Below are 52,968 nucleotides of genomic sequence, written 5' to 3'. Positions count from 1 at the left end.
TGTTGTCGTCTGCTGCGGCCTGGAGGGTGGTGGCGGTGCGGAGGGCGGCGAGGCGGACCTCTGCGAGGATGTTGGTCCAGGCGCCTGCGGTGCGGGCGATCACGGCGACGGCGACGGGCGCGGTGGCGGGAGCCGCCTGGGCGGCGGCCAGGACGGGTGCCAGGGCCGCGCGCAGCTGGTCGGCGGCGACAACGGCCCGATCCAGGACCCGGGCGTAGCCCTCCAGGGCCCGGGCGCCCGCCTCGAGGCGCTCGGCACCGTCATCCAGATCACCGGTCAGGGCGGTGGCGGCGGCGGTGAAGGCCCGGGCGGCGGCCCCCTGCCAGGAGGCGGTCGCCGCCCGGGCGCCGGCCGCCAGGTCGGCGCCCTCGACCAGGGCGCGCCCCGTCAGTCTCCAGGAGTCGGCCAGGGCCCGCACCCCGCCCGGGCAGCCGGGCACCGCGCCGACCACCACACCCGCCAGAGCGTCCCCGCCCGTCACCGCAGACCGCCCCCAAGGCCCCGCGGCCCGGCCCCGGCGCTCAGGGCGGCCAGGGCGCGGGCGCCGTCGGCGGCCCGCTGGTCGGCCTCGGCCAGCAGGGCCCCCGCCCGCCGCACGCCGTCGGCCAGGCCCCGCGCCCCGGCCGCGGCCCGCCGGGCCGCGCCGGTGCGCACCGAGGCGAACGAGGCCGCGGCGCCGACCAGGGCCGCCTCACCCAGGGCGCCGCCGTCGCCGGCCTCCACAACCACCCCGGCGACCTCCTGCCCGCACCCATCGGCCAGGCGCGCGGCACGAGCCAGCTCATCGAAGACCACATCCAGATCCACAGGCACACACCCCCGCACCCAGTCGGCCGCACCCAGTCGGCCACGGGGCCTATCGCAGAGACAACAGAAAGAACACAATGTAGCCCAGCCCACACCGCCCCGAAACACCACAGAACCGAACACACCCACCCGCCAGACCCCACCCCACCCACAACGAACCGGCACGAACATGACGGCCGGTAGCCCGTGAGCCGGTGGGACGGGCCGCCCCGCGGGGCGCAGCCCTCCGGTGGCATGACCCCCCACCCGCCCCGCGCGGCACCCGGGCCACGGTCTCCTGGCCCGCGCCGACCATGGCGCGCCTGATCTCGCCGCCATCTGACGCGCGCGTCTGCGAGTGCGTCCAAGGCGCCGTCGAGGTGGTCGATGCCCGGGTCGTGGATGAGCATCTCGGGGAAGTCCTCAAGAGTGGGACGCAGCCCGGGGCCGCCGACGGGGAAGTGGATGTCGGGGGGCCGGCGTTTTCTCAGCTGCACCCCGACGGCTGACGGCGCGTCGTCTGCTCCCCTCCCCGTGCCGGCACATGAGGAAGGTCCAGGCATCGCGATGGGCGTGGATCTGAAGGTGGGGGCACGGGATGCTGGACCTGGGACGCTGATGCGGTGCGTACCGCCTGCTGGGCGGGGCTCCGGCGCCTGAACCGCCGCATCGCCCGGGCGGTCCGGAACGCCCCGCACTCGGGCTGCTGCCCGCGGCGGTCGGCGGGGTTGTCACTCCTGTCCACGGCGGACGGCCTCCAGCATGAGGGTGGCGACGTCGGCCACCCGCACGTCCGCGCCCTCGCTGGCGACGCCGTCGGAGAGCATGGTGGTGCAGAACGGGCAGGCGGTGGCGATCACCTGTGCGCCCGTGCCAATGGCCTCCCGGGAGCGCTCGACCGCGATACGCGTGCCGATCGACTCCTCCATGAACGCCTTCGCCCCGCCGCCGCCGCAGCAGAAGGAGGTCTCGCGGCTGCGCGGCATCTCCACCGTGGTCGCCCCGGTCGCCTCCAGCAGCTCGCGCGGCGGGGAGTAGACCCGGTTGTGGCGGCCCAGGTAGCAGGCGTCGTGGTAGGTGACGGTCGGGGCGGCCTGCTGCCCGGCCTGCTCATCGGGCTCGACGACGTCGGCCGCCCCGGCGGGCTCGGCCGCCTTGGCCGGCTTCTCCGTACTCTTCGACGACGCCGGTGCCGCGCTCCCCGGGGCGGCGTCCACTGGGGTGGCGGCGCTGCCGGCCTCCGCCGTCGGCGCCGCGCCGGCCCCTGCACCCGCCGTCGCCGGCCCGACAGCACTCCCCGGCCCGGCCACGACCCCCGCCGCCGTCGACCCCTCCTGCAGCCCCGGCCCCGCACCGCCCTGCGGCGCCACCGGCCTCAGCCGCCCCTCGCGCACGAGGCGGCTCAGCAGCTGGGTGTAGTGCAGCACCTCGAAGCGCCCGCCGACCTGCGGGTACTCCCGCGAGATCATGTTGAAGCAGTGGGCGCAGGTCACCACAATGCGCTGGGCCTTGGCCTCGGTGAGGGTCTCGACGTTCTGGGAGGCGAGCATCTGGTAGAGGATCTCGTTGCCGGCCCGCCGCGCCGGGTCGCCCGTGCAGGACTCGGCGTCGCCCAGCACCGCGAAGCTCACCCCGGCGACGTGCAGAAGCTCGGCCACCGCCCGTGTCGTCCGCTTGGCCCGGTCCTCGAAGGCGCCCGCGCACCCCACCCAGAACAGGTAGTCGACCTCGGAGGCGTCCTCGACGTCGGCCCCCACCACCGGCACCTCGAAGTCCAGCCCCTTGGCCCAGTCCATCCGCTTGCGCGGCGCCAGCCCCCACGGGTTCCCCCTGGACTCCAGCTTGCGGAACATCTGCCCCAGCTCCTTGGGGAAGGCCGACTCCATGAGGACCTGCTGGCGGCGCACGTCGATGACATGGTCGAGGTGCTCGATATCGACCGGGCACTGGTCCACGCACGCCCCGCAGGTGGTGCACGACCACAGCACGTCGGCCGGGATGACCTCCCCGGCCAGCGGCGCCGGGCGCGCGGCCACGCCCGACTCGGAGGGGGCGGCCCTGGCGGCCAGCAGCGCGCCCAGCACGTCGCCGGTGTGGGCGCTGCCCGGCGCCAGGCCCAACCGGTCGCTGCGCTCCAGGCCGTCGGTCATGCCGATCAGGCGGCCCGCGAGCCCCCCGCCGGCGCGCCGCTCGGCCAGCACCTCCTCGGTGACCTCCTCCGGGGCGACGCCGAGCGCGCCAGCAGCCCGCAGGTAGGGGGCGACGGCGGCGTGGTGGTCGCGCAGCGCCAGCACGAAGAGCTTGGGGGACAGGGGCTTGCCCGTGTTCCACGCCGGGCACAGGTCCTGGCAGCGGCCGCACTCGGTGCAGGTGGAGAAGTCCAGCAGGCCCTTCCAGGTGAAGTCCTGGATCCTCCCCACGCCCAGGGTCACCTCGCCGCCCGACTCCTCGGCGGCCTCCATGGCGGCGTCCAGGTCGTCCATGGTTCCAGCGGTCAGCGGCACGCCGTCGGGCAGGAGCAGCGGCTGGGCCGGGCCGAGCGCCTTGGTGCCGTCGGTGTTGCGGCGCGCGTAGAGGTTGACGAAGGCCAGGAAACGGTGCCAGGCCACGCCCATGGACGGCTGCAGTCCGACGACGACGAACCAGCTCATGGAGATGACGACCTTGATGGTGGCCACCACGGTGATGGCGATGGCCAGGCCGGTGGCGCCCAGCGGCTCCAGCAGCGGGCCGCTCCAGGCGGTCAGCGGGAAGTGGGTCCAGCCCGCCAGCGCGCGCTCGGCACCGTCGTCGGAGACCGCCAGGCGCGCGTGCTCCAGCATGCGCAGCACCAGGACGCAGGCGACGACGCCGGCCACCACGGCCTCCACGAAGTGCGCCTGGGCGGCCGAGGAGCCGGCGAAGCGGGAGGTGCGGGGGCGCCCTGCGCCCTCCTCGGCGTCGGGGAAGGGCGGGGCGGTGGCGCGGCGGGTCTTCCGCCGTCGGACCACGATGAGGTGGAGGATGCCGGCGGTGCTCAGCCAGGCGGTGACCTCCACGACCCAGGCCCACCAGGCCTGGTGGCCGAGCCACGGCAGCCCCCAGGTCGGGCGCGCCAGCACCTGCCCGTAGCCGGTCACCAGGGTCAGGAAGAGCAGCGGGAAGCTCACCATGACCAGCCAGTGGGCGGCGCGGATCCAGGGGCGGCCCCTGAAGGCGGTGTGCCCGACGACCTCGGCGAGCATGCGCACCAGGCGGCGGCCGACCGGGTGCAGGCGCTCGCGCGCCACGGGCCGGCCCACGCGCATGCGGGCCACGATCGTGCAACAGGCGCGCGCGAAGACGGCCACGCCCACCACGGTGGTGAGGGCGACCACGACGGCGCAGATGAGGTGCACGATCGCAAGGGGGGTCATGCCGTCAGCCTAGTTGTCTGCGCCGGCGGGGCCCGCGAGGCGGCTCACGGGGCGGCCCGCGGGGTCGCCGGCGGCTCCGCGCCTCCGCTCATTCGCGCGTCTTCCCGCCTGAACCGCTCCGGCGCCCCGTCCGCCGTCGCCTGTTACCCCTCCGCCGCCCCCTTGCCGAGATCGGTCAATATCCGCACCGAGATCGGTCGTATTCCGCACCGAGATCGGTTCGGGGCGGAGCTCGACCGATCTCGGCGACGGAGGCGCGCCTGGGCGCCCGAGCGCCCGGGTGCCCAGGTGACCGCGTGGAGCGGGCGGGAACAGGCGGGGACGTGAACGTACCTCCGTTGAGGTCGGGGCCCGCCGCCCGCCCAGCCCGCCCCGCGCCCTGCCTCAGGCCCGCCGGTGCGCGCCGGCCTCCCGTGCGCCGGCCCCCCGCGCACCCACCGACGCCACGAGGTCGTCCGCCCACTCGGCCGCCAGGCGGCGAACCCCCGCCCGTGTCAGGGCGCGGCACGAGAGCTCTGCGGGCGCGTTCAGGGACACGACGGCGCCGATCTCGGCCTGCGCGAGCTCCAGCACCCGCGCCCGCTCGCCCTCCGGGTCGGCCGCGCAGCCGACGGCGCTGAAGGCCTCGATGACCTGGTTCTTGACCCGGCCGAGCTGGGAGAGGAAGGACTCGCCGACGTCCTCGTACCCGGCCCCGTCCACCGGAAGGTGATCGCCGCCCTGGCCCGACGCGGCCGACAGCTCGCCGCCCAGGACGTCGCCGACAGTCCTCGGGCTGTCCGCCTTGACGTCGTAGGGCGCCTGGAGGGACGCGGGGCCAGCGGCGTTGCGCTCAAGGGGGTCGGCCACCCTCCTGGTCCACCAGTCGGTGCCGCCGGTGGGCACCGTGCTCAGCTCGGCCTGCGCCTCCGCCAGGATCCGCCTGACCCGGGCGCCCGCCGTCCGGGAGTCGCACGCGTGCCGCATGGCGTAGTGGTCGGCGAGGGCGTCGAGGGGGATGGTGGTGCACCGGCGGTCCGTGAGCTTGTTGACCAGCAGCGCAACCACCTCCTTGGCGTCCGCGGGCAGGCCGCCGGGAACCCGCTTGGCGTCCATCCGGGTGGGGTCTCCGGCCTTGCCCGCCAGGTGGCGGTACATGGAGGTCGTCTCCCTCTCGACGGTCCTGCGGTAGTACCCGGCGAGGTTGGTCACCAGCGGCAGCGGCGCCCGGCCGCGCCTGTTGAGCTTGGCGATGACCCCCGGCGTCGTGACGACGGCGCCGGTGTCCTCGTTGCGCGACACCAGGCCGAATACCACGTTCCAGGCGAAGTCGGCGCAGGCCGGGCACTCTGTGGAGATCCCGGTCCCGAGGGCCTCGGCGCCCCCCGGACCCGACGACGGGCGGGAGAAGGGGCTCACCCCGCAGCTCCCGCCGTGGCGCCGGAAGCTGTGGAGCTGGCGCGTGATCTTGCTGCGGTAGGCGAAGTCGAGGAGAGTGCGGACCCGGTCGTAGAACTCGTCCTCGTTGACGTACTCGACCCGCTCGAAGGAGGAGGCGACCCGCGCCTCCCGCCCCGACCAGACCATGCCCGCGGCGCCCTGGGCGCTCCGCGCGGCGATGTACACGGTCTGGGGCGCGGCAGTCGGTCCGAGACCCGCGCCCCGCGCGCGCCCGGCGCCCTCCAGGTGCGGCGGGACCGTCAGCATGTACTGGGATGCGAGAATCTCGGCCTCGGTGTAGAGGCTGCGCTTGCCCATGGTGACTCCTTCGGCGGCGGCCCGGGCCGGGTGCTCGGACCTGTCGAGGGACAAGCGCGGTGTTTATTCGTCAGCCGGCCCGGGGGTCCGTCAGCAGTCGGTGCAGCACCCCTCGCACGCCACGACGGCGATTCCCCCGGCGCCCGCATCCGCCCGGTACGTCCCGGCGGGCCGGCCGAGCAGGGGCGCGGCCAGGGCCTGCTCGACGATCCGCTGCAGCCGGCGGGCGCCGTCGGGCCTGCTGACGGCCTCGTCGAGCAGCAGCTCGCGCGCCCGGGCCCCGATCTCCAGCTCGTAGCCGGCCGCCGTCGCGACCCGGGACAGGTCCGCCAGGACGGCGTCGAGCACCCCGGCCATGCGGGGGCGGGTGAGGTTGTTCATGAGGACGACGGCGTCGAGGCGGTTGAAGACCTCGGGCGGCAGTAGGCGCCGGATCTCGGTCTCGGCGGCGCGGCGGCGGTCCTCGTCGTCGCCGAAGCCGGTGGCCGAGCGGGTCAGGGCGCGGGCCCCGGTGTTGGCGGTCAGGACGATGTGGAGCCCGGAGGCGTCCACGGTCCGCCCCGAGTAGTCAGTCAGCGTGCCGTTGCCGAGGATCTCGAGCAGGAGCGCGTCGCGCAGGACGGGCGCGGCCTTGTCCACCTCGTCGAGCAGGAGGACGGCGCGCGGGCTGCGGCGGATCCGGGTGGTCAGCCAGTCGTCGCGGTTCTCCGAACCGACGTAGCCGGGCGGCGAGCCGAGCAGCGCGGCCCCGAGGTGGTCGGAGGTCAGGGACCCCATGTCCACCCGGATGAGCGGCTCGGCGCCCTCGCCGACCTGCTCGGCCAGGGTGCGCGCCAGCAGCGTCTTGCCGGTCCCGGTGCCCCCCGCCAGCAGCAGAGCGCAGCGGGGGCGGTCGGCGACCAGGCGCAGCCCGGAGGCCCCCAGGGCGACTTGGGTGGCGGCCGTGCGGCACGCCTCCTCCTGACCCAGCACCCTGGAGGACAGCGACTCGAAGAGGGCCTCGACGTCCAGCCCGACGGCGGCGCCCCGCCCGGCGGCTCCGCGCCCGAAGTTTTCGGCCGCCTCCTCGGCCTCGGGGGGAAGGATGGGCGAGCGCCCCAGCAGCGCCCCCTGGCACGCCCACAGGTCCAGCAGGCTCTCCCCGAAGGCCGGCTGGGACGGGTCCCCCTTGCCCGGGACGGCCGCGGCGGCGGTGCCAATGGTCGGTTCGGGGATGGAGACCCTGTGGTACTTCTCCAGGCGCTCGGCCGCTGCGCGCAGGTAGTCCACTATCTCCTTCGACCCGGGCGCGGGGCGGGCGTCCACAATGGCCGTCCCCGGGAGCAGGGCGCTGCACGAGCCCAGGTCGTCGAGTTCGTCCCAGCCCTCGCTGGTGACCACGATGAGCGCTGGGACGCCGAGTTCGCGGGCCGCCGCCCGGGCCGCGTGAGGGATGCCCGACTCGATGGGGTCGGGTCCGTCATCCATCGCCACGAGGATGTGGCGCTGGTCGGCGGGCGAGAGGGGGGTGCTGTGGGCGCACTGCCGCAGGTCGGACAGGTCGTGGCAGCGGTGCAGGACGCACGGCCGCGCGGTGCGCGGCGCGACCTCCGCCAGGCCGGCCTCCAGGCGGTCGACGAGGTCGTCGGGCGTCAGGTGCTCGGGGGCGATGAGCAGGATGTCCTGCGGGTTGCGGGCGATGAGGCGGGTGAGCGCGTCGAGCAGCCATCCGCTCAGAGGACGTTGGTCGGCCGCCGGCGGTGCGGGCGGGGTGCGGTCCTGAGCGAGGACGAGCGGTTGTGTTTTCACACCGCGTATGACGGACACGGGTGCGCATCGATCCGCAGCTCGCAGCAATCAACACGATGTGGCGTGGATCTCCCTGATGCATCTAGGCCGCCGGACGTCCCGCCCGCCGAGATCGGTCCGGCTCCGCACCGAGATCGGTTCAAAACGTCCGGTGGGTGGTGGGGCGGTTGTGGGGTGTGGGAGCTGTGCCGGGGTGGGGGCGGTCCTCTCCGGTGTTGCACATGGGAGGGCGGGGCCTTCGCGGGGCGAGGGTGGGATTTTGGCGGGATCATGCGTTTTCCCGTCGATTGACGTGCTCGGTTGCCGGGCTCCCATGTGCGTTGAGGGGGGACTGCGCACATGGGAGCCGGGTCCTGGCTGCCGCTGAAACCGCTTTTCCGCATGATTCCTGGGTTTTCGCTAACACGAACCGTGCGCGAATGTGCAACATCCATCGTCCCGGCACTCACGGGGCCCGGCAGAGCCGCTCTGCGGCGGTGCGCCACGGCTCGCGCGTCCATCTTGGCGGCAGAGAGCGTCCCCTGACGTCGTTGGGCCGGAACCGAACCGATCTCGGCGCGGAACTCGACCGATCTCGGCGAAGGGGGGTGCGGGACCGCGCGGGCGCCCGGGCAGCGTGTCCGGGGCGCCCGGGCAGCGTGTCCGTCAACAGGTTCATCGGGACTCGTCGTAAGGAGACGTGAGGAGGAGGAATGCGCCACGCCAGCTGCTCCGGCGGCTCGAAGAAGGGGGCGGAACGCGTCCGACCGGCACCGACGGCGAGCAGGGGCAGGGCCCTGAAGGTCGTGGCGACCTCGTCGGCCGGTCTGTTCATCCCCTTCGTCCTCGGGGTGCTGCTGACCGTCGACCACGCCGCGTCCGCCCGCACGTGCGTCGCCAGCCGGCGGTACTCGACCTTCATGTCCCAGTTCTCCCCGGGCGGTGGACGGGGAGCGCTGTGGGCGATTATGCGCGTCGGCGCGTCGGTTCTTCAGGCGGCCGCCCCGCTGGTCATCGCGCTTGTCGTCTTCGTCGCCCTCTGCTGGGTGCTCCAGCTGCCCGTGCTGAGCTATATCGGGTTCGCAAAGGGTCCTCTGAATCTCGGTAGCGCGGTGGGTCTCCACACCCTCATTGTGCTCGTGACGCCGGTGGCCCTCGTCCTGATCCTTCAGCACGCCGGCATTATTCTCGCGTTCCAGGGGTGCGAGCTCCCCGCCCTGAAGACGTCGTGGATCCCCTGGGCCCCGGCCGGGTGGTTCCGCACCGGCATGTCGTGGATTCTCTTCGCCGTCTCCACCTTCCTCCTGACGTTCATTGCGAGCGTGCTTCCGGGCAGGGGTCCGCTGCTGTTGAAGGACAGGGACTTCGAGTGACCTCCGTCGGCCAGGATCTGAGCGGGAGGCCCGGGGCCTCGGGGCGCTTGCGGGGGAGTCCCGGAGCCCGCGGCCCGCGCCGGGCGGTGCTCGCGGAGCGGGCGGGCCGCCGGGCAACAGGGCGCCCGCGCCCCCGGGCAACAGGGCGCCCGCGCCCCCGGGCAACAGGGCGCCCGGGCACCTGGACGACGGCTCGCTCGGGCCGCCCACAACCGGGGCGGACGGGCCGCGGCGCGGGCTGTGTCCCGATGCGATGCCATACCATGTCACTCAGTTTGTCGGAGTGCCCGGAGGTAGGTGTGGTCAGCGCGGAGAGGCCCCTCAGGAGCGGCTGGGAGCGGGTGCGCGCGCATGATCCCGAGCTCGTCGACAGGTGGACGCAGCGGCCGGGCCGCAGCGGCCGCCCGGCGAGAGGCGAGGGCGTGCCGGTCGCGGTGCTCCGCAAGCAGCTGCTTCCGCTGCTCCTCGCAGGGGAGTTCCCGGATCCCTCCGCGCTGCTCAACAAGTCCGGCTACCGCAGCCTCAACCATGACGAGGCCAGAAGGCTGGAGGAGGGGATCGCCGTCGGCGCGCCCAGGATCGTCGCCGCGCTGCGCCTGGTCGAGGCTCTGGACGAGGCCGCCGGCAGGAGCTGGCTGTGGAGGGAGTGCTTCTCGGACCGGTCCAGGCAGTGGCGGAACCGGAAGTTCGTCGCAAGGGCGAGAAAGGGACTCGCCGCCGGGCAGTCCCTTCCCTCGACCCGCGAGGAGGCCGACACCCTCCTGGAGGAGATCCTGGAACGGGAGAGCGTGCGGCCCACCCTCGACATGGCCCGCCGTCTGCTCGATGAGCCGGAGATCGCCGCAGATCTCGCCGACCGTCTGCGCCGGTCCTGGCGGCCCGCCTGCGACGGCGTCGTCGGGCCCCGAGCGGGTGCCGCCCGTGCGCTGGGCCGTCAGCTGCGCGAGCTCGTGGGCCTCCCCTTCCAGGCTATGGACGCGGCCGGCCGGGAGACGGATCTGCCCGAGATGACCGAGCGGTGGCGGGCCATGCGGGCGAGCGCCGGCGGAGCGGACGAGCCGGCGGACAGGCTCCTGCGGGACCGGACCGGCGCGCTCGGGCTCACGCGGGACGCGGAGGCCTCGTCGATGAGTGCACCGGTGCGCCTGCGCGGGAAGAGCGAGAGCCGCGCGCCCCTGGACTGGAGCTTCGAGGAGCGGGTCGCCTCCGCCCTGAGGCGGCTTCCCGAGGACTACCGCACTACCGGCCTGCCCGACGACCTGCGCGGCGAGGCCGCCAGGTGCGCCCACTGGATGGGCCTGGGGCGCCCCGATGACCGGCTGGTTCTGCTCCTGGCGGCCGTCGTCGTCGAGGAGGCGCAGCGGCTGGGCTGGCGGCGACGCGGGGCGATCGGCCGGCCGGAGCGGCGCACCCTCGTCGACTGGCTGATCGCCGCCCACGGCCGGGTCGAGCGGATGGTCGCGACGGCGTCGTCGGAGTCCGTGCTCTACGACGCCCGGTGGAGGGGCCGGGCGGTGGGTGTGGACAGCCTGGTCGACCTGCGCGGGCAGCCGGACGCCGGCCACCGGGTGGAGACGCGGCTCCTGGGCGAGATCGGCCGCACCGCCTGGCGGAGGCTGCACCGGCGCGAGTACGTCGGCGACCCGGGCGGGCAGGACCTGACGAGCTTCTCCCGCGACCTCGCCCGCTGGATGCGCGACGCCGCCCGCTTCCTCGTGGAGCGCCAGAGGCGGGACGGCGAGCGGGTCGGCGGGCCCGCCGTGGCCGGCGACGCCGCGAACGCGCTCATGCGGGGCCTGTACTCGCCCGCCGAGCAGCACAGCGGCCTGGGAAGGCGGGCCCTCGGCGCCTACCTGGTGGCGCTGCGGCGCTGCCGCGACGTCGATGAGCCGGCGGAGGAGGACCGCGGGGCGCTGGCCGCCGCGCGCAGGGGGATCGGGGAGATGCTTCGGCGCTGGCGGCGCGAGGGCGTGATGAGGGCGGCCGGTGCGGAGCTGACGGTGAGCGCTGTCGTCGCCGTGCTTGAGAGAGCCGACGGCGCGGATGGTGCCGACGGCGCCGGGGATGCCGGCGGCGCGGGGGAAGGAGCCGAACAATGAGCCCCGAGTCGGAACGCCGCGGGCCCGGGACCCCCTCCGGGCTGGACGTCGTCCGCCTCCGCCTGGCCGACGACGGCCTGGTCATCGCCCCCGGCGGGCGCGGGCCCGATGAGGGCGGTGCGGGCAGCGGGGGCGGCGGGGACCTGGTGCGGCCCGCCCTGCCCGTGGACGGCGGCGAGCTCGTCTGCGACCCGGGGATCGCGGACCCGGCCGCGGCGGGCTGCATGAGCGCCCGCGTCCTGGCCGCGGAGGTTCCCCAGTGGGTCGGCCTGGTCTACGGGCCCGACGTCGCCCGCGCCGCCCGCGAGCTGCTGGCCGGGTCGGCCGGGGACGCCGACGGCCCGGCGCGCACCGTGCGCACCACCTGGTTCACCCGCCCGTCCCCGGCCGCCTGGACCCTCCTGCGCATCGCCCAGGGGCTGTGGATGCGCCGCTACTGGCCGACCCCCGCCGCCCGGCCCGTGCCCGCGCCCGACCCCTTCCTCCTTGACCTGGAGCTGGGCGCCCTCATGCAGGCCGAGCCGGTGCCCGCCTGCTTCGGTACCGACGTCATGGAGCTGCTGGTCTACGGCCCCCACCGGGACCGGATCCGCGGGGCCGCCGAGCAGCTGCGCGACCACGGCGCGCCGGACGTCCTGGCGCGCAGGCTGCATATTCTGCTGCGGCGCGCGCTGGCCTGGCTCATTGCGCGGATCGAGGACGACGACGGCGAGGGTGTCGGGGCCGGGGCCGATAGCGGGGCCGGGGCCGACGACGTCGGGGCGCTGTGGGCCCTGTACGACGACCTCGGCGGGCTGCCCCGGCCCGTGAGCGAGTCCTACTACGCCTCGACGGCGCGCGGTCCCGCTCGGGATGGGGGCGCGCCGCGCGCTGTTGCCGGGCCCGAGGGCGAGTGGGGCGGCGGCGCGCCCGTGCGCCACGGCGTCGACACCCTGGACTGGTCGCAGAACCTGCACGGGCTCCTCGACACCGGGGACGGCGCCGTGCGGTGGTTCGTCGCTCCCGCCGACGACGGCCGGCTCAGGCTCGAGGTCTCCGCGCCCCTGGCCGAGCGGCTCGTGCGCGACGCCGAGGGGGTCAGGGCTCTGGCCCGCGTCCCGATCCCGGCTGGGCTGCCCGTGCTGGTCGAGCTCGCGCCCGATGAGACCGGGACGCGTCTGACGGGGTGGGCCGCCGTGTCGGCCGACGAGGCGCGGGGCGTGGACACCGTTGACGTGGTGAGCGCGCCGGGCGGGCGCGGGCCGCTGCGGGGGGCGGCGCGCGAGCGGATGCGGGCGGCTCAGCGCGAGGCGGCGGCGTGGGCGCGCCGTCGGGCGGGGGCGGTGCGGCGGCAGGGGGGTGCGGACCCCGAGGGGTCGCCGTGGGATCGTCCGGTCCCCAGGCGGATCCCGTCGGGCCTGGACCTGAGCATGCCCTGGGCGGCCGAGGTCGCGGCCGTCGTCGGCACGCCCCTGCGGTCGTAGGCGCCCGTGCCCGTCAGTCGGGGTGGCGGCCGGGACGGGCTCCGGGGCTGCGGGCGGGCCCGCCGCCCTGGTGACCGCGTGGAGCGGGCGGGAACAGACCGGAACGTGAACGTACCTTTGCGACGTGAACGTGCCTTTCTCCCGTCCTTCTGGTAGTAGACCGTAGTAGACCTCAGAGGGGTGGGAGAAAGGCACGTTCACGTGACGAACCTCCGTTGGTGTTGGGGCCCACTGTCTGCCCAGTCCGCCCCGCGCCTCCGGAATAGATGGTCCAGGGTGCTCGATAAGAGGCCTTTTACGGCGCTTTTCAGTCGCGCTAGTAGAGTTCGTCCTCGACCTGCGGGTGATCGCTGGTTGGGGGTCGAGAAGGAGAAGAACGGCGGGTGACGCCTCATTTGGATGATGCCCGATCCGTTCTCGTCGTCGGGCGAGTGGGCGCGCTTGACGCCCCGGTCTCGATGCGGCGGCCGCGGGCCGGCGCCTGGACGCCACGCCCGGAGGTCGCACCCCATGGGGCGGTGCGGTGGGGACCGGCTCCCCGGTGATGTGGCACCTCGGAGCTCGCACCCCATGGGGCGGTGCGAGTTACTCTTGACGGGACTGTGGAGCGGAGGACGTGTGCTGGTACTGGCTGAGGAGCCCCGGATCGATCTCATTGTCAGGATCACGGGGGCGTGCGGCGGCGACGGGGCGCACGCCTTCGCGCTGCGGAGGGATGAGGCGGGGCGGTGGGTGGAGGGCGATGCGCTCGGCGGTGCGCCCCATCCGGTCGAGGTGGACCTGTCGGAGCCGGACCGGATCTCCATTGTGCTCAGAATGGACCGGGAGTACCACCTGACCGCGATGCGGAAACAGGGCTCGCTGTTCGCCGGCGTTGAGGTGAGCAGCCTCGGTGAGCGCCCCTATGCGGTGATCGCTCTGAAAGGTGTCGAGAGGATTCCCCTGCCGGTTGAGAATCGTGACGGCACCTGTCTCGTGATCCGTTCGGAAGGGGCGACGGTGCTCGGGGACTTTGAGAGGCGGCAGAACAACGAGGGGTCCTTCTTCGAGGGAAGTGAGCTGTTCTGGGGGAGCGGAAGAGCGAAGAAGGTGGCGAAGTGGTATGTGGAACGTTCTCTCGACTGTGCGATGAGCGTGCTGGCCTTCGAAAAAGGAGGCGCCATTAAGGACGCCACTCTTTGGCCCGCGGAGGACTGCTGGCTGGGCGTGGAGAGAGGGGCTGCGGGCGAGGCGGGCCACCTCATCTGCATCACGTCCGTCCCCTTCTCGCCGTTGAGCGGACGAATCAGCTGATGCCGCTGAGCGCGGCGGAACGGAGGAGATGTGCTGGTACTGGCTGAGGAGCCCCGGATCGATCTGATTATCAAGATCGCGGGCGCGCACGGCGGTGACGGGGCGCACGCGTCCATTATTCAGAAGGACGGGACGGGGCAGTGGATGGAGAGGGGCGCATTCGATGACGACGACGCCCCGCCTCATTCGGACGAGGTGGAGGTGGACCTGTCGGACCCGGACCGGATTGTTATGACAACCGGGCCGGGCCGCAGGTGCCAGCTGCTGGCAGCGACGCGAGTGCGAGACTCGCTGTTCGCAGGCGGCGAGCGCACAGGTGCTAAGAGTCAACTGCTGGCATGGGCGCGAAAGCGAGGCTCCCGGCTCCCGAACCGCGAGCGAATCGATCCCGGCGACATGCCATTCACGCTGCTCGCCCTGAACCTCGACAGCGCCAAGAGGGCGCCCCTGCCGTTCGATATTCATGAGGGCACCCACCTTGTAGTCCGCCCCGACAGGGTGACAGTGCTCAAGAAGTCGGCCATGAAGGCCGTGGAGCGCAGTCCGCTAAGGCATCTGGAGTCGGTCGGGTTCTCTCTCGGGCAGGAGCTCCCCTGGGAGAGCGGGACGGGGGAGAGCGCAACAGAGTGCGCGGTCTCGCGCTCATTCCAGGGCGGGATGAACATGATCACCGATGAGGGCCTGATGACCTTCGCCCGTCTGTGGCCCGTGGACGGGCGTTGGGCGGGGGTCGAGGAGAGCAATGGCAGGGGCCGCCTGATCTGGATCACCCCCGACCCGTTCCCTCCGATGGGCGACTGCACCGGCCTGTAGCGCTGGGCCGCCGGCCGCTCCTGGACGCCGGCCGGCCCGGGCTGGGCGCCGGGCGGCCTGGCCCCCGGGCGGGCCATGCGTCGGCTGCGGCGTCAGGCTCAGGACCTGTGGTGGCGGCGGCCCCCGGGCCGCCGGCTGTTCTCGGCCCCGGGCGTGTCCGTCAACCATGACGTAACACCCCAGACGACAGAGACAGATCGGCCGACGAAGCGATGCGACCCCGTTCACCCATCCCCAGCGAGGGCTCCCATGACGAGCACCGTGTTCCCGGCGGCCGACTCCGGTAGGCGGCGGGGTGCGCCGGTCGCCGTCGAGAACGCCCTGTCACTGGCAATGCGCCTGGAGGAGGTGGCCGGCCGCCGAGACTCCGACGTGCTGCACCGCGCGGCGGCATTGGTGCGGGAGTCCGCCGAGGAGCTCCGATCCGCGGGCCGTGACTCGGAGGCCGTGCTCCGCGAGTGCATGCGCCTGGCCAGCGACGCACTCGACGCGGCGGACTCGATCCTGGAGGCGGAGGCGGAGTGCTGGATCACCCTGGCGGACCTCCACGACCTGCGGCAGGAGCCGACGGACTTCAGGGGGCGGGGCATCGCCTGCCTCATCCGGGCGATCCCGCTCTACGACGACGAGGAGCCCGACCCGGGGCACGCCGGGTGGAGGCTCTTCGCAGGACGACACCGGAGTGACCGGACGGCGTGGCGGGCGGGGCTCATCCTGCGGGCGGCGACTCAGTTCCAGGCCGAGGGGAGGGCGCAGGAGGCCGGCCAGTACGCCGAGAAGGCCCGCTCCCTGTTCGCCGAGGCGGGCGAGCACGGCAGGGCCGAGGAGTGCCGGAGGCTCTCCGAGCTGGTCGGGCGGACGCCGGCGTGCCCAAGTCCTCCACCCGCCCCGACCCAGCACGCGCCCGCCCCGACCCAGCACGCGCCCGCCCCGACCCAGCACGCGCCCGCGGCGCCGTCGTCGAGAAGGGCCCCGCGGCGGGCGCCACTCGCGACGGTGCGCAGCGGGACGGGCCCCCTCGACGCGATCCGCGACCTCAGGCCGTTGCCGTACACGGAGATGGACCGGGCCGACGCCGCACGGAGGCGCGAGGCCGGCTTGGTCGTCCCCGAGGGCGATCGCGCCCGGTTCGAGGAGGCGGGGCGCCTCGCACAGGCCGCCCTGGCGCAGACCGAGGCCGGACGGCACCGCGATGCCCTCCTCCTCTACGCCATGGCGCAGCCCCTGTGGGCCGGGATCGCAGGGGCTGAGCTCGCCGGGGCCGCATGCCGCTACGGATTGTCGACCACCTGCAGCGCTCTCAACATGCCCATTGAGGCCTGCGCGGCAGCGCGGACCGCGCTCAGGCTCGTGGACGCGGTTCCTGCCGCCGCCCCCTACCGCGCCGCGTGCAGCAGCAGGGTCGAGGACCTGCGCGGGGTCATCGCCGAGCGCTATCCCCGGCCCGAGCCGGCCGGGAGGGGCTCGACGACGACGGCGGAGATGCTGCTGGAGGTGACCGAGCGGTCCTTCCGGCTGGCTCAGGCCGGGGATCTCGGCGCTGACCTCGACCGGGACGTCCTGGGCAGGACCATCGCCATGGCGCGCAGCGCCCGCTTCGAGCTCGAGCCGGCTGCGGCGGTCTTCTCCGGCGAGCAGGTGAGGCTCGCCCGCTGCCTCTTCATTATCGGCGCGTGCCTCGTTCTCGTCGCCGGGCACGGGCACAGGATTGAGGGCCCGGTGAAGGCGGATGAGGCCTGGGCCTCCCTCCTCGGCGCCATCGTCCTGGCCGAGAGCGGCTCCGGGGCGCGGGTCCTGCGGGCCAGATGCGGCTCCATGATGGCGCTCATGGCGCGCCTCGACTTCTTCGCCGACGAGGCCCGGCGCAGTGATGTCCTCCGCGAGTCGCTGGACCGTTACCTGGCGGTGCCGGCGCCCGCGGCGCGTGTCTGACGTGCTGATGTCGAAGCGGTTCCTCGACTCGAAAGGAGATCGGAATGAATGAGCCTGCGGCGCGTCCTCAGCCTTCTGGCGGCCCGCACGAGTCCTTCGCCCCGGGAACATACGTCCTGGGAGGGCGGTACTGGATCGAGGGCCTGATCGGCCAGAATGCCGGGAGCGGCTCGCACGTCCACCGGGCCGTCGCGGTGGCGGGCGTGCCCGGTGCCGGGCTCGCCCAGGGCGACCGCGTGGTGATCAAGGTGATGCCCTCCGCCGACCTCAAGATGGCGCAGGACGAGTACGCCTTCCTGCGTCAGGCCGTGGACAACTGGTGGGACGCCAATGTCGCCCAGCCGGTGGAGGTGACCCTGAGCGGCGGCGGGGCGTGCATTGTCACCCGCTATGTGAGCGGAGACTCGCTGAGGGGGGTTCTTGATCGGGCTCCCGACGGCCTTGAGGCCGATCGCGCGCTCCGGCTCGCCTACAGCATCCTCAACGGTCTCGATGTTCTCCACAGGGTTCCCAGGGACAGGGCGAATCACGGGGTCATCCACCGCGACGTCAAGCCTGAGAACATTATTGTGACCAGCCCCGGGACGCACGACGAGAAGGCGGTGATCATCGACCTCGGCATCGCGTCCACGGCGACCAAGGCCTTCGCTGCCCCGTTGAGAGCCACGCTCCCCTATGCGTCGCCGGAGCAGCTTCTGAGCCCGGGGGATGTCACGGTCAGGTCCGACCTGTTCGCCGCGGCGATCGTCCTGTACGAGATGCTGTGCGGTGCGCGCCCGTTCGGCCGGGGCGTCGCCCAGTTCGTCGTCGGAGCCGACGGGACCGCGGTCGAGGTGCCCGGACTTGCGGGCCCGGCGGCCCGCAGCGGCGAGGTGGGCGCCATCAACGGCTTCCTCCGGCGGGCGCTCACGCTCGACCCGGCGAGAAGGGCCCGGTCGGCGGAGGCGATGATGAAGGAGCTCCGGGGCATCCACAGCTTCGGCGGCGGCGTGGTCCTGAGCGTCGGCGACGGCGTTCTCGATCTCGGCTCGTGGGGCGGGCGCGCCGGTCCTGACGGCCCGCCCCCCGGTCCTGCGGGCGGGCCGGGCCGCGGCGGCCCGGTTCCCCGGGTGCCGGGACCCGACCCGGCTGCTCCCGGCCGGGGCCGCACGGCGTCGCCGCCGGGACCCGGGGCGGTCGCTGATGGTCAGCATCGCACGGCGCTGCTGCCGGGAGCCGAGGCGAACGGCTTCGGGCGGCCCTGCCCGGTTCCGGGGCTGATTCCGGGGGCCGGGCCGGGCGATCCCGCTCGGCTCCCCCCGATTCCCGAGCCCGACGAGTACAGCAGGCTCATCGACGCGAGCATCACCGGGAGGAGGTCCGCGGACTGGGAGGCCGAGATCGGGAAGGCGGTGGCCCGCAAGAGCCTGGAGACCGCCCGGGAGGCCTATCTGGACAACCTCGTGTGCCACGTCCTGGGCAGGATTTGCGGCCGGGGCTGGCTCAGTGCGCGGGCGGAGGCCTGCGCGTCCGCCGCGGCGCCGTTCAGCATGACCGACGTCGAGCGCCGCAGCCTGCGGAACGACCAGTACGTCCTCGAGCTCCGGGCGCACATGAGGCAGCACGACGCCGATGTGCGCGACCGGGCGCAGGCCGATGCCGCCCGCGTCTCCTCCCGGGTGACAGCCGTGTGCGGGGGCGCCCTCGCCGTCATTGTACTGTTTCTCATCTTTTGGAGCGTGTCATGACCCGTTCGCTTTTTCCCGATGAGCCCTCTCCGCTTCAGCGCGAGAATAAGTGCGAGGTCCCCCACTGCGACTTGTGCAGCTCGCCGCGCGCCTGGTTGAGAATCGAGGAGCGCGAGGGATTCGGAATGGGCCAGCAGTCGATCCGCATATTCGAGGTGGGCCACCCCGAGAACTTCTGGGAGTCTCCCGGGGCCGATTCGAGTGTCGCGCCGACCCGCTCCTATGACGTGTGCTCCCACGGCCACGTCCGCGAGAGCATGGACTCCCCCGGAGGCAGCGGGGACGATCGCATCAAGGTGTGCCTCCTCGGGCCCGTCGGCGGCGGGAAGTCCCAGCTGCGGGAGACGCTGCTGCGCATCCAGGCGCCGATCCGCAGCGATGCGGGCGGGGGAGACGACCTCGTGCGCAATGCGAGGTTCGCCCGACCGGTGCAGAAGTACAGCCCCGCCGGGGCCTCGGACCGGGAGTCGATCGGCGCGACCCGGGCGGCCTCGGGCGAGGACATGAGGACGACGATCGAGACGGGGCTGCAGCGCCTTCCGGGGCGCGGAGGGGCCGGCGACGTCCTGGCCGGCTTCGAGAAGGTCCTCCGGGACGCCATCCGGGCGACGCCGGAGGGGCGGGCCCTGTCGGCCGAGGACGTGGACGCCCGGGTCGGCGACTGGGGCTGGGGGCGTCCGCCCTACCTGCGGCCGGTCCGCGTCGAGTACAGCAACGACAACCGGGAGGGCGAGAGGAAGAGCGGCTTCGACGTCGCCTTCGTGGACCTGCCGGGCGAGGCGACCGATGCGTGGACGAGCCCGGGCGACGAGCACTACGTGGGCTCGCAGGCCGACGTCGTTCAGCTGCGCCAGTCCGCGCACTACCTCGCCGTCATCGACCCGCTCGCCGCCGACTGGTGCCTCGACTCGCTCAAGGACTCCCCCGCGCTCGATCTGTCCCTGCGGGCCGTCGGCGCCCCGGACGACGCTCAGGGCCGGTGGAGGGACCTGGAGGCGCGCGGCCGCCTCGCGCGCGACGCCACCGAGGACATGATCGCGGTCATGACCGACACGATGGACGAGGAGGAGTCGGTCGGCGCGACAATCGTGCTCACCAAGTGCGACGCGATCCGGGCCCTCCTCGCCAGGACCCCCGAGAGCGACGACCCGCTCGGCCGGTGGGCGCAGCTCGTTCCCGCAGAGGACCACGAGGACTTCCGGGAGTGCGCCCGCACCGCGCTCCTGGGGTGCGAGAGGTCCTGGACCGTGCGCAGCTCCGACCCGGCCACCTGGGACTTCCTGTCGGCGGTCGTGCGCTCCGGCGTCGCGCGCCAGATGGAGGCCGTGGCGCGACTGCTGTCGCAGTTCTCCGACCCCGACAGGTTCTGGGCGCTGGCCCACTCCGGGGCCGCCGTCGAGGTTCCCCTCGAGGACGAGCTCGCGACCGCCCCGATGGGCTCGACCGGGCCGCAGGACCGGTCGGGGACCCGAGTGGTGCCCGGGGCGTCCTTCGCAGGCGCGCTCACGGTGCCGACGAGCGGCGACACGTGGTACAGCGGGCTGGGGGCGCAGCGGCTGCAGATGCGCGACGTCATGAGCGCCGTCGTCGTCAGCGCGATCCTGTCGACCATGGTGCGGCGCAACGACCTCGAGCAGCTCCTCGGCCAGCGCGAGGTGCGCTTCGCCCTGGCGAGCGCGTGGACGCGCGTGGACAGGGACGGCCGGAAGATGAGGGACCGGAGGGACGACGACGCCGGGTGCCTCCAGGTGTTCCGGCACATCCTGGCCCCGTTCCTGGGACACGGAGGGCACTGATGGGCTGGGTGATGCGCACGGACAGGGACAACTCCGCCCTGGGGGGCGGCTTCAGGGAGGACCCCGAGTACACCAGCGAGGCGACCGGCGCGGAGCGCCAGGCCCTGTCCAGGTGCTCCAGCGGCTTCACCCAGCTGAGCGTCGACATGTCCACCTCGCCGAGGGCCCTGCGCTCGGTGACCTTCGTCCACGACCGGGGCACCGGCCGCTGGGCGGTCATCGTCATCGGGTCGGGCGGCGAGTACGGCTCCGCGGGCACCATCCAGGTCGTGCTCGCGCCCGAGGGCCTGTCCCTGACCGGGGCCGCGCACCACGTGCTCGGTGCGCTCGACAGCGGCCCGCTGCTGTCGCCGTCGTCGCTCAATGCCGCGGCCCTGAGCCGACCGCTGCCCCAGGCGGGCCCCGAGGCGGACGGGAGCGCGCTGGCGCAGGAGCTCGCCACCGTCCTGAGCATGGACGAGACGCGCCGCCACACCGTGCTCGACCTGCCCGGGGCGGAGGACGAGCGGGCCCTCGTCGCGCTCATGGGCGCCGTGCCCGAGGCCATGGCCCGGCTGGTCCAGTGGTCGACCGCCTACCCGCGTCCCGACCGCAACCCGGGGAGCAAGGTGGTCACCTGCCCGTGGCCCCCCGTGCTCGCGCAGCGCCATCCGCGCGAGCACGACTCCGCCATGGGCGCGGCGCGGCTGCTCGCGCCGTCGGTCCCGCTGTCGGAGGTGCCCAGGGGTCTGGTCTGGTACGCGGGGCTCGTGCTCACCGCGCGCCCCGAGGCGGATTCCGCGCGGCAGAGGGCCTGCGGGCTCTTCGAGGCGCAGCTCGACGGCGCCCCCACCGCCGCCGACTGGGGGCGGGCCGCGACGACGTGGGAGGCGGTCCTGGAGCGGCTGCGTCCGCTGAGCGATGACGAGCTCGGCGCCGTCGTCGACGGCGCCGAGGTGCCGCCGTCCGTGTCCGAGCGCTGGAACGACGCGGCCGCCTCGCGCCTGCTGCACCTGCGGCGCGGCTGCCTGCGCGACCTGCTCACGCATTCCGACGACGCCGTGCGCGCCTCTGCCTGGCGGGTCGCCGCGGGGGAGGGCGCGCTGTACCCCGACCTCGTGAGCTGGCAGGCCGAGCTGGTCGGGGCCGGGCGCCCGGCGCCCCGTGAGGCTGCGGATCTCGCCCGGAGCACCTCCCTGGTGACGGACGTCCTGGCCGCGACCGCGGCCAGGGGGACGCCGGGCTCCCGCTGGGGGCCGCGCGCCGTCGCCTGGATCAAGTCGCTCGGAGTCGACCCGCGGGCCTACGGCGAGGCGCTTCCCCAGTGGCAGGAGAGGGTCCTGGACGACCTCGAGCGGGAGCCGGCACGGGCCGCCGAGGTCGTCGCCTACGCGCGGTCGGCCCCGGACGGCGCCGAGACCCTGATGAGGGCGGTGCGGCAGGTGCCGGAGTCGCTCGGGCCGCTGCTGTGCGGGCTGTGGCAGGGGCCGGCCGGGGGCGTGACGTGGCAGCAGCTCCTCCGGGGCGTCCTGCCCGCGGACGCCCCGCCCTCCCGGGTGGTCGAGGTCCTGGCCCTGATCGACGACTCGGCGCCCGGGGTCGGCCCTGCGGCGCCCGCGGCCCAGGATTGTGGGGGCGGGCCGGCCGGGAGTCCGGTTCCAATGGAGCTGCGGCGGGCCATTGCGGATCTCCTCGTGACCGGTTGGTCCCGGGTGGTCTGCGCCGAGACGGCGGCGGCCCTGCTGGCCTTCGAGCGCGCGCTGCCGCTGCCCCGGCCCTGTGCGGGCGGCGCGCCGCCCGCGCGGCGCCCGGCCCCGCGCGCCGCGGCGCAGCCGCGAGTATCGTCGACGGCGGATGACCCGCCCCGCTGGCGGCAGTGCCTGGAGTGCGTGCAGAGCTCCTCGGCGCTGGGCGCGAGCCTGGTCCTCAACGCGGTCTTGCTGGTGCTGGCGCTCGTGCTCTGGCTCGGCTGAGCGTCGAGATCGGTTCAAGGAGTCCGGCGGGACGCCTGGCTGGTGCCGTGCCTGGAGGAATAGTGCTATGACCGGAATTAAACAGAACGGCATTCTGGAACGGCTGCTGCGGGACTCCTGGTTGGCGTTTGCGGAGCATCTCGTACAGGATTGCTTTGGCTGGAGCTGAACAAGATCGGTGTGTGGTGGTGTGGTGGGCTGCCTGGTGTTTCTTGGACAGTGGGGACCCGGTGTTCTGGTGGCGGGATAGGATGGGACTGTGTCGAGAGCGCGGTGCTCGGATGGGCTCTGGGAGCGGGTTGTGCGTGAGATCGTGGGTGAAGGGGCCGGACGATCGCGTCGGTCGCCGCTTCTCAGTAGTCTGCCGTCCCAGGGGTGAGGGGGAGCGGGGCGGCGAGTCGGCTGAGACCGTGAGGCTGCGCGCGGAGTCCGGGGGCGTCTCGTCCTCGTGGAGGTTCTGATTACTTCGCAGCCTCTGAGCCGGGCGTGAGAGAAGATGATGCTGCAATGCGCTGAACCAGTTTATTAGCCCAGACGACAGCTTCTTCCGCAGCTGGGAGTACGGCAGCATCTTCTGCCGCCTCGATATAGGGCGTGTCCCATTGTCTGCCGATCTGTATGGTTGGCGGCCAAGATTGTTGACGGCGATAGTCGAACAGTCGCGCGCAGGTCTCAGCGAGTCGGGAGAGGTCAAGGTTCTCGCCCTTGTCGAGCAGCTGCAGATCGACCAAGCCCTTGGCCCGCTCGCTTCCCGGACTTGAAAGGGCGTGAAGTTTCTGCGCGACCTGATGATCGGCACACATCACCGGGACTGGTTTCGGTTCTTCCAGTCCGGCTTCGGTGAAAAATCCCACAAGACTATTGGAGAGGTGGTATTCGGGTTGATCGGCGTCACCGAGCTCGTTGTGCCCCAACTCGAACTTCACCGTGCACCATGACCGGCCCCGGTAGTCCAGCTTCACGTCGAAAGGCTGCATCACGTATGCGGCAGGCACCGCTGCCGGACGGGGCGCCGGCCTCTCAATGAGACGACCGGTGGACCCCGCCCATCCCGCCGCCAGCGAGTTCTCGAAATCACTGCGGAACCGGGAGAGAGACTGGACTCGTGCGGCGTCCAGATCTTGGGTGAACCGAGTCCCGCGCCCGTACCGCAACGCCATGGCGCCGCCACCCTTGATCGCGCCCTCCGGGAGCATCTGGCTCACCACGACCAGTGCCATTGAGACGCGGCGGCGCAGCGCCAGCCCCTGGGAGTCTTCAAGGTTGCGGATGCGCTGTTCGAGGGATCGCACACTCACCGGCGCGTTGTCGTAGCTCATGGTCGAAGTCCCTTCCTGACCCGCTTCCACTCCGCGGTGGTCAGCAGGCCTTCCTGCCGTGCTCGCCTCGTGGCATCCAGCAGTCGTTCGGACTCGACCCGCCCGCGGCATTCAAGGATCGCCTCGGCAACCGGCTGTGACGCCAGTCCCTCGTAGAAGGTGGCGCGCCTCCCTCCGGGAACCTGAGTCAGCTCGATGAAGGGCGGAAGCCTGGCCCGAACCCTGCGGGGAACCGCGACCTTGATCCGCCGTGGGTTCACATCGGCAAGGCCGAACAGCGCCAGAACTGATTCTCCGTGCAGGTATGCTCCCCCGCCGACCCGCAGCAGAGCCTCCGCGAACTGATCGAAGCGCGTCGGCGGGACGTCCGGCACACGATACAGGCCGTAGGCGACGTTCATCAGACCGCCGCGAGCCGCCAGCTTAGGAAGTTCAACGGCAGGATGGACTGCTGGGAGCGTCTCGGACAGGAGCACGAGCACCATCAGACACGGCGCCCCCCACGGCGTCGTCCATGCCCCGGCTGTCGGCGCAGCACGGGTGGTGCCCCTATGTTGTGTGTCAAGCGGCGGCTGGCAGCTGGTCTGCTGGCCGTGGGTCGTAGAGGGCATCTCACATCGACATGGCGGCCCGCAGGCGCCCGTACACGACAGGGGGAGACGGTATTCCACTCGATTCCACTCGGGCTGGGGCTGCCAGTACACCTCCGCCCAGCTCGCCAGGCACCTGGAGAGCTACGGCACTCGCCCCTCGGTGGGCAGGGCCGGGGTGTGCTGGGCGGGTGCCCGGGCGGAAGTCGGCGGGCGCCCTGAACCGATCTCGGTGCGGAATACGACCGATCTCGGTGGAAGTCCTCCGCTCATCGCCCCGGCTCCCCGGGCGGGACCCGGCGGAACTTCTTGTCCGCCTCGTCGTCGGGCAGGTCCCGGGCGAGGGCGCGGATGTCGCGCAGCAGGCGCTCCGCCTCGGCCGACGCCGGTACCGAGCTGAGCCGGCTCAGCTCGCCGAACAGGGCCTCCGCCTCCTCCAGGCGCTGCCGCACCTGCTCGCGGTGCTCCTCCAGCGCCCGGGTCTCCTCCTTCGTCCGGCGGACGCGCTCCTCCAGCGCGTCGATCTCGCCCCGGGCGCGGTCCCGCTCAGCCGCGGCCTCCTCGGCCCGGCGCTCCAGGCGCGTGCGTTCGGCGTCGAGGTCGGAGACGGCGTGCCTGGCCGTCGCGAGCGCGGCCTCCCGGTCCTTGACAGAGGCGAGAAGCGTCTGCTGCTCCTCCTGCACAGCGTCGATGCTCTCCTGCAGCTGCTCCAGGCGGGCGCGCTCCGCGGACAGGTCGACGCCGCTGACCGCGTCGGCCTCGTGCTGGAGGCGGGTCTCCTTCTCCTGCAGGGCGACCAGCTCGGAGTACGCGCCGTCGAGGTCGTCCGCCAGGAGCTCCGCCTTCCTCCTCTCGAGCTCGGCGATCTTCGCCCCCAGCTCCAGCTCGGTGACCCGGGCCGTGTCCAGGACGATGCCGAGATCGGCGAGACGCCGCTGAAGGTCGCGGAGCAGGTCCGCATTGCGTCCGGCCGAGCCGGCGGCGTCGTCGAGAAGGGTCTCCCGGATCGCGTCGCGGGCGGGCAGGGCCTCCGTGCCGGCGACGGCGAGCCGGCGCAGCACGTCCGCGTAGACGCTGCTGTCCTCGTAGAGGCGGCGGATGACGAGATTCTGCGAGTCCTCGTCGAGGGCCGCCCAGGCGCGCGCCCATGACTCGGGGTCCTGCGCCTCGACGACGAGGGGCAGCCATCCGATCCAGGGGATCGGGCCGGAGGAGCCGGCGAGGTCAGAGAGGAAGTCGGTCAGTGGCATGGCGTCTCTCAGTCCCTACCGGCCCGGAGGCGGCCCATGAGTGCGGGGCCCCTTCTGTCCGCGAGCGGCGGCGCCGCGCCCAGCTGGGTGAGGGCCTGACCCGTGCCCGTGAGCTGAGCTGAGGCCTGGTCCAGGGCGGACTGAAGATCGTGGACGAGCCTGTCCAGGCCCTGGGTGACGGCCTGAACCTGGGCGACGCGCTGCTGAGTCTCGGTCACCTGCGTCCGGAGGGACTCCAGGCGGGCCTGCTTCTGCTGCCACTCCGCCTGGACCTCGGCGAGCTCCTGCTTGGCGTGCTCGTGCTCCTGGCGCGCTTCGCGAATGCTCTCCTCGAGACGCGTCTTGTTGGCCTTCAGGGCCTCCGTGTCGCCTGCGAGCCGCCTCTGCTCGGCTTCCCGCGCCTTCCAGTCGTACGCCTGCAGGGTCGACATGAGGGCCTTGAGGCGGGTGATCTCCTTCTCGAGGGCGTTGCGCTCCGCGAGCTCGGGATCGCGCGCGGCCTGGGCCCTGAGCCGCTCCGCCTCCTGCCTGAGACTCTCGATGTCGATATGCGCCTCGAGCGCGGCGCGTGCCTCCCCGGTGTCGAGCTCCGCCCTCCGCCCGATCCGCTTCAGACGCTCCAGCTGCCTGGCGGTGGCCGCCGCCGCGTCCTCGTGCGCCAGCTCGAGGGTCGGGTCGTCGAGCTCTGTCAGCTCCCTGGGCAGGATGCTGCGGATGACGTGGTCGGCGAGCGGGCCGGCGTCATTGTGGAGACGGGTCAGGAGGGCCTCGCGATCGTCCGCGTCGAGCCTCTCCCAGGCCCCGCGCCACTGGTCCGGCTCCTTGTGCGCGGCAAGCGCCAGGACGTACCACTCGTCCCAGTCCAGTTCGGACTGCGATCGCGCAAGTCGTGCGAGCATTGTCTGAAGAGTCATCGTGACGCCTTTCTGGCCTCGGCGATCTGCTGGGGGGTTCTTACTGGGGCGAGGGGCCGCTCCGACTCGTCGCGCAGAAGGATGCCGCCCGCCTGAGGACGGCGCGGACGGTGGAGCTTGCCGTCGACCTCGACGAGCCTGCGCCCGTTGTTCCCGGTGACGGTGAAGTGGAGCATGCCCTCGGTGTCCGCGGTGAGCCTCACGTCAACGTTCTTGAGCGCGTCCCCGGAACCGGACAGGGAGCGCTCCCAGGTCTGGTCGTAGGGGCTCCTCATGTCGTCGAAGACGACAATGAGCTGGGTGAACAGGTCGTTGGCCTCGATGTCCAGCGTCCCGAAGCCGAGGTCCTTCAGGCCGACCGTCGCCGGCAGGCGGGCCCCCTTGACCAGGAGCGGCGAGGCGATGCAGCGGCGGGAGTCGTCCAGGTCGAGCTTGTCCGCCATGCTCTCGGGGACCGTCACCTCCAGCCCGACGTCCCACAGGAGGCGCTCCTCAATGGTGATTCTTCCCGAGGCGACGAGCGCGGCGCCCATGGCGACCGCCGTGGAGAGCCTCGACTCGTTGAGCCGGAGCCTGCCGAGGCGGTCGAGGATGCTGCGCGCCTCCGAGCGCGTGGTGAGCTCGCGGATCACGGGCTCGATCACCTGGGAGCGCAGGCCGCCGATCCTGCTGCCGCCTCCCGTCATGAGGACCGCGTAGGGGAGGTGGCCCGGCTCCCCGATCCGGGACAGGAAGCGGGTGAGGAGCTCCTTGGCGCTCTCGAAGAAGGGGCCCAGGCGCGCGAGGTAGTCCGAGCGCGACATCGGCGTCGTCACGAGGGCGTCCCCCACGGTCGAGCTGATCGGGACGACGCGACGCCCCCAGCTGCCCTTCACCCGGTCATCGAGGTCGTTGCGCCCCTCGGCCATCCTGAAGGCCTCGGACAGCGTGTGCAGGTAGCCGGTCTCCGCCGCGGCGAAGGCCTCGCGGAGCCAGCCGTTCTCCTCGCCCTCCAGCGAGCTCAGCACCGCCTCGGCGGTGCTCGGCACGCCGATCCCGGTCTGGGCGGCGATCGCCTCGAGGTGCTTGCCGAGCAGGAGCGCGGTGGCGTAGTCGCCGCCGACGTCGTTGTTGATCGCATCGACGACGACGAGCTCGCTGGGGGACTTGATCCGCACCAGGCTCAGGTCGGTGGTCCCGCCGCCGATATCGACGATCAGCAGGTCCTTGCCGGTGAAGGCCGAGGCGTCGCCGACGGCGTGCAGCGCATACGCGGCGGCCGCGACGGGCTCGTCGACCGTCCTGTCCAGGACCTTCGTCTCCAGGGGGCGGCCGCCCGCCCGCGCCGCCCGCGCGGCCTCCCGGGTCGCCAGGCACTTCTCGACGTGCTCGCGGCGCCAGCCGTGAGGCACGGTGACGACGACGGACTCCACCTCCTCGCCGCCCAGGCCCCCGGTGATGCTCTTCATGACGTGCTCCACGAGCCATGTCGTCAGCAGCTCGGGGGTGATGGGCCTCGGGCCGTCCCCCCAGTCCTGGGTCGCGAGGATCGTCTGGTTCGCCATGGACATCTTCCACCTGCGGAAGGTCTCCGCGGGGTTCGCGTCCGGGTCGGCCCAGAAGTTGCGGGCCGCCGCGCCCACGGTGAGGTTGCCGCCGGTCTCCTCGACGTGGATGACCGACGGCAGCAGGTCGCTGTCCTCGAACTTGTGGATTGCGACCTCCCCCTTGCCGTCGACCTTGGCCACGACCGTGTTCGACGTCCCGATGTCGATCCCGATGCTCACCACGATGAATCCGCCTCCTTGACTTCCGATTGACTCCGGTCCTGTTCCGGCACCCCGGTGCCCTCGCGGTCGTGCCCGTCGCGCTCCAGCAGGCTGCGCACCTGCTCGATGCGCACCATCACCTTGACGGTGCTGCCCACCCCGCCCCGCACGAGGCCGACCGCGGCCCCCTGCGAGGGGTCGATGAGGGGGCCTCCGCTGGCGCCGTGCTCGACGGCGCCAGCGACGTCGAAGACCTTCTTCGACCGCATGTTGCGGCTGACCCGGACCTGGACGATGTGGGGGTCCTCGCCGGGCTGCCAGTGGTGGTACCCCGCCGCCCACAGCTCGCTGCTCACGGGCACGTCCCGGCTGTGCCCGAGCGGCAGCGGCCGGCGGCCGGCCACCGCCTGCGCGGGGACCCGCAGCAGCGCCGTGTCCGTCTCCTCATCGACCGCCACGACGCCGGCGCTGATCTGCTTCGGGCCGATGTGGGCGGTCACCCGCGTCGCGTCCTGGAGGACGTGGGCGGCCGTGGCCACCAGCCCGGAGCCGACGACGAGGAACCCGGTCCCCATGGCCTGGCAGTCCTCCTGGTCGACCACGAGCGGCAGGACCGCGTCGCGCAGGCACTCCTCGCACTCCGAGGCGCTCATCGCCCCCGACGGCGGGGGCGGCGCCGCGTCAGGGCGGGACGGGGCGGCCGGGTCGAGAAGCCGCGCGAGCCGCGGATCGGCGTCGTGCACCGCGGCGAGCAGGTCCTCGCCGGTCAGGCGGGCCGCGTCATCGTCGGGATGCGCGCGGGTGCGCGAGATCATGGCCTCCTTCGCCTGCCGGTACATGCCGACCGCCCACCGCGCGTTGCCGAAGCCGGGCCCGGCGACGCTGCGCGCGATCGGCGCCAGTGAGACGAAGCGCTGCTCGAAGCCGGCGGCCAGGCGGTACCTCTCCGCCTGCGCGCGCCCGCGCATGATCGCCAGCAGCTCGGCGGTGGACAGGGGCTCGAAGACGATCTCCCGGGGGAACCTGTCCTTCAGGCCCGGATTGCGGGTCAGGAAGTCATCCATCTCCGCCTTGTAGCCGGCCAGGACGACCAGTGTGCGGCGGTTGGCCGGCCGGGTGGTCTCCGCGACCAGGGTGTCGATGACCTCGGCGCCGTAGCCGTGCTCGGCCGGGACGCTGTAGGCCTCGTCGATGAGGAGCACGCCGCCGCGGGCCGCCCGGAAGAGCTCCCTGACCTTCTCCGGGGTCTGGCCGGAGTAGCCGGCCTGGAGGTTGGCGCCCGTGGCGGCCGTGACGGTCGGGCGGTCGAGGAGGCCGACGCCGTACAGGTAGGGCGCGATGACCGTCGTCGCGATGGAGGTCTTGCCGGTGCCGGGCGGCCCGACGAAGCGCAGCCCGTCGGCGGCCGGGCGGGGGCGGCCCGTGCGCAGGCAGTGCGCGAGGTAGTCCCGCTGGGACTCCAGGTAGCGGCGCAGGGCGTCCAGGCCCGTGTACTTCCCGAGCGCCTCCAGCGCCTGCGCGACCAGGGCGCCGTCGGTGCTGATGACCGCCGGGATGTCCTCGGCCCCGATGACGCCGGGGGCGGCCTGCGGCCTGGAGTCGTGCGCGCGGCGGATCTCCTGCCAGGTATTGCGGGCCCCGCCGGCGTTGCCGAAGCCCGCGTCCAGGCGCCGGTCCGCGAGCAGCCGAGCCAGGGGCGCCTCCGCGGTCCGGTCGAGGGCGAAGCCGTCGTCCCGCGCCATCGCGCGCACGACCCGCCCGAGCTCCTCGACCGTGTAGTCGTGGAAGGACAGGACGTTGGGGAAGCGGCGCGGCAGGCCCGGGTCGGCGCGCATGAGCCGGTCGATCTGATCGGAGTAGCCGGCGAGGATGATGACGGTGTTGCTGCGGTGGTCCTCGGCGAAGACCAGCAGGGGGTCGATCGCCTCCCGGGAGTGCCGGTCCCTCATCAGGTGGTGCGCCTCGTCGATGAGGACGACGCCGCCGACGCCCTCGCCGAGCCTGGCCTGCATCCGCGCGCCGGTCTCGCCGGCGTGCATGACCTCGCCGAGGGGGATCTCGACGACCTTGTCGGTGGGCAGGAGCCCGAGCGCGTGGAAGAGCCGGGCGGCGATGCGGGCGACCGAGGTCTTGCCCGTGCCCGCGGGGCCCTTGAAGACCATGTGCATGGTGGCCTGCGGGATCGTGCCGCGCTCGCGCAGGTCGGCCCGGCGGCGCCGGGCGAGGGCGGGCAGGCTGTGCATATAGGCCTTGATGTCCTTCAGGCCGATGAGCGAGTCGAGGTCGCGGAAGACGGCGTCCACCCGGTCCGCGTCCGGCTCGGGCAGCCTCAGGAACGCGTCCGCGGTCATGATTCGGGAGTCCCGGGCCGCGGAGGCGGCCCGCCTGAGGGCGCCGTGCAGGTCGGTGCCCGCGGCCAGGTGGGCTGCGATGCTCCCGGTGTGGCGGATGGCCAGATCGTGGCGCAACGAGACCCGTATCAGGGCGGCCTCGACTTCCTCCGGCCGCGGGGTCGGCAGCCCGAGGGCCTTCACGGGGCTGTTCCACAGGGCGAAGGCCTCGAGCTCGTCGCGGGGGTCGAGCAGGACGAGCAGGAGGCCGGTGCTCGCCCGGGCGCGCTGGACCAGCATCCGCATGGTCCGCTGGAGGTCGCGCAGGGCCTCGGGGCCGGCCTCCTCGCACTGCTCCGGCAGGCCCTCGACGACGGCGATGATGCTGCGGCCCTTCGGGTTGCCGAATGCGGCGGCCAGGCGGGCGAGCTGGTTGAGGTAGCCCTGGCCGTCGGCGCGCGAGCGGGCTGTCTCCGCAGCACGCCGGGTGGGCTGGCCGGCCTGTTCGGTCTGCTCTGCCTGGCCGGCAGGCTGGGCCTGCGGTGGGCCGGCCGGATGGGCCGCCTGAGTCGCCTGGGGCGTGTGAGCCTCGCGGCCGTCGTCGGAGCCCGGGGTGCCGGCGGGATCGTAGCGGTGGGCCGGCCGGCGTCTGGGCTGGAGCAGGTCCAGGAGGGCGGCGGCATCGTCTTCGGGGCTGAGATCGCCCTGGGCGGTGAGGGTCACGGCGACGACGTCGGGGTCCTGCTCCCGCGCCCAGTGCCGGATGGTCTCCGCCAGCGGGAGGCAGCCGAGGTAGGCGTCGTGGAAGAAGATGTCGTCCGTGTTCGCCGTCAGACGCCACACGGGCTCCACGGCATTGAGCTCGCGACCGTAGAGGAAGCGGTGAGCTCGTGAAACCATGGGCGGCTCCTTCGAGGGCGGACGGTGCGGACGAGGCGGGCTGAACGGCGGACGTGTTGGTGGTCAGGATGCCAGCATCCTGTGACGGACGTGAAGGCCGGCCGGCGTCGCGCTCCCACTGTGACGGATGCGGATGCGGGCCGGGGTCGCGCCCCTGGGCGCCCAGCGGGGCCTCTGGGCGCCCGGAAGCGTCGGGCTGAGACATATTGCCGCCGTGAGAGCCCGTCGCCTCCTTTCCCGGCCGCGATCGTTAGTCGAAGTCCTCTCCTGTGCCTACCAGCAGCGGGCCGGGGGCCGAGAACATGAATGCCACGATTGATGCAGCGAGTGTGAGAAGAAGGGTGGAGACAATGAAGAGGACCCAGGACATTCCGGTGCGGAACCACGGGGCGGGGCTCCAGGGGAACCACGAGGTTGTGAGGGCGGGGAGCTCGCAGCCCTGGAGCGCCGGGATGACGTCGGCGTGCTGAAAGGCGAGGACGAGGGATACTGGTGTTACGAGCACAATCATTGCCCGAAGCGCCTCCACGAGGAGGCGGTCTGGACTGCCTTTTCTGAGTCCTATGTAGGCGAAAGTGGGCAGCTGGAGGATGCAGCAGAGCGCGATGAACCCCACGAACATGATGAGCAGTGGGGCGACCGTCTGGAGGGCGGACGCTCCGAGGCGGATAATCGTCCACTGGCCGTCGTCGGGCGCGAGATGGGCCATGAGAGCCGAGTACTGATCCTTCGCGACGCACGAGCGGGCGGGCGCGGAGCGGTCGACAGTGAGAAGGACCCCGAGGACGAAGGGGATGAAGAGCGAGGCCTGGGCTATAACGACGTGCTTTCTGGCTCTGCGCTTCTTGCGCCTTATTGATGATCTCCTGATTCGCTGAGGCCTCCGAGATCCTTCCGGCCGCGAGGACTCGGGGGAGGTGCGGTCGTCGGGGGTCTCGGGAGACTTCTCCCCCGGGGTGCCGGGAGGCTCCGGCTTCCTCTTCGGGATGCTGGGGCGTTTGGGATCCTTTACCGGCGTGCTGGGGCGTCTGGGCTCCTTCGCGGAGTCGCTGGAGGGCTCCGGCTTCTTCTCCTGGTCGCGGATGACAATTCCCAACTGGACTCCTCGGGCGGTTGGGGGCCTCTCGGGCGGGCGGCCGAGGGGCGCTATAGGACAGATACGGTTACAGATACGGTCATGACCGCCGTATTGCGCGGCGGCGGGATGGGTGCTGATGAGTCGCGTCGGCGTCGTCCGGCCGGGCATGAGCGCCGTGCGGTGGGCGTGCACGTCCGTGCGGGCCTGCGCCCGGGGCGGCGAATCCTCATGGTGATGTGGCGGCCTCACCTCTCGTACATCGCCCGCTGCGCCGGCGAGCGCTGAGGCGGTGCCCCGTTGCGTGAGTCCCCGCTGGCGAGTACATCTGGCCTCCTTCGCCTGTCGCTGGTGCGCGTTGCGGCGCAGCGAGTCTAGATGGCGCCCGCCGGGCTGTGGAGCGGAATACCTGTATAAGTTGTTGTACTTGTGATGGAGTCGGTGTCGTATGACAATGCCGGCTCTCGGCAGATGAGGTGCGAAGACAATCCGGCCCGCTCCGTTGAGGCCGATCGTCTCATTGACCGGCGTCGCCCACCGACCGTGGAGACTACGAGGGCATGGTCCCTGCCCGATGAGTGATTCTGAGGGCCGGGTCGGTCGGGCGGGCGGTGGGCCCCGACGCCAACGGGGTTCGTTCACGTTGCAAAGGTACGTTCACGTTCCGGCGCGCCCCGTACGGGCGCCCGGGCGCCGCACCCCGCCCCCGGCGACCTCCGCCGCCCTCTTCGCCGAGATCGGTAGATCTCCGGCTCGAGACCGGTTCAAGAGGGCTTGCGGACGCCCGCCGCCGGGCCTCCGCCCGACCTCCGGGACGCTTCAAGACAAGACCCCCGGGAGGTCGACACCGACCTGAGGGGCCGCAGCGCCAGGCGGCGCCTCGAACCGATCTCGACGCGGAGTGCGGAGATCGGCCGATCTCGAGCGGCCCGTGTCCGTCACAGGAACACGGGAGCCCTGCCCCGGCGCAGTGGGGCAGCGGGAGCCCTGGGAGCCCTGCCCCGGCACGGAGGGGCGCTCGGGCGCCCGGGTGGGCCCGGGCGCTATCCCCCGCGCCCTGCCCCGGCACGGAGGGGCGCTCGTCCGTGACGGCGCCTCACCGGGGCGCAGGCCCGGCTCGGCGCGGCGGGCCGACCCCATCCCGGAAGAGGAGGTACCGACAGTCAATGAGATGCCATAACATGGCGCTGGGACCCTGTGAGTGCCCGGGGGTGGGGATGAGTCCGGAGTTCGTGTCCGACCGAGGGCATCAGCGGCGCACCGCGGAGGTGAGCAGGCTTGACAACGTGCTGCGCTCGGCGTGGGGATCGCTGCTTGAGCAGGCCGAGGACGACGTCAGGATGTGGACCATCGGCCTGCAGCGGCGGGGCCGGTCGCCCAAGTCGGGCGCAAGGGTCGGGCTCCCCAGCCAGGATGTGTGGTCGGCGTTCCTCGGCGACATCCTCGACTCCCGCGGGCTGGCGACCAGGGCGCGGATGGTCGAGCGCCACTCGGTCGCCGCCGCGGAGGCGGCGCGCATCGGCGAGGCCATCGACTCCCAGCGGGACAGCATCCTCAGCTGCCTGGGCTGGGCGACCGCATTCGTCGGTCTTTACTACGAGGACGAGGAAGCCGCCGATTTCCGCGAGGCCCTGGAGACCGACCGCCGGCTCCCCAGGCAGGAGCTGCGCAGGCGCCTGCTTCCCGAGGTCTGGCGGGCTGTGGCCGACGAGAGGCTCGAGCCGTGGGACAGCGGCATCGACCGGTCCGCACTGCGCGAGTGCCTCATCAATATGCTCGTCCTGGTGGCTGACAAGGCGACGGTCGGCGACGTCATCGAGCTCGTGGGCGACCAGGAGATCCACGACGAGCTCGACGGCGCCCTGTCCCGCTGGGTCGCGCCCCCGGGTCGGGAGGGGGCGGGGAGCGCGGGCGCGGCGGCCGGCGGCCCGCCGGTGCTGGACGCGTTCTGGGCCGTGGCCTGCCAGAACCGGAGCGCTGACGGGGGGATGGAAAGGGCGTGGGACGAGGCCCGGCGACTTATCGAGCCCGACGCCGACGACGACGGCGTGCGCGCCCGCGTCGCGCAGATGGAGGCGGGTCTCGAGCTTCAGGCGGAACAGCTGCTGGTCGATAAGGCCGAGGCCTCGTCCTTGAGCCGACGTGTGCCGTTCGGGCGGATCGGCGCCCCGCGGGCCCGGCGCGACGCCGACCAGGCCGAGTGCGCCGGCAATACCGGCAATGCCGGTATTGCCGGTATTGCCGACGACACGGCGGGAACCGCCGTCCTCGAGCTCGACTTCATGGGGCGGGTCCGGCGCTGCATGCGCGGGGCCGTCAGCCGCAGGGCCCTGAGGGGGACTCTGGCCGACGAGGCGTCGCGGTGCGGCCACTGGTCCGGGCTGGGGGACCGGGCCGATCGGGCCGTTCTCCTCGAGGGCATGATGTCGTCCGCCCTCGTGCCGGGCGACATCGAGAGGCGCAACAATGTCGCCGCGCGCCGCCTGCACGACTACTCGCCCGCCCCGTGCGGCGGGCTGGCCGGCATTCTCTCCTTCCACTGCTGGGAGGCGCTGCCGACAATGAGATACGCGCTGGAGGCCTCGAGCTCGGTCATCTACGACGACGAGGACGAGGACCTCGACGACCCCTGGTCCGCGAGCACCCTCAGCCTCGGCTCGCTCCGGGCCCAGGACCTGGCGCAGCGGATTCCTCCGCGCTTCGCGCGCACCCTGTGGAGCCGACTCCACTACTGGGAGTTCATCAAGCGCGACCGAACCTGGACGTGGAGCACAATGGTCAGCAAGTTCTCCCTGATACTGAAAGACGTCAACAGATGGATCGAGAAGGGCCGCGAGGACGCTGACGAGACCGCCGTCGTGTACGGAGGTGAGCGGTCATGAGCCGTCCGGTCCCGCCCCCGCCGCCTCCGGCCGGGGCTTCTTCTCCGGCCGCGCCGCCGCCGGGCTCGCCCCCGGTCCCGCCACCGCCGTCAGGACCAGTCCCGCCTCCACCGCCCTCGGGGGCGGCCCCGCCATCGCCCCCGGTCCCGCCACCGCCGCCGTCGAGCGCGCCCCCGCCCCCCGGTGCGGCGGACGAGGAGCCGGATAGGGTGATCGTCCGGCGGGACGAGTACGGCGTGCTCATCTGCCCGGACGGGCGCGAGCCGGCCGAGAGCCTCGGGTGCCCGTCGCTGCCGGTGGACGGGGGCTCCGTCTTCTGCGACCTGGGCATGGGCCCCGCCGCCGCCGCGGCCTACATCGGGGCCACGATCGTGACCGGCACCGTCCCCGCCTGGGTGGAGGCCGTCTACGGCCCGTCCGTCGCCTCGGCCGCGGAGCGGACGCTCGCCGGAGACCCCGCCGCCGGGACCGTCCAGACGCTCCGGACCGACTGGCGCCGGCGCCCCACCGCCGCCGCCCGGGCCCTCCACCGCCTGGCGGTGGGAACCTGGATGCGCCGCTACTGGCCCTCCCCGGACGACGGCCGCCCCTGGGCGACCCCCGACCGGACGCTGATCGACCTTGAGACGGCGGCCCTGGCCGCGGCCCCCGAGCTCGCCCCCTGCTTCGCCGACAGCGCCCTGGCCCGCCACCTGCTGCGGCGCTCCCGGAGGGGTCTGCGCGCCGTGTGCCAGGACGTCCTGGAGCGCGGCGCCGGCTCCCGGGTGGCCGACCGGCTGCGCACGGTGCTCTCCGCGGACCTCGCCCTGGCCTGTGAGGAGGCCGAGGAGCACGGCGACGAGGCGCGGCTCGCAGAGCTGGGGGCCCTGGCCGACAGGCTCGACGCCGGCTTCGACGTCGTGCCCGCGCCGCCTGCGGGGCCCCGGGCGCAGGGGCCCGCCGTGCCCGCGCCGTCCGGCCTGGGCGCAGTGTGGACCGAGGCCCCGCGCGGGCCCGCCGGCGGGAGCGGGGTGTGGGACGAGCGGGACACCATCGACTGGGGGAACAACGCCCGCGCCCTCTTCGACACCCGCACCGGCGCCGTGCGCCGCGATGTCTACGAGCGCGACGGCGCTCGCGGGCTCCTCATCGAGGCGCCCCTGGCCCCCGGGCTGCCCCCGGGGCGCCGCGTGCCGCGCTGCACCGCCCGGGTCTGCCTGGAGGGGGTGCGGGCTCCGCTGCTCGTCGCGCTCACCCGGCGCGGGGACCGCATGGTAGGGGAGGCCGCCCTGGAGGGGACGGCGCGCGTCGAGTGCGTCGACGTCGTGAGCGTGCCCCGGCCGGGGCCGCCGCGGCTCGGGGCGCGCCGGGAGGCGATGCGCGCCGAGCAGGAGGTGGCGACCCAGTGGGCCTGGCGGCGCGGGCTCGACGACATCCCGCAGGAGCTGCCCGCCGAGCTCGTGCCGGAGGTCTTCGACGCCGGGCTGCCCTGGCTCGGCGAGCTCGTCACGGCCGAGGACCCGAGGGGGCCGGCGGCTCCGGGGGCTGCGTCTGCCGGGCCCGCCGCCGGAGCCGCGGAGTCCGCTGCCGAGCCCGGGGAGTCCGACGCCGGGGCCGCCTTCGCCGGGCCGCGGGTCCGCCTGGACCGCTTCGTGCTCGCCGCCGCCGAGCACACGACGACGTCGGTCGAGGGGCGCAACCGCGTCGGGGACCTCGAGCTGCACGTGGTCGGCCTCACCGCCTCGCGCGTCGTCGTCACCGTGACCGCGGACCCGAGGATCGCCCGCAACCTGGATGTCGCCATGCTCAGAAGCGCCGCCGACGGCGAGGGCGGCGAGGGCGAGGAGCTGGAGCTCGCCGTCGTCCTCACCCCCGACGCCGGGGGGCTGCTGTCCGGCGGCACGGTCATCTCGGGCCACAACCGCTGGGTCGATGTCACCCTGGGGGCGCCGCGGCCGCTGCGGGACCTCGACGAGGACCTCGCCCCGGTCATCTCCGCCAGCGTGCGGTCGGTCTCCACCCAGGAGGGCCGGCGGGCCTGGATCGACGCGGCCCGCACCCTGCCCAAGGGGCACCGCCTGCGCGCCGCCGTCCGCGAGGGGCTCTCCTGATGGGAGCGCGGCGCACGACGGCGTCGAGGGCGCTGACCGTACTGAGGGCGCTCGCGGCCTGCTGCCTGCTCGCGTCCTGCACGGGCGTGTCGGGCGACCAGGGCGGGTCGGGCGGGCGCGGCGTGTCGGGCGGGCAGAGCACGACGGCGAGCTCCGCGGGGACGACGGTCGATCCCTACGGGCTGCTGAACGCGGAGGTCCCCGCGCTGTGCGACCACTCCGCCGGCGGCCGTCTGATCAACGGCAGCCTGCCCGACGCCGGCGCGCAGGGAGGGCGGGTGAGCCTCCGGAAGGACGTCCTGTCGGCGGTGACCAGCGCGTCGTTGTCGGACGTCCTGGCCATTGGCACGGACCCCTCCGCCGCTATCGCCGCCGCGGTGTCGTGCGAGCAGCAGGAGGGCGCGGCCCGCTCCGAGAGGCATATGTCCTGGCCCGATGCGGTAGTGGTGTAGGACGACGCCTTCAACCTCGTGGCCTGGGTCGACCTGAGCGGCACCGAGGGCGAGCGCGGGCGCATCAACGCCATTGAGATCAGCGGCACCGACATGCAGATCAAATGGACCTACGCGGGCGACGGCGACCAGACGACCAGCAGCGGCACCTACTCCGCGCAGGGGCATGTCGATGTCGCCGAGCACGGTCGGCGCGAGCCCGAGGATGTCAGCTCCACGCGGGGCGAGGATGTCGTGCGGTCCGCGATCTCGGAGGCGAGCGGCCGGTCCGGCGGAGCGAGCGCCCCGCCCCCGCCCGACGGGGTCTCCCCGCAGGCGTGGCAGGCCCTGACCCGCGTCGTCGAGCTGGGGGTCTCCTTCAAGGTCGATAAGCTGGTGTGCGAGGGCGGGCTTTCCCAGGGCAATGCTTACAAGGGCGAGTCGATCGGATCTCTGGGAAAGCCGGTCTCCTGCGTGGTGCCGCTGAGCAACGATGAGGCCATGGTCTTCGGCCTCGACCTCGGTGGATGGAATGACTACCGGATCTCGTCGGCATATGCGTCTGGGGTGGAGTAGTGCGCGAGGAGCATGAGCAGAGACTCATTACCCTGGTCCGCACCAGGGAGCAGCCCTGGCTGGGGGCAATAGCGGGGTGCGTCGCCGCCCAGGACATTGCGCGGCTCGACGCCCTGACCTCGCTCGCCAACCCCGATTACGCGGTGCTGGCGGCGGGCGCCAGGGACGACGGGATTGAGGACGAGTTCTCCGAATTCATTGAGACCCCGGTCGGGCGGGCCGCGCGCGGAGTCACTGCCCTGGCCCGATCGGTGCTGGAGCCCCGCGAGCGCGCCGGCCTGGTCGCAAGGGCGCTGGACGCCTTCGCCGCCAACGGCGTCGTCTCCGCGGTCTCGGCGCCCGGCGCCGAGAAGGCCGCCGAGCCGGGCGCCGAGCCGGGCGCCGAATCGGGCGCCGAGAAGGCCGCCGAGCCGGTCTTCGGGGCGGTGCGGGACCAGGAGCAGAAGCGTTCCCGGACGGGCGACCTCGCCGATCCGCTCCTGGGGGTCCTGCGCGGCTCCGACGCCCCTGCCGCCGGCTTCGCCGAGCTGCTCGTCAGGCTCCTCACAGGCCGCTTCCCCGAACCGGTGGGGAGCCCCGCGCAGGTGTCTGTCCTCCTGCGGACGTACAACAGCTCGACGGGGACGGGGCTCGGGGCGCTGCTCAGGCTGGAGCGCCTGCGCGGGGGCCCGCCGGGCCTTTACGCGGATCCGCGGACCATGGCCTTCATCCAGTGCGACCAGGACTTCGCCGACGCGCTCGATGAGGCGTGGCGGACCAGCCGTCTGGCCGAGACGGGCGCCTGCGTCGTCTGGGGGCTGTACGACGAGGAGGAGACGCTGGACCACGTCAAGGGCGGCTCGCTGGGAGCGGCTCTCGCCGTCGGGCTCGACGACCTGTCGCCGCGCACCCGGATGGGGAGGGTGCTCCGACGCCGCACGCTCAACCCGGCCTGCGCGGTGACGGGTCGCGTGGAGGGCCGGCAGATCCTGCCGGTCCAGGGGTACGAGGGGAAGCTGCGGGCCGCCGCCGACAAGCACTGGAGAGTCGTCGTTCCCGAGGAGTCGCGCGAGGAGATCAACGAGATCCGGTTCCGCCTGTCCGGGAGCCCCGACGTGGTGTTCGCCCGGACCGTGCCCCAGGCCATTCGGGCTGTCCGCAGCAGGGCCAACAAGAAGCTCATGATAACGGTGCTCGTGGTCATCCTGGTGCTGGCCGGAGTCGGAGGCGGCGCCGCGGTGGTCAACACGGTCCGCCAGCGTCAGATCCGCGCCCAGGAGCTGCGCACCTCCGCTGCCGAGCTGGCGACCCGGGCCCATGAGGAGCTCGACTCCGACCCGAGGCTGGCGGCGCTCATGGCCCTGGCCGGTTACAAGATGGACCCGTCCATGAACTCGGTGCGCGCGCTCCGCGAGGTGTCGGAGGAGTACCCCGCCGTCGTCGGCACCGTGGACGCCCATGACGCCCAGGTGACGCGGGTGACCAACGTCGGGGACTTCACCATCAGCGGCGATGCCCATGGGACGGTGTCGCTGTGGAGCAAGGAGCTGAAGCTGGGCTCCCTCGAGCTGGAGGGCGAGGTGAGGGGTCTGACGGGGTCGCTCGACGGGACCCTGGCCGTCGCGGTCGTGGACAATGAGATGGTCTTCATCGGGGTCTCCGACGAGGGCGAGCTCACGGAGCGCAGGCGAGTGCCTGCTCGTGCTGATCATCCGAATATCGTCGTCGCCCCCGACGGCAGCCAGGTGCGAGTGATCGGGCAGGCGGGAAAAATGGGCCTGTACAGCCCCTACGGGTACCCGGAGGGCGATGCGGATCCTCCGAAGCTCGCCGACAAGAGCGGCGAGGAGGTGAGGGTCACGGCGGCCGCCATCTACATGGGCGGGCACATTCCCGGTGAGACGTGCCATGACGACTGCCTTCTTCTGGGGACCGACAAGGGCGGGGTGTACCTCTACGACGTCAAGGCCGGCTCGGCGAGGCTCATTGTCAGCGACCGGGGGTCGGTGACGGCGCTGGCGTGCGATGACACGGTCATCACCGTGGGGACGGATCGCGGCGTGCAGGTGTGGGACCAGGAGACGAGCGCCGCCACCGAGCTGGCGCTCCCGGGCAGTGACTCCGTCGTTCACGACGTCGTGATGACCTGGCGGGGGCAGATCGCCGTCCTGATCGGGGGCGCGCTCACCGCGACGACCGTGCTCTACTACGACATCGACCAGCGGGGGCCCGCGACGCAGACGATCGCGGGCACTGCGGTGGGGGCGGCGGACAATGCCTACGGCGTCGTCGTCGGCACATCCGACGGCAGGCTGGTCACCCTTAACCGCCAGGAGAACCGGACCGCCGCCGTGAGGACACCGGCGACGACGGCGCTCGCCTCCACGCCGGACGGGGAGTTCGTGCAGGTCTTCGACAAGGGCCTGAGAGTTCTCAGCCTGGACGACAGCGCTCCGGGCGGCTACACGATTGCGCAGGAGCTCAGGATTCCCGACGAGTGGGCTGACGACACCTGGACCGTTGACGATATCGATGTGAACAGCGACCTCATTGCCGCCAGCGGCCTGATAACGACGCGCGACCAGGACGGCGAGAAGAGCGCCGGCGTCATCGCCTTCTGGGACCGGGGCTCGGGCGAGGTGGTCTCCACCTACATGGACGGGCTGCCGGATCGCGGAGGCCCCTGGGGGAGGGACATAAAGCGCGTCAGGTTCCTCGGCGACACCGGCCTGGTGGCCGCCTTCGAGTCCCTTTTGGGGCGGCTCGCCGTCTACGACACCGGGAGACAGGGGGGCCTGCTCTCGGAGCGGCGCCTGGGAAATGATGTCGGAGGGCTGGAGTACTCCGAGGTGAACGGCATGGTCTACGCCCTGGTCTGGTCGGACAGGAGCGCCGGGGCGTCGGACTACGAGCACAGGATCGTGGCGCTCGATGCGGCATCGGGGATGACTCAGTGGACGCTGCCCGTCGGGCAGGCCTCCCGGATCTCGGTCAACCGGGTCACGGGGGATCTCGCCGTGCTCGAGGGCTCCGCGATCACCGTCTACTCGGGGCAGGATCACAGTGTTCTCCGCCAGGGCGAGCTGCTCAACCCCGCCGAGGACATCGTGTGGAGCCCGGACGGCACCAGGATCGCGGCCATTGAGGGCGGTGGGAGGATCGACGTCGTCGATGCCGAGACCTTCGACCAGGCCGTGCCCACCATACTCGCGGGGAACGGCCTGGATCTCACGGACATCGCATGGGGGTCGGACTCCCAGAGCCTGGCCGCCAGCACGGTCCCGGGTAATGCGGTCGGTATTCCACCGGACGACTACACCTACATTGTGCGGACTGATGAGACGAACTGGGCCGACAGGATGTGCGCGATCGCGGGGTCGGGCCTGAGCGAGGAGGAGTGGAGGACCTACGTGAAGGGCGTTCTGCCCTACGAGGACCTGTGCCCCGCCTAGGTCTGACTCCGGGGTGGTGGGCTGAGCGCTCCTCACCCGGCCCCCGCCGCCCCCTTTCGCCGAGATCGGTCGTGTTCCGCGCCGAGATCGGTTCAGTTTCGGCTCGAGATCGGTTCGTCGTCCGGGGCCGGTGGCCGGCTGGGTCGTGTTCTTTGCGCGCGGTCGTGTGTCGGCTTGTGGGATCGCGCCTCAGGGGTTGCGGCCGCGCCTTTGACGTACGACCGCACCCCCTGAGATGCGCCCGCCCGGCCCGCGCCCCGTGCGGCTCGAAGTCAATCATCCGGGCCCTGTTGCGGAAGCGCGGGGGCGGGGCGGTGCGGACGGGGCGCTGGGGCCGCTCGCAGGAGAGCCGGCGCCGCCCCGCCCTGAGCGGTCTCCGGTGGATCAGCCGTAGAGCGGGGAGAAGCCGACCACGGTCCATACCCCGTTGATACTCGTGAGGTAGAAGTAGGCGATCGTGTGCCCGTCACCAGAGCCGTCCGGCGCGCCCGGGGTGCTCGGGGTTCCTGAGAGGAAGGAGCAGGTGTAGTCGACCTTCACGTCGGGCTTCGAGTACGGGGGCGGGCCGCTCGCACACTTGCCGGGAGACGGCGACCCGACGGGGAGGGTGTCGGAGCTTTCTGAGAAGTTCTTGCGGCCGCCGATGTAGTCCCAGTGCGAGACGATCAGGACGTCCTGGGAGCCGTTGATGTCCCGGGGCCGGACCACGAGGTTGTAGGTCTCCGGGTTCGCGTACTCGCGGAAGGTCGCCGTGTCGTCCTCCACAATGGCGTTGCCGATCACCGACCAGGCCTCATCGACATCCGCCGTCGACGGGATGGCCGCGGGAGTGCGCGGGCGCGGGGTCCTGGGCGGGGCCGGGCCGGAGGACGAGCCGGCCGTCGCATCGGCCGGCGCCGCCGCGGAGCCGCTGCGATGCGACAGGGCCGCGTACGCCCCGGCCCCGAGAACCAGCACGAGCAGTGCCACCAGCGCGACCAGCGCCATTCTGCGGAGAAGGATCTTGCGCCGCTGCGGATCCGTGCGCCCGAAGATGCTCACGTCTGGCTATGATCTCACGCGCCGGCGGGCAGGCCAACGGAGATCCCGGGGTCTGCGGGTCCGCAGTCGGGGGCTGTGGGGCTGCAGGCCCCGCCCGCGCCTTCAGCGTCCTCCGGCGCCGCGCCCGGCCGCCGTCGGCGCCGAGGAGCAGGGCGGGCGGGCCGGCCCCGGCGTCGTCCCCGGCTCAGGCCTCCAGGGCCCCGGGGCGCCCGCCGTCCGAACGGCTCAGGCTGCGCCTGCTGCGCCACCTGGCGGCCTGGCGCAGGGTGAGTTGGCGCGTGAGGGACATGGCCGCACCCGAGACGACCGCGAAGGCGACGACCTCGCCGAGCCGGTAGTTCAGCACCTGGTCGTCGTCCTGGGGCGCGGGCCGCCCGGTGGCGGCCTTCCAGCCGGCGGCGACAACCTTCTCGGCGACAATGCTGGAGGCCAGCAGGATCAGGGCCGAGGCGGCCGCCCAGGCGAAGTCGTTCTTGCTGTCGGACATTATGGCTCCGTTCTTCGATTCGTGGGCCGACGGCGGCGTGCGCGGCTCCCGGCGTCGAGATAGACATTTTAGGACGAGATAGACGGTGTCACCGCCGACCTCGTACGAAAATGTCTATCTCGACAGTGCGGGGGCGTCGTGAGACTGTGAGGCTCCGCAACCGTCTGGAGGAACCCTTGGCACGACGCAGCAGGAAGCAGAAGACAGGCACCCGGTCCCACAGCGGCGGCACGCCCGCCCGGCTGACCCCCAGGCGCCTGGAGCGGGCGGCGGCCGAAGTCTTCGGCCAGGACTACGCGGTGGCGCCCGACAAGTCGGTCTGGGTGAGCCTCGGCAGCAGCAGGGGCGTGTTCATGGTGGACAACGACTGTCTCAGGCTTGTGGTCCAGTGGGCGCCGCGGGCCCCCTCGGCGCTCGAGGGGGTGATGGGGGTCGTTGTCAACACCTGGAACCGTCGTCTGGGCGTCCCGGCTGCCAGCGTCGTCGTCGATGAGGACGTCCTGCTGCAGCTCAGTGGCGTCCTGAGCGTGCCTCTCGGGAGCGGGGTGACGGACGCGCAGCTCGTCTTCCATCTGCGGGACGCCGTTGACAGCAGCCGCGAGATGTTCGACTACCTGGAGAACGTGCTCCCGGAGAGCAGGTTCGACGAGATCGCGAAGAGAGTGGGCATCGACCTCTACGGCGAGACCAGCCCCGATGCGGTCATCGCCACCGCCAAGCGGTACATGGCGCAGGCCGAGGGGCTCATGTACGCGGACTCCGACAAGGCGGCCGAGCTGATCGGACGCGCGGGTGAGTGCGTGACGCGCGCCGGGCTGGATCCGGAGGAGATCGGCATCGATGCGGGGCTCGCGCGAGTGCTGAACAAGCAGCTCCGCGACCGGGGAACGTCCCGGGAGGAGCTCGCCGGCGAGCTCGAACGTCTTCTGCGCCGGGACAGGGACGGGGCGGCGTTCGAGAACAAGTTGTTGCGGGATTCTCACGAGTCTCGGAACCGGCTCGAGAACAGGCGGACGCGGATGGCGCAGCGCGTGGCGGCCCTCCTGGAGGGGCTCGGCGTGCAGCCGGCTGCCGACCCCGAGGACAACGAGCGCCTCGTCGCCCGGCTCGACGGGAGCACGCTGACGATCAGCACCACGGATCAGCGGCTGGATGTCGTCTGCCGTTTCGACGACCTCACCGTGCCCGCCCCGGACGACGATCAGACCTCCACCGCGCTTGTGGTCGCCAGAGCCTGGAATCAGGGTTTCAATGCCCTGGCCGTACGGGTCACCGGGGCGGGGCCGGCAGATGGCAGGTACAGGGGCGAGCCCGGTGCAGGCCTGGGGACGGGTGCCGATGCTCCGCTCGGGGTCGAGGGCTACGCCTGCTGGCTCGAGCGTCCCGGAATGACCGACCGGCAGCTGACGGCCCTGCTCGAGGCGGTTCTCACCGAGGCGCCGAAGCTGTCCACCTTCTGGAGGGAGAACGTCGCCGACGCCGAGGACGAGCGTGAGTTCCTGAGGCGTCAAGGCTGATTCCGACGCCCCCTCTGCCGAGGTCGGTCGAGACTGTTCGGGCGGGTACGGGGCCGGGCTGCACATGGGAGAGCGGGAACTTTACGGAGTCAATGCGATCTTTCGTTGGAATTCTGCGGTTACGCGAAAGCCGTCAAGATTAGTTGACGGGCTCCCATGTGCGCCGAGGGGGTCTGTGCACATGGGAGAGGCGCGCCGGTGCTTGTTGAGATTCCGTTCCCGCGCGATTCCGCGGTTCTGTTCAGCACGGGTCGCAAACGAATGTGCAACATCCCCGCTCCGGCGCTCGCGGGCACCGGCCGGGCACCGGCCGACTGCTTGCCGCGCCGCCTTTTCCGGCCGAGGCCGGCCTCCTGGAGGTTTCGGAAAGTCTCGGAGAGTCTCGGAGTGCCGATGGAGCTCCGACAGCGGGCGCCCGCCGGGATCGGTCCGGCTCCAGCGTGAGGACTCCAGAATCGACCACCTGGGAACCGATCATCTAGGCTTGCCCCTGCGACAGGGGAGCGCCCCGACGTCGGCCCCGGGGCCCGAGCCGCCCCGCACCGGCGGCAGCGGCGCTGAGAGTGCGGGCGACCGCAGACCCTCGAACCTGCTCCGGTTAGCACCGGCGAAGGAAGTCGAGTCGAATCTCCCCGGGCGCGCGGACACCGGCCCGTCGCGCCCGGGCCCTCCCGGCACCCATCCAGGAGGAACCATGACCACCCATTTCACCAGTGCACTGCCCGACCGCGCATGGTCCCCGCGCCGCGCCTCGCTTCCGCGCCGCACCCGGACATCCCGCCGCACCCTGCTGGCCGGCTCCGCGGCCACCGCCGTCGGCCTGGCGCTCGCGGCCTGCGGCTCCAAGGGCTCCGGCGGCTCGGGCTCGGCCGGCGACACCGTCACCGTCGTCACCCACGACTCCTTCTCCGTGCCCGACGACCTCATCACCGCCTTCAAGGAGGACACCGGCTACACCCTGAAGACGGTCGCCTCCGGGGACGCCGGGGAGCTGACCAACAAGCTCGTCCTGACCAAGGACGCGCCGCTGGGCGACGCCTTCTTCGGCGTGGACAACTCCTTCGCCTCCCGCATCCTGGACGAGGGGGTCCTCGACACCTCCGTCGCCGTCGACCTGCCCGAGGGCGCCGACCAGTACGTCATCGACGGCACCCCGGCGCTGACCCCCATCGACTTCGGCGAGGTCAGCATCAATGTCGACACCGCCTGGTTCGCCGCGCACGGCGCCACCCCGCCCACCGCCTTCGAGGACCTGGCCAAGGCCGAGCACAAGGACCGGTTCGTCGCCATCAACCCCTCGACATCCTCCACCGGCCTGGCCTTCCTGCTGGCGACCGTCGCGCACTTCGGCACGGCGGAGACCGGCGGCTTCGCCGACTACTGGAAGCAGCTCGCCGCCAACGGCATGCGGGTCGACAAGGGCTGGACCGATGCCTACTACACCGACTTCTCCGGCGGCGGGAAGGGCGGCGCCTACCCGATCGTCGTGTCCTACTCCTCCTCGCCCGCCGCGACCCTGACCGAGGACGGCTCGGCCTCGACCACCGCCGCGCTGCCGGCCACGGCCATCCGCCAGGTCGAGTACGCCGGCGTCCTCGCCGGGGCCGCCAACCCCGAGGGCGCCAAGGCCTTCCTGACGTGGATGCTGTCGGCCGACGTCCAGAGCTCCATCCCCGAGAGCATGTACATGTACCCGGTCAGCCCCGACGCCGTGCTGAGCGAGGAGATCAAGAAGTTCGGCGCCGCCTCCGACAAGCCGGTGACCGTCGCCGCCGACGACATCGCCGCCAACCGCGAGGCCTGGCTGGAGACCTGGACGGAGGCCGTCGGCGCGTGAGGGGCCCGCTGGGCGGCTGGCTGGGCAGCCGGTTGAGGAGCCTGCGCGCGCGGCGCACCCGGGAGGCGGCCCGCCCGGACGGGCCGCGCCGTCGGCCGGGACCGATCTCGGCGGCGGCGGCGATGGCCGCGGCGGCGGCGGACACTGCGCCCGCTGCCCCGGCTGCGCCCCCGGCGCGAGGCCCGCGGCCGGGGGCGGGGGAGCGCACCGCCTGGGCCCTCGCCGTCGGACTGCCCCTGGTCTTCCTCGCCGTCTTCTTCGCCTGGCCGGTGGCGGCCCTGGTCGCCCGCGGCCTGGCCCCCGACGGCCGCCTCGACCTGTCCGGCTTCGTCGAGGTCCTGGGCCGGGCGCGCACCTGGCGGATCATCCGCGCCACCCTTATCCAGGCCACCGCCGCCACCGCGGCCTGCGTCGTGCTGGGCGTGCCCGGGGCGGCCGTGCTCTACCGGCGCAGCTTCCCCGGCCGCGACCTGCTGCGCGCCGTCGTCATCGTGCCCTTCGTGCTGCCCGGTGTTGTCGTCGGCGTCGCCTTCCACGCCCTGGTCACCACCGGCGGGCCCCTGGGCGGGGCCGGACTGGACGGGACGACGACGGCGGTCGTGGCCGCCATGGTCTTCTTCAACTACGGCCTGGTGGTGCGCACCGTGGGCACCATGTGGTCACGGCTCGACCCGCGCGCCGTTGAGGCCGCACGGGCGCTGGGGGCCTCGCCGTGGCGGGCCTGGCGCACCGTCACCCTGCCCAGCCTGGCGCCCGCCATCGCCTCGGCCGCCTCGATCACCTTCCTGCTGTGCGCCACCGCCTACGGCGTCGTCCTGGTCCTGGGCGGGACCGGCACGGGCACCATCGAGACCGAGATCTACATCCTGACCGCCCAGTACCTCAAGCTGCGGGACGCGGCGGTCCTGTCGGTCGTCCAGCTGGTCGTCGTCGCCGTCGCCCTGTGGGCGGTCGAGCGGGCGCGCCGCGCCTCCCAGGCGCGCCTGGCCCTGCGCCTGGACGTGCCCGCGCGCCCGCTGCGCGGCGGCGACCTGCCCGCGCTGGCCCTGACGCTGGCGGTCGTGGCCGGCCTGCTCGTCGGGCCGGTCGCCGTCCTGGTCGCGCGCTCCCTGCGGCGCGCGGGGCGGTGGACGACGGCGAACTACACGGACCTGTCGTCCACCGGCGGCCGCAACGCCCTGACGGTCACCGTGTGGGAGGCCGCGGCGAGCTCGCTGCGCACGGCCGCCGTCGCCGCGCTCATCGCCCTGGCCGTGGGCGCGGCCGTGAGCCTGGCCGTCTCGCGCCGCCCCCGCAGCCGGCTGCTGGCCCGCGGGGTGGGGGCGCTCGACGCCGTTTTCATGCTGCCGCTGGGGGTGAGCGCCGTGACGGTCGGGTTCGGCTTCCTCATCACCCTCACCCGCCCGCCGCTGGCGCTGACCCGCAGCTGGTGGATCATCCCGCTGGCGCAGGCCGTCGTCGCCGTCCCCCTGGTGGTGCGCACCCTGCTGCCGGCGCTGCGGGCCATCGACCCGCGCCAGCGCGAGGCCGCCGCGGCGCTCGGCGCGGGGCCGGGCCGGGTGCTGGTCACCGTGGACGGGCCGCACCTGCTGCGCGCCGGGGGCCTGGCGGCGGGCTTCGCCCTGGCCACGAGCCTGGGGGAGTTCGGGGCGACGTCGTTCCTGGCGCGGCCCGAGGCGCCCACCCTGCCGGTGGTCCTCTACCGGCTCATTGGCTCGCCCGGCGACCAGAACCAGGGGATGGGGCTGGCGGCCGGCGTCGTGCTGGCGCTGGGGACCGCCGCGATCATGCTGGTCTGCGAGTGGTTGCAGACCGCTCGTCTGCACCGCGAGTGAAGGGAGAGCCATGAGTGATAGCGGAGACGTGAGGGCCGGGGCCGGCGGGGACGGTGCCGGCGGGGGCGGATCGGCCGGAGTCGGCGGGCCCGGCGCGGCCGCCGGGGCCGGCGGGGGCGGCGGAGACAGCGGGCCCGGCGCGGCCTCCGGCGAGCCGGCGCCGGAGGGCCTGAGCCTGCGCGGCCTGAGGGTGGTCTACCGGGGGGCGCGCGGCGGCGCCCCGGTCACCGCCGTCGACGGCGTCGATCTCGACGTGGCCCGCGGCCAGACCGTCGCCCTGCTGGGGGCCTCGGGGTGCGGGAAGTCCTCGCTGCTGCGCGCCGTCGCCGGCCTGGAGGACCTGGCGGGCGGGACGATCGCGTGGGACGGGCGCGACGTCGTGCGCGTGCCGGTCCACAAGCGCGGCTTCGGCCTCATGTTCCAGGACGGCCAGCTCTTCCCCTTCCGCGATGTGGCCGGCAATGTGGCCTACGGGCTTACCGGCGTGCCGCGCCCGGAGCGGCGGGCCCGCGTCGAGGAGATGCTGGAGCTGGTCGGCATGCCGGGCTACGGGCCGCGCGACGTGACGACCCTGTCGGGCGGGCAGGCGCAGCGCGTGGCGCTGGCGCGGTCGCTGGCGCCGGAGCCGCGGCTGCTGCTGCTCGACGAGCCGCTGAGCGCGCTCGACCGGGCGCTGCGCGAGCAGCTGGTCGTCGACCTGCGGGACATTCTGACCAGGCAGGGCACGACCGCCCTGTACGTCACCCACGACCACGGGGAGGCCCGGGCGGTGGCCGACCGGGTGGGCGTCATGGAGGCCGGGCGCCTGCTGCGCGTTGACGCGCCCGAGGCGCTGTGGGCGGACCCGGGCGGCGAGGCGGTCGCCCGCTTCCTCGGCCTGTAGGCGCTGCGCGCGAGCCGCCGTCTTCCCGCCCTTTTCCCCGTCGCCCCCACCTTCGCCGAGATCGGTTCGGTTCCGCGCCGAGATCGGTTCAGGGCGCGGCGGACGACGGACGTCGGCGGAATAATGCCGGACGTCCCGCTGAGGGGCGAGTGGCGCTTTCCGTGTCGGTCCACGCCAGGTACTCCTCTGGAATCGTCTCGTCAGGCCGGTCCAGGTAGCGGAAGAGGCTGCCGACGTCGACATCCAGCCTGCGGCCCGGGTCCCGCAGCGCCTCCAGCTCCTCGGGGGAGGGGAGGCTGTCGTGGTCGTCTACCCAGAGGCGTTGAGAAGTCGTAGTCCTCGAACTCCCGGAACCCGATCCGCGACAGGAGCTCGCCGAGTCTCGTCCAGTTCTCGGCGCGCTCGCCTTCGATCCTGCAGGTCGAGAACCTGATGGCCTCCCGCAGCTTCAAGATAGACCACCAGGAGGTGACACCCAGTGATCGGGCCGTGGCGCTCGATCTCCTCTCGCAGCCATCCGGGCGCGTACACCAGCACGTCGAACAATTCCTCTCCGGGGGTGCCGCCCCAGGCCGCCTGCGGATTGTCGTTCGTTTTCACGACGGCAAGCGGGGCGGTTCACAGGTAGAACCAGGACTGCTTGTCCGGGTAGTGCTCGTCGGTGATCATATGAAGAAGGGTCCGCCATGCTTGTGCGGCGCTCATGGCGAAGCGCGAGTCGTATTCGGTGCAGTCCTCCATAATGGGGACGCGAACTGATTCGCGCCCTGTACCGAACATCGAGTCGTCTGCCGGGACGAAGATCGCGCTGCGGTTGTCTCCGTCGATCATCTGTATGACCGCGATCTCTCCGGTGCTTCCGGCGGCCAGCAGGCGGCCCGCCTCGCCTCCGGTCTCGACTTCGGCATAGGTGTCCTCGGTTAAGAAGTGCTTTTCGTATCTCGCGATAAAATCCGACAGGCTAATCTTCTGCTCGATTCCATTCCACTTCCTGTTGCGCCCGACATTTCCGGACACATACATAATTCTCAATCCGCTCACACTCCTCCGGCTTAGAGGGTGACGGGGATCATGATGGCGTCGGGGTCCAGCTCAGGGTGGTGTCGCGTTGTCCGGTGGTGTGGAAGGTGGTCAGGGCGCGGTGGGCGGCGTCCTGGGGGACGAACAGCCGGGCGGGGTAGTCCCCCCAGTAGTAGATGAGTGGAAGGCCTCCCAGGGGGCCCTCGTAGCCGTCGCGGGCGGGTGTCGCGTCGGGCATGTAGCCCTGGTCGGGGTCGTGCTTGCTCCAGTTGTGGGTGTGGAAGATCAGGGAGTGATCGCCGTCCAGGACGACGTAGAGGCGGGCCGGGTCGTGTGCTGCTCGCAGGACCACTGGCGTCTTGAGGGTGGCGGCGTCCTCTCCCACCAGGAAGGGCTCGGGAGCGGTCGGCTGCCATGCGTCCTCCTGCCAGCGCCAGCAGCCGTCCAGGTGGCTGTTGTCCGGCGGGCCCAGCAGGGACTTCCGCAGCCCGTACATTCGTATGGCCTTGAAGATGCTGGGGAGGAACATGCCCGCCGGCGGGGACGTCCAGACTGCCACGACCGAAGTTTGCAGGCCGTGGATCGCGGTCGCGAAACCGGGGCAGGTTTTGACAGCCACAGCCACTGGGTAGGCGAGCGCCGCCGGCAGCAGGGCCCTGCGCGAGACGAGCGCCCATACAGCCCCGAAGACGACACCGGGCACCTCGACCACCAGAGTGTCCCCCACCGTCACCCAGTCCGGCAGGAGCGGAATCCCCAGCAGGAAGGCGACGCAGATCGTGTCCCACAGCACACGCCCTCCGATGGAACAACCCCACTCGCTTTCATACCACGATCACCCCTCATTATGACGCAAACCCCACGAATAAGTCCCTTGTTCTGTTTGCGCCACGCCTCCCCGAATTATTTTACATTAAACGGAATTGGTGTTATATGAGGTTCTGCATCACTTCGCTATGTCAGGGTATCCTTTGTGTAGGACTGAGGCAACAAGGTCCGGAGGTGCGTCGTAAACTCGTGTAGGTGGCACATACCCGTGGACGGTGACGTAGTGGAGCACGAGGTTCGGGGCTACCCACGGGTTGCCATCCACGTCTGCGACGATGAGGGAGGCGGAGCCGAGGTAGTATGCCTTGGTGGTCGTTTCGTAAGGAGTGGCCCCGTAGTGGCCGGGCGGTGGGCACATCCTGCAGTGATGAAATCCGCGCATACCCCACACCCGAGCTAGCGCCGCTCTTTCCAGCACCTCAAGATCCCTTGGGCTCGTAGGGCCAGAGAAGTACGAAACCTGGTGGCTGAGCCAGCCAAAGAGGTGGACGCTGGGGACGTTGAACAAGGGCTGCTCCCTGCGGCGCCTCCACTTGAAAAGACGACGACGAGGCCTGGGCCACTCGCGTTCCGGTAGTTCCGCGACGGTCCCGTCAGGAATGTAAGGCATATTTTCCTCCTTAGCCACCGAGCGCTCTTCTGCATGCAGCCCAATCGTACACCCCAACGTCGCCTTTCTCGATCAGATGATGTCGTCGCCGGTGCTCTGATCGCGCTCATAGTATAGTAAATCCCTCCCGGGAGGATAGTGTGAGCTGGTGGTGTTTTCGGCTGTAGAGCATCGGCAGCGGGAGGATATTTATGGCGCTGATCATGGAATCTTCTTGATTCGTATTCTCTTGGTCAGGAAGCTGGCCGGGGTCAGTAAGGCGCCGGTGTCGATACGCAGGTGCTCCCCGGCGGCATGGATGGCGGCGAGGTCGTCCGGGCCCAGGGGGGCGCGCGTCTCGCACAGCTGGGTGCACAGGACGGTCAAGGCGACCTCCCACTCGCCGGCCCCGACCAGCTTCAGCACCGGTGCGAAGTCCCGGTATTCCAGGTCTGGGATCTTGGCAGCCTGGAGCAGAAGGTGGCGGGCCCGCCGCTCGTAAAGCGTGTCCGGAAGAAACATCCGATTACGCGTCACTACTCGTCGGTGGTGCAAGTCGGCAACAATGTCGATCTCCATGTGCTCGGGATAAGCGATGATCCAGTGCAGGGGCGGTGTCCCATTGCGTGGCCAGCGGCCCCAGGAGCCGCCCGTCAACCGCGTGCACTCATTTCGCAGAAAAGCGAACCTGATCATGGTGGGAATGAAGACGTCGGCGGCCTCCTGTGTCCAGCCCTCGGGCAGGAGGATGTTCTGGCACTCCCAGTCGGTCCACACCAGGTACTCCTCCGGAATCGTCTCATCCGGGCGATCGAGGTAGCGGAAGAAGCTGTCAACGTCAACGTCCAGCTGACTCCCCAGATCGCGCAGCGCCTCCAGCTCTCCCCGCGAAGGGAGGCTGTCATGCTTATCGATCGCCTCGCATATCCACTTCAGCGGAATTACGTATTCACCCTCGGAGATGTCATAGAGCAGGCTGCCTACATCCGACGGACTCAATGCCCGGGCGTTATCAACTCGGTCAATAAGACAGTGCATAAGTTCGGCTTCTTCGTCTCTCATGGATTTCATCGGTGACTGCGATTGTCGATTGTTTTAAGACCTGACTCGTGACACTTTGGTGGGGTCTGGGTTTTGAGGTGGGTTTTTCGTTGGTATTCCGTGGTGGTTGTGGGTGTGCTGGCACACTAAGGGGCCGGTAGGGTGGGGGTGGTGAGCCCGTTTCTGCGTAAGGTCAAGACAGCCTCAGGGGCGATGGCGGT

At 72.1% G+C, this 52,968-nt stretch carries 37 protein-coding genes; 19 read left to right on the top strand and 18 right to left on the bottom strand.

What is annotated here, in order from left to right; all coding sequences use genetic code 11:
* The 5 genes from O145_RS19590 to O145_RS10060 form a co-directional block, all read right to left on the bottom strand.
* Window positions 1-481 (bottom strand): hypothetical protein (locus O145_RS19590; protein ID WP_043562602.1); only part of this gene is annotated, 481 nt, incomplete at its 3' end.
* Window positions 478-795, bottom strand: coding sequence for a hypothetical protein (locus O145_RS18185; protein ID WP_043562600.1), 318 nt, complete (start codon window positions 793-795; stop codon window positions 478-480). The genes O145_RS18185 and O145_RS19590, both read right to left, overlap by 4 nt.
* 722 nt (window positions 796-1,517) lie before the next feature.
* A complete protein-coding gene (locus O145_RS10070) occupies window positions 1,518-4,181 on the bottom strand; it encodes a heterodisulfide reductase-related iron-sulfur binding cluster (protein WP_043562595.1) in 2,664 nt (887 codons plus the stop codon).
* A 384-nt stretch (window positions 4,182-4,565) separates the two neighbouring features.
* Window positions 4,566-5,972 carry a hypothetical protein gene (locus tag O145_RS10065; RefSeq protein WP_156966709.1) on the bottom strand — a complete coding sequence of 469 codons (1,407 nt, stop codon included), beginning with the start codon at window positions 5,970-5,972 and terminating at the stop codon, window positions 4,566-4,568.
* Between the two features lie 36 nt (window positions 5,973-6,008).
* Complete coding sequence (locus O145_RS10060; protein WP_156966708.1) at window positions 6,009-7,706, bottom strand: AAA family ATPase; 1,698 nt, start codon at window positions 7,704-7,706, stop codon at window positions 6,009-6,011.
* A 692-nt stretch (window positions 7,707-8,398) separates the two neighbouring features.
* Here O145_RS10060 and O145_RS10055 point away from each other — a divergent pair.
* From O145_RS10055 to O145_RS10015, 9 genes are all read left to right on the top strand, one after another.
* Entirely contained in the window at window positions 8,399-9,058 is a 660-nt protein-coding gene (locus O145_RS10055) for a hypothetical protein (protein ID WP_043562590.1), read from the top strand.
* 299 nt (window positions 9,059-9,357) lie between these two features.
* Window positions 9,358-11,157 carry a hypothetical protein gene (locus O145_RS10050; RefSeq protein WP_052374971.1) on the top strand — a complete coding sequence of 600 codons (1,800 nt, stop codon included), beginning with the start codon at window positions 9,358-9,360 and terminating at the stop codon, window positions 11,155-11,157.
* Window positions 11,154-12,620: a hypothetical protein gene (locus tag O145_RS10045; protein ID WP_043562586.1), complete on the top strand. Its 1,467-nt coding sequence runs from the start codon at window positions 11,154-11,156 to the stop codon at window positions 12,618-12,620. The genes O145_RS10050 and O145_RS10045 overlap by 4 nt, the downstream gene beginning before the upstream one ends.
* A gap of 618 nt (window positions 12,621-13,238) precedes the next feature.
* Entirely contained in the window at window positions 13,239-13,913 is a 675-nt protein-coding gene (locus tag O145_RS10040) for a hypothetical protein (RefSeq protein ID WP_043562585.1), read from the top strand.
* A 30-nt stretch (window positions 13,914-13,943) separates the two neighbouring features.
* The gene (locus tag O145_RS10035) at window positions 13,944-14,726 is read left to right on the top strand and encodes a hypothetical protein (protein WP_043562583.1); all 783 of its coding nucleotides are present in this window, start codon (window positions 13,944-13,946) and stop codon (window positions 14,724-14,726) included.
* A gap of 249 nt (window positions 14,727-14,975) precedes the next feature.
* Entirely contained in the window at window positions 14,976-16,658 is a 1,683-nt protein-coding gene (locus O145_RS10030) for a hypothetical protein (protein ID WP_043562581.1), read from the top strand.
* Between the two features lie 44 nt (window positions 16,659-16,702).
* Window positions 16,703-18,385: a serine/threonine-protein kinase gene (locus tag O145_RS10025; RefSeq protein ID WP_043562579.1), complete on the top strand. Its 1,683-nt coding sequence runs from the start codon at window positions 16,703-16,705 to the stop codon at window positions 18,383-18,385.
* A complete protein-coding gene (locus O145_RS10020; protein WP_156966707.1) occupies window positions 18,382-20,181 on the top strand; it encodes a hypothetical protein in 1,800 nt (599 codons plus the stop codon). The genes O145_RS10025 and O145_RS10020 overlap by 4 nt, the downstream gene beginning before the upstream one ends.
* A complete protein-coding gene (locus O145_RS10015) occupies window positions 20,181-22,133 on the top strand; it encodes a hypothetical protein (RefSeq protein ID WP_043562575.1) in 1,953 nt (650 codons plus the stop codon). The genes O145_RS10020 and O145_RS10015 overlap by 1 nt, the downstream gene beginning before the upstream one ends.
* A gap of 461 nt (window positions 22,134-22,594) precedes the next feature.
* Here O145_RS10015 and O145_RS10010 read toward each other — a convergent pair whose 3' ends face one another.
* The 7 genes from O145_RS10010 to O145_RS18180 all read right to left on the bottom strand — a co-directional run bounded on the left by O145_RS10010 (window position 22,595) and on the right by O145_RS18180 (window position 32,280).
* Window positions 22,595-23,452, bottom strand: a complete 858-nt coding sequence (locus O145_RS10010; protein ID WP_052374969.1) for a nucleotidyl transferase AbiEii/AbiGii toxin family protein — start codon at window positions 23,450-23,452, stop codon at window positions 22,595-22,597.
* Window positions 23,449-23,853, bottom strand: a complete 405-nt coding sequence (locus O145_RS10005; RefSeq protein WP_229118492.1) for a hypothetical protein — start codon at window positions 23,851-23,853, stop codon at window positions 23,449-23,451. Before O145_RS10005 ends, O145_RS10010 begins: the two co-directional genes overlap by 4 nt.
* A gap of 458 nt (window positions 23,854-24,311) precedes the next feature.
* Complete coding sequence (locus O145_RS10000; protein WP_043562573.1) at window positions 24,312-25,292, bottom strand: hypothetical protein; 981 nt, start codon at window positions 25,290-25,292, stop codon at window positions 24,312-24,314.
* Between the two features lie 8 nt (window positions 25,293-25,300).
* On the bottom strand, window positions 25,301-26,206 hold the full coding sequence (locus O145_RS09995; RefSeq protein ID WP_043562571.1) for a hypothetical protein: 906 nt from the start codon (window positions 26,204-26,206) through the stop codon (window positions 25,301-25,303).
* Window positions 26,203-27,975: an Hsp70 family protein gene (locus tag O145_RS09990; RefSeq protein ID WP_043562569.1), complete on the bottom strand. Its 1,773-nt coding sequence runs from the start codon at window positions 27,973-27,975 to the stop codon at window positions 26,203-26,205. Before O145_RS09990 ends, O145_RS09995 begins: the two co-directional genes overlap by 4 nt.
* A complete protein-coding gene (locus O145_RS09985) occupies window positions 27,969-31,184 on the bottom strand; it encodes an AAA family ATPase (RefSeq protein WP_043562567.1) in 3,216 nt (1,071 codons plus the stop codon). The genes O145_RS09990 and O145_RS09985 overlap by 7 nt, the downstream gene beginning before the upstream one ends.
* A 250-nt stretch (window positions 31,185-31,434) precedes the next feature.
* Window positions 31,435-32,280: a hypothetical protein gene (locus O145_RS18180; protein ID WP_156966705.1), complete on the bottom strand. Its 846-nt coding sequence runs from the start codon at window positions 32,278-32,280 to the stop codon at window positions 31,435-31,437.
* Between the two features lie 1,247 nt (window positions 32,281-33,527).
* On the opposite strand from O145_RS18180, the gene O145_RS09975 reads away from it, so the two are divergent.
* From O145_RS09975 to O145_RS09955, 6 genes are read left to right on the top strand one after another with little or no spacing between them, the layout of a single operon-like run.
* A complete protein-coding gene (locus O145_RS09975; protein ID WP_156966704.1) occupies window positions 33,528-35,141 on the top strand; it encodes a hypothetical protein in 1,614 nt (537 codons plus the stop codon).
* Window positions 35,128-35,349 (top strand): hypothetical protein, encoded by a 222-nt coding sequence (locus O145_RS09970; RefSeq protein WP_052374965.1) that lies wholly within the window; start codon window positions 35,128-35,130, stop codon window positions 35,347-35,349. The genes O145_RS09975 and O145_RS09970 overlap by 14 nt, the downstream gene beginning before the upstream one ends.
* A gap of 1 nt (window position 35,350) precedes the next feature.
* Window positions 35,351-37,231, top strand: a complete 1,881-nt coding sequence (locus O145_RS16555; RefSeq protein ID WP_052374962.1) for a hypothetical protein — start codon at window positions 35,351-35,353, stop codon at window positions 37,229-37,231.
* A complete protein-coding gene (locus tag O145_RS09965) occupies window positions 37,231-37,683 on the top strand; it encodes a hypothetical protein (RefSeq protein WP_043562561.1) in 453 nt (150 codons plus the stop codon). Before O145_RS16555 ends, O145_RS09965 begins: the two co-directional genes overlap by 1 nt.
* An 18-nt stretch (window positions 37,684-37,701) precedes the next feature.
* Window positions 37,702-38,238, top strand: coding sequence for a hypothetical protein (locus tag O145_RS09960; protein ID WP_043562559.1), 537 nt, complete (start codon window positions 37,702-37,704; stop codon window positions 38,236-38,238).
* Window positions 38,238-41,669, top strand: coding sequence for a WD40 repeat domain-containing protein (locus O145_RS09955; RefSeq protein ID WP_043562558.1), 3,432 nt, complete (start codon window positions 38,238-38,240; stop codon window positions 41,667-41,669). Before O145_RS09960 ends, O145_RS09955 begins: the two co-directional genes overlap by 1 nt.
* Before the next feature lie 384 nt (window positions 41,670-42,053).
* On the opposite strand, the gene O145_RS09950 is transcribed toward O145_RS09955, so the two are convergent.
* A complete protein-coding gene (locus O145_RS09950; protein WP_043562556.1) occupies window positions 42,054-42,710 on the bottom strand; it encodes a hypothetical protein in 657 nt (218 codons plus the stop codon).
* Window positions 42,711-42,894: 184 nt separating this feature from the next.
* Window positions 42,895-43,197, bottom strand: a complete 303-nt coding sequence (locus O145_RS09945; RefSeq protein WP_043562555.1) for a DUF4235 domain-containing protein — start codon at window positions 43,195-43,197, stop codon at window positions 42,895-42,897.
* A 176-nt stretch (window positions 43,198-43,373) separates the two neighbouring features.
* On the opposite strand from O145_RS09945, the gene O145_RS09940 reads away from it, so the two are divergent.
* The 4 genes from O145_RS09940 (at window position 43,374) to O145_RS09925 (ending at window position 49,269) form a co-directional block, all read left to right on the top strand.
* Window positions 43,374-44,714, top strand: a complete 1,341-nt coding sequence (locus O145_RS09940) for a YbjN domain-containing protein (protein WP_043562554.1) — start codon at window positions 43,374-43,376, stop codon at window positions 44,712-44,714.
* Window positions 44,715-45,408: 694 nt separating this feature from the next.
* The gene (locus O145_RS09935) at window positions 45,409-46,551 is read left to right on the top strand and encodes a thiamine ABC transporter substrate-binding protein (protein WP_052374960.1); all 1,143 of its coding nucleotides are present in this window, start codon (window positions 45,409-45,411) and stop codon (window positions 46,549-46,551) included.
* Window positions 46,548-48,386, top strand: coding sequence for an ABC transporter permease (locus O145_RS09930; RefSeq protein WP_043562549.1), 1,839 nt, complete (start codon window positions 46,548-46,550; stop codon window positions 48,384-48,386). Before O145_RS09935 ends, O145_RS09930 begins: the two co-directional genes overlap by 4 nt.
* Before the next feature lie 10 nt (window positions 48,387-48,396).
* A complete protein-coding gene (locus tag O145_RS09925) occupies window positions 48,397-49,269 on the top strand; it encodes an ABC transporter ATP-binding protein (protein WP_229118491.1) in 873 nt (290 codons plus the stop codon).
* Between the two features lie 618 nt (window positions 49,270-49,887).
* Here O145_RS09925 and O145_RS09915 read toward each other — a convergent pair.
* From O145_RS09915 to O145_RS09905, 4 genes are all read right to left on the bottom strand, one after another.
* Window positions 49,888-50,286, bottom strand: coding sequence for a hypothetical protein (locus O145_RS09915; protein ID WP_156966703.1), 399 nt, complete (start codon window positions 50,284-50,286; stop codon window positions 49,888-49,890).
* A gap of 52 nt (window positions 50,287-50,338) precedes the next feature.
* Entirely contained in the window at window positions 50,339-51,082 is a 744-nt protein-coding gene (locus O145_RS09910; RefSeq protein ID WP_043562543.1) for an Imm1 family immunity protein, read from the bottom strand.
* Window positions 51,083-51,235: 153 nt separating this feature from the next.
* Complete coding sequence (locus O145_RS18175; protein WP_156966702.1) at window positions 51,236-51,727, bottom strand: DUF7919 family protein; 492 nt, start codon at window positions 51,725-51,727, stop codon at window positions 51,236-51,238.
* 201 nt (window positions 51,728-51,928) lie between these two features.
* Window positions 51,929-52,768, bottom strand: coding sequence for a hypothetical protein (locus O145_RS09905; RefSeq protein WP_156966701.1), 840 nt, complete (start codon window positions 52,766-52,768; stop codon window positions 51,929-51,931).
* Between the last annotated feature and the right edge of the window lie 200 nt (window positions 52,769-52,968).

Source organism: Actinomyces israelii DSM 43320 (assembly GCF_000711965.1).
Taxonomy (GTDB): domain Bacteria; phylum Actinomycetota; class Actinomycetes; order Actinomycetales; family Actinomycetaceae; genus Actinomyces; species Actinomyces israelii.
This window is presented reverse-complemented; position numbering and strand designations above follow the sequence as displayed.

Excerpts from the sequence above, each read along its gene's own strand:
- O145_RS10070 (WP_043562595.1), bottom strand. The coding sequence starts at position 4,181 with ATGACCCCCCTTGCGATCGTGCACCTCATCTGCGCCGTCGTGGTCGCC.
- O145_RS10055 (WP_043562590.1), top strand. The coding sequence starts at position 8,399 with ATGCGCCACGCCAGCTGCTCCGGCGGCTCGAAGAAGGGGGCGGAACGC.
- O145_RS10045 (WP_043562586.1), top strand. The coding sequence starts at position 11,154 with ATGAGCCCCGAGTCGGAACGCCGCGGGCCCGGGACCCCCTCCGGGCTG.
- O145_RS10030 (WP_043562581.1), top strand. The coding sequence starts at position 14,976 with ATGACGAGCACCGTGTTCCCGGCGGCCGACTCCGGTAGGCGGCGGGGT.
- O145_RS10025 (WP_043562579.1), top strand. The coding sequence starts at position 16,703 with ATGAATGAGCCTGCGGCGCGTCCTCAGCCTTCTGGCGGCCCGCACGAG.
- O145_RS10020 (WP_156966707.1), top strand. The coding sequence starts at position 18,382 with ATGACCCGTTCGCTTTTTCCCGATGAGCCCTCTCCGCTTCAGCGCGAG.
- O145_RS10015 (WP_043562575.1), top strand. The coding sequence starts at position 20,181 with ATGGGCTGGGTGATGCGCACGGACAGGGACAACTCCGCCCTGGGGGGC.
- O145_RS10010 (WP_052374969.1), bottom strand. The coding sequence starts at position 23,452 with ATGAGCTACGACAACGCGCCGGTGAGTGTGCGATCCCTCGAACAGCGC.
- O145_RS10005 (WP_229118492.1), bottom strand. The coding sequence starts at position 23,853 with ATGAACGTCGCCTACGGCCTGTATCGTGTGCCGGACGTCCCGCCGACG.
- O145_RS10000 (WP_043562573.1), bottom strand. The coding sequence starts at position 25,292 with ATGCCACTGACCGACTTCCTCTCTGACCTCGCCGGCTCCTCCGGCCCG.
- O145_RS09995 (WP_043562571.1), bottom strand. The coding sequence starts at position 26,206 with ATGACTCTTCAGACAATGCTCGCACGACTTGCGCGATCGCAGTCCGAA.
- O145_RS09985 (WP_043562567.1), bottom strand. The coding sequence starts at position 31,184 with ATGGTTTCACGAGCTCACCGCTTCCTCTACGGTCGCGAGCTCAATGCC.
- O145_RS09965 (WP_043562561.1), top strand. The coding sequence starts at position 37,231 with ATGGGAGCGCGGCGCACGACGGCGTCGAGGGCGCTGACCGTACTGAGG.
- O145_RS09945 (WP_043562555.1), bottom strand. The coding sequence starts at position 43,197 with ATGTCCGACAGCAAGAACGACTTCGCCTGGGCGGCCGCCTCGGCCCTG.
- O145_RS09935 (WP_052374960.1), top strand. The coding sequence starts at position 45,409 with ATGACCACCCATTTCACCAGTGCACTGCCCGACCGCGCATGGTCCCCG.
- O145_RS09925 (WP_229118491.1), top strand. The coding sequence starts at position 48,397 with ATGAGTGATAGCGGAGACGTGAGGGCCGGGGCCGGCGGGGACGGTGCC.
- O145_RS18175 (WP_156966702.1), bottom strand. The coding sequence starts at position 51,727 with ATGCCTTACATTCCTGACGGGACCGTCGCGGAACTACCGGAACGCGAG.
- O145_RS09905 (WP_156966701.1), bottom strand. The coding sequence starts at position 52,768 with ATGAGAGACGAAGAAGCCGAACTTATGCACTGTCTTATTGACCGAGTT.